Annotated in this window: 54 protein-coding genes and 4 pseudogenes (2 of these 58 cut by a window edge); 35 read left to right on the forward strand and 23 right to left on the reverse strand. The window is 60.2% G+C overall.

What is annotated here, in order from left to right; genetic code table 11:
• The 4 genes from CJEIK_RS06365 to CJEIK_RS06380 form a co-directional block, all read left to right on the forward strand.
• On the forward strand, positions 1-882 hold the 3' portion of the coding sequence (locus CJEIK_RS06365; protein ID WP_034965020.1) for a restriction endonuclease. 18 nt of this gene lie to the left of the window's left edge; 882 of the gene's 900 nt are visible here — the last part of the coding sequence; its start codon lies off the left edge, out of view; the stop codon is at positions 880-882.
• A 333-nt stretch (positions 883-1,215) separates the two neighbouring features.
• Positions 1,216-3,231 (forward strand): site-specific DNA-methyltransferase, encoded by a 2,016-nt coding sequence (locus CJEIK_RS06370; RefSeq protein ID WP_005295424.1) that lies wholly within the window; start codon positions 1,216-1,218, stop codon positions 3,229-3,231.
• Between the two features lie 2 nt (positions 3,232-3,233).
• Positions 3,234-5,810, forward strand: a complete 2,577-nt coding sequence (locus CJEIK_RS06375) for a DEAD/DEAH box helicase (RefSeq protein ID WP_005295426.1) — start codon at positions 3,234-3,236, stop codon at positions 5,808-5,810.
• Between the two features lie 119 nt (positions 5,811-5,929).
• Entirely contained in the window at positions 5,930-7,021 is a 1,092-nt protein-coding gene (locus tag CJEIK_RS06380) for a M24 family metallopeptidase (RefSeq protein ID WP_005295428.1), read from the forward strand.
• A gap of 30 nt (positions 7,022-7,051) precedes the next feature.
• Here CJEIK_RS06380 and CJEIK_RS06385 read toward each other — a convergent pair whose 3' ends face one another.
• From CJEIK_RS06385 to CJEIK_RS06425, 9 genes and pseudogenes are all read right to left on the reverse strand, one after another.
• Positions 7,052-8,581: a peptide MFS transporter gene (locus CJEIK_RS06385; protein WP_034965023.1), complete on the reverse strand. Its 1,530-nt coding sequence runs from the start codon at positions 8,579-8,581 to the stop codon at positions 7,052-7,054.
• A gap of 319 nt (positions 8,582-8,900) precedes the next feature.
• Positions 8,901-10,129, reverse strand: a pseudogene (locus tag CJEIK_RS06390) (IS3 family transposase).
• Positions 10,130-10,424: 295 nt separating this feature from the next.
• Complete coding sequence (locus CJEIK_RS06395) at positions 10,425-11,768, reverse strand: ApeA N-terminal domain 1-containing protein (protein WP_005295443.1); 1,344 nt, start codon at positions 11,766-11,768, stop codon at positions 10,425-10,427.
• A gap of 71 nt (positions 11,769-11,839) precedes the next feature.
• On the reverse strand, positions 11,840-12,748 hold the full coding sequence (locus CJEIK_RS06400) for a DUF5655 domain-containing protein (RefSeq protein ID WP_249024824.1): 909 nt from the start codon (positions 12,746-12,748) through the stop codon (positions 11,840-11,842).
• A gap of 109 nt (positions 12,749-12,857) precedes the next feature.
• The gene (locus CJEIK_RS06405; protein ID WP_005295447.1) at positions 12,858-13,955 is read right to left on the reverse strand and encodes an AAA family ATPase; all 1,098 of its coding nucleotides are present in this window, start codon (positions 13,953-13,955) and stop codon (positions 12,858-12,860) included.
• Positions 13,952-15,583 carry an ATP-dependent nuclease gene (locus CJEIK_RS06410; RefSeq protein WP_115597324.1) on the reverse strand — a complete coding sequence of 544 codons (1,632 nt, stop codon included), beginning with the start codon at positions 15,581-15,583 and terminating at the stop codon, positions 13,952-13,954. The genes CJEIK_RS06405 and CJEIK_RS06410 overlap by 4 nt, the downstream gene beginning before the upstream one ends.
• Before the next feature lie 105 nt (positions 15,584-15,688).
• On the reverse strand, positions 15,689-16,927 hold the full coding sequence (locus tag CJEIK_RS06415) for an IS256-like element IS3506 family transposase (RefSeq protein WP_172544895.1): 1,239 nt from the start codon (positions 16,925-16,927) through the stop codon (positions 15,689-15,691).
• Positions 16,928-17,011: 84 nt separating this feature from the next.
• Positions 17,012-17,866, reverse strand: a complete 855-nt coding sequence (locus CJEIK_RS06420) for a restriction endonuclease subunit S (RefSeq protein WP_077536324.1) — start codon at positions 17,864-17,866, stop codon at positions 17,012-17,014.
• Entirely contained in the window at positions 17,863-18,615 is a 753-nt protein-coding gene (locus tag CJEIK_RS06425) for a hypothetical protein (RefSeq protein WP_115597272.1), read from the reverse strand. Before CJEIK_RS06425 ends, CJEIK_RS06420 begins: the two co-directional genes overlap by 4 nt.
• Before the next feature lie 5 nt (positions 18,616-18,620).
• Between CJEIK_RS06425 and CJEIK_RS06430 the strand changes: the two genes are divergently transcribed.
• Positions 18,621-19,970 carry an IS256 family transposase gene (locus tag CJEIK_RS06430; protein ID WP_005297400.1) on the forward strand — a complete coding sequence of 450 codons (1,350 nt, stop codon included), beginning with the start codon at positions 18,621-18,623 and terminating at the stop codon, positions 19,968-19,970.
• Here the strand turns inward: CJEIK_RS06430 and CJEIK_RS06435 are convergent.
• The 6 genes and pseudogenes from CJEIK_RS06435 to CJEIK_RS06460 form a co-directional block, all read right to left on the reverse strand.
• Complete coding sequence (locus CJEIK_RS06435) at positions 19,961-21,211, reverse strand: N-6 DNA methylase (RefSeq protein ID WP_256639452.1); 1,251 nt, start codon at positions 21,209-21,211, stop codon at positions 19,961-19,963. The genes CJEIK_RS06430 and CJEIK_RS06435 overlap by 10 nt on opposite strands.
• A 328-nt stretch (positions 21,212-21,539) precedes the next feature.
• Positions 21,540-22,508 (reverse strand): annotated as a pseudogene (locus CJEIK_RS06440) (IS3 family transposase).
• Between the two features lie 283 nt (positions 22,509-22,791).
• Entirely contained in the window at positions 22,792-23,796 is a 1,005-nt protein-coding gene (locus CJEIK_RS06445) for a FecCD family ABC transporter permease (RefSeq protein ID WP_005295471.1), read from the reverse strand.
• Positions 23,793-24,749, reverse strand: coding sequence for a FecCD family ABC transporter permease (locus CJEIK_RS06450; RefSeq protein WP_100086766.1), 957 nt, complete (start codon positions 24,747-24,749; stop codon positions 23,793-23,795). The genes CJEIK_RS06445 and CJEIK_RS06450 overlap by 4 nt, the downstream gene beginning before the upstream one ends.
• 50 nt (positions 24,750-24,799) lie before the next feature.
• A complete protein-coding gene (locus tag CJEIK_RS06455) occupies positions 24,800-25,783 on the reverse strand; it encodes an ABC transporter substrate-binding protein (RefSeq protein WP_236609288.1) in 984 nt (327 codons plus the stop codon).
• Positions 25,784-25,851: 68 nt separating this feature from the next.
• Positions 25,852-26,451: a TetR/AcrR family transcriptional regulator gene (locus CJEIK_RS06460; protein WP_005295477.1), complete on the reverse strand. Its 600-nt coding sequence runs from the start codon at positions 26,449-26,451 to the stop codon at positions 25,852-25,854.
• Between the two features lie 54 nt (positions 26,452-26,505).
• Between CJEIK_RS06460 and CJEIK_RS06465 the strand changes: the two genes are divergently transcribed.
• Genes CJEIK_RS06465 through CJEIK_RS06475 form a run of 3 tightly spaced genes read left to right on the forward strand, consistent with a single transcriptional unit; the run spans position 26,506 to position 30,568 of the window.
• The gene (locus CJEIK_RS06465; protein WP_077536178.1) at positions 26,506-28,110 is read left to right on the forward strand and encodes an ATP-binding cassette domain-containing protein; all 1,605 of its coding nucleotides are present in this window, start codon (positions 26,506-26,508) and stop codon (positions 28,108-28,110) included.
• On the forward strand, positions 28,107-29,702 hold the full coding sequence (locus tag CJEIK_RS06470) for an ATP-binding cassette domain-containing protein (RefSeq protein WP_034965027.1): 1,596 nt from the start codon (positions 28,107-28,109) through the stop codon (positions 29,700-29,702). The genes CJEIK_RS06465 and CJEIK_RS06470 overlap by 4 nt, the downstream gene beginning before the upstream one ends.
• The gene (locus CJEIK_RS06475) at positions 29,699-30,568 is read left to right on the forward strand and encodes a siderophore-interacting protein (RefSeq protein ID WP_005295486.1); all 870 of its coding nucleotides are present in this window, start codon (positions 29,699-29,701) and stop codon (positions 30,566-30,568) included. The genes CJEIK_RS06470 and CJEIK_RS06475 overlap by 4 nt, the downstream gene beginning before the upstream one ends.
• Here CJEIK_RS06475 and CJEIK_RS06480 read toward each other — a convergent pair.
• Positions 30,565-31,884 (reverse strand): MFS transporter, encoded by a 1,320-nt coding sequence (locus CJEIK_RS06480; RefSeq protein WP_005295488.1) that lies wholly within the window; start codon positions 31,882-31,884, stop codon positions 30,565-30,567. The two genes, CJEIK_RS06475 and CJEIK_RS06480, sit on opposite strands and share 4 nt — an antisense overlap.
• Before the next feature lie 164 nt (positions 31,885-32,048).
• Between CJEIK_RS06480 and soxR the strand changes: the two genes are divergently transcribed.
• Positions 32,049-32,516 (forward strand): redox-sensitive transcriptional activator SoxR, encoded by a 468-nt coding sequence (gene soxR, locus CJEIK_RS06485; RefSeq protein WP_005295490.1) that lies wholly within the window; start codon positions 32,049-32,051, stop codon positions 32,514-32,516.
• Positions 32,517-32,890: 374 nt separating this feature from the next.
• Positions 32,891-33,334, forward strand: a pseudogene (locus CJEIK_RS06490) (ClpP family protease); the annotation flags it as partial.
• Positions 33,335-33,520: 186 nt separating this feature from the next.
• On the opposite strand, the pseudogene CJEIK_RS11355 reads toward CJEIK_RS06490, so the two are convergent.
• From CJEIK_RS11355 to CJEIK_RS06515, 5 genes and pseudogenes are all read right to left on the reverse strand, one after another.
• Positions 33,521-33,931: pseudogene (locus CJEIK_RS11355) on the reverse strand (type I restriction-modification system subunit M N-terminal domain-containing protein); the annotation flags it as partial.
• 13 nt (positions 33,932-33,944) lie between these two features.
• Complete coding sequence (locus CJEIK_RS06500) at positions 33,945-34,187, reverse strand: helix-turn-helix domain-containing protein (RefSeq protein ID WP_005295494.1); 243 nt, start codon at positions 34,185-34,187, stop codon at positions 33,945-33,947.
• Positions 34,180-35,841, reverse strand: coding sequence for a DUF2326 domain-containing protein (locus CJEIK_RS06505; RefSeq protein WP_005295496.1), 1,662 nt, complete (start codon positions 35,839-35,841; stop codon positions 34,180-34,182). The genes CJEIK_RS06500 and CJEIK_RS06505 overlap by 8 nt, the downstream gene beginning before the upstream one ends.
• Complete coding sequence (locus CJEIK_RS06510; protein WP_005295497.1) at positions 35,825-36,058, reverse strand: ABC-three component system middle component 7; 234 nt, start codon at positions 36,056-36,058, stop codon at positions 35,825-35,827. Before CJEIK_RS06510 ends, CJEIK_RS06505 begins: the two co-directional genes overlap by 17 nt.
• On the reverse strand, positions 36,045-37,283 hold the full coding sequence (locus CJEIK_RS06515; protein ID WP_005295500.1) for an ABC-three component system protein: 1,239 nt from the start codon (positions 37,281-37,283) through the stop codon (positions 36,045-36,047). The genes CJEIK_RS06510 and CJEIK_RS06515 overlap by 14 nt, the downstream gene beginning before the upstream one ends.
• A gap of 403 nt (positions 37,284-37,686) precedes the next feature.
• Here CJEIK_RS06515 and CJEIK_RS06520 point away from each other — a divergent pair, with 403 nt between their 5' ends.
• From CJEIK_RS06520 to CJEIK_RS06550, 7 genes are all read left to right on the forward strand, one after another.
• Positions 37,687-38,313 carry a sigma-70 RNA polymerase sigma factor region 4 domain-containing protein gene (locus tag CJEIK_RS06520; protein WP_172453535.1) on the forward strand — a complete coding sequence of 209 codons (627 nt, stop codon included), beginning with the start codon at positions 37,687-37,689 and terminating at the stop codon, positions 38,311-38,313.
• Positions 38,314-38,375: 62 nt separating this feature from the next.
• Positions 38,376-38,618, forward strand: a complete 243-nt coding sequence (locus CJEIK_RS06525) for a hypothetical protein (RefSeq protein ID WP_005295507.1) — start codon at positions 38,376-38,378, stop codon at positions 38,616-38,618.
• Positions 38,615-39,037, forward strand: coding sequence for a hypothetical protein (locus tag CJEIK_RS06530; protein ID WP_005295510.1), 423 nt, complete (start codon positions 38,615-38,617; stop codon positions 39,035-39,037). The genes CJEIK_RS06525 and CJEIK_RS06530 overlap by 4 nt, the downstream gene beginning before the upstream one ends.
• Positions 39,030-40,163 carry a DUF2800 domain-containing protein gene (locus CJEIK_RS06535; protein WP_005295513.1) on the forward strand — a complete coding sequence of 378 codons (1,134 nt, stop codon included), beginning with the start codon at positions 39,030-39,032 and terminating at the stop codon, positions 40,161-40,163. The genes CJEIK_RS06530 and CJEIK_RS06535 overlap by 8 nt, the downstream gene beginning before the upstream one ends.
• Before the next feature lie 25 nt (positions 40,164-40,188).
• Complete coding sequence (locus CJEIK_RS06540; protein ID WP_013888887.1) at positions 40,189-40,743, forward strand: DUF2815 family protein; 555 nt, start codon at positions 40,189-40,191, stop codon at positions 40,741-40,743.
• A 17-nt stretch (positions 40,744-40,760) separates the two neighbouring features.
• Positions 40,761-40,970, forward strand: coding sequence for a LapA family protein (locus CJEIK_RS06545; RefSeq protein WP_005295518.1), 210 nt, complete (start codon positions 40,761-40,763; stop codon positions 40,968-40,970).
• A gap of 87 nt (positions 40,971-41,057) precedes the next feature.
• On the forward strand, positions 41,058-43,019 hold the full coding sequence (locus CJEIK_RS06550; protein ID WP_005295520.1) for a DNA polymerase: 1,962 nt from the start codon (positions 41,058-41,060) through the stop codon (positions 43,017-43,019).
• Here the strand turns inward: CJEIK_RS06550 and CJEIK_RS06555 are convergent.
• Positions 43,004-43,825 (reverse strand): TIGR02391 family protein, encoded by an 822-nt coding sequence (locus CJEIK_RS06555; RefSeq protein WP_005295521.1) that lies wholly within the window; start codon positions 43,823-43,825, stop codon positions 43,004-43,006. The two genes, CJEIK_RS06550 and CJEIK_RS06555, sit on opposite strands and share 16 nt — an antisense overlap.
• Before the next feature lie 163 nt (positions 43,826-43,988).
• Between CJEIK_RS06555 and CJEIK_RS06560 the strand changes: the two genes are divergently transcribed.
• The 7 genes from CJEIK_RS06560 to CJEIK_RS06590 all read left to right on the forward strand — a co-directional run bounded on the left by CJEIK_RS06560 (position 43,989) and on the right by CJEIK_RS06590 (position 50,208).
• Positions 43,989-44,756, forward strand: coding sequence for a phage antirepressor (locus tag CJEIK_RS06560; protein ID WP_005295523.1), 768 nt, complete (start codon positions 43,989-43,991; stop codon positions 44,754-44,756).
• Complete coding sequence (locus CJEIK_RS06565) at positions 44,753-45,196, forward strand: DUF7768 domain-containing protein (protein ID WP_005295525.1); 444 nt, start codon at positions 44,753-44,755, stop codon at positions 45,194-45,196. The genes CJEIK_RS06560 and CJEIK_RS06565 overlap by 4 nt, the downstream gene beginning before the upstream one ends.
• Positions 45,193-47,457, forward strand: coding sequence for a phage/plasmid primase, P4 family (locus CJEIK_RS06570; RefSeq protein WP_005295527.1), 2,265 nt, complete (start codon positions 45,193-45,195; stop codon positions 47,455-47,457). Before CJEIK_RS06565 ends, CJEIK_RS06570 begins: the two co-directional genes overlap by 4 nt.
• Before the next feature lie 136 nt (positions 47,458-47,593).
• Complete coding sequence (locus CJEIK_RS06575) at positions 47,594-47,872, forward strand: VRR-NUC domain-containing protein (protein ID WP_005295530.1); 279 nt, start codon at positions 47,594-47,596, stop codon at positions 47,870-47,872.
• A complete protein-coding gene (locus tag CJEIK_RS06580; protein WP_005295533.1) occupies positions 47,853-49,214 on the forward strand; it encodes a DEAD/DEAH box helicase in 1,362 nt (453 codons plus the stop codon). The genes CJEIK_RS06575 and CJEIK_RS06580 overlap by 20 nt, the downstream gene beginning before the upstream one ends.
• Positions 49,211-49,675, forward strand: a complete 465-nt coding sequence (locus tag CJEIK_RS06585; RefSeq protein ID WP_005295537.1) for a hypothetical protein — start codon at positions 49,211-49,213, stop codon at positions 49,673-49,675. Before CJEIK_RS06580 ends, CJEIK_RS06585 begins: the two co-directional genes overlap by 4 nt.
• A 155-nt stretch (positions 49,676-49,830) precedes the next feature.
• Positions 49,831-50,208 (forward strand): HNH endonuclease, encoded by a 378-nt coding sequence (locus CJEIK_RS06590; protein ID WP_005295540.1) that lies wholly within the window; start codon positions 49,831-49,833, stop codon positions 50,206-50,208.
• Positions 50,209-50,427: 219 nt separating this feature from the next.
• On the opposite strand, the gene CJEIK_RS06595 is transcribed toward CJEIK_RS06590, so the two are convergent.
• Positions 50,428-50,994 carry a ClbS/DfsB family four-helix bundle protein gene (locus tag CJEIK_RS06595; RefSeq protein ID WP_005295544.1) on the reverse strand — a complete coding sequence of 189 codons (567 nt, stop codon included), beginning with the start codon at positions 50,992-50,994 and terminating at the stop codon, positions 50,428-50,430.
• Positions 50,995-51,078: 84 nt separating this feature from the next.
• On the opposite strand from CJEIK_RS06595, the gene CJEIK_RS06600 reads away from it, so the two are divergent.
• From CJEIK_RS06600 to CJEIK_RS06650, 11 genes are all read left to right on the forward strand, one after another.
• Positions 51,079-51,943 (forward strand): IS5 family transposase gene (locus CJEIK_RS06600; RefSeq protein ID WP_370510479.1). Its coding sequence is split into 2 segments (ribosomal slippage): positions 51,079-51,419 and positions 51,418-51,943, totalling 867 coding nucleotides; the frame shifts between segments, so codons are not numbered across the junction.
• Positions 51,944-51,970: 27 nt separating this feature from the next.
• Positions 51,971-52,546, forward strand: a complete 576-nt coding sequence (locus CJEIK_RS06605; RefSeq protein ID WP_005295551.1) for a P27 family phage terminase small subunit — start codon at positions 51,971-51,973, stop codon at positions 52,544-52,546.
• Between the two features lie 88 nt (positions 52,547-52,634).
• Entirely contained in the window at positions 52,635-53,825 is a 1,191-nt protein-coding gene (metK, locus tag CJEIK_RS06610; RefSeq protein WP_034965033.1) for a methionine adenosyltransferase, read from the forward strand.
• Positions 53,797-55,047, forward strand: a complete 1,251-nt coding sequence (locus CJEIK_RS06615; RefSeq protein WP_005295556.1) for a site-specific DNA-methyltransferase — start codon at positions 53,797-53,799, stop codon at positions 55,045-55,047. Before metK ends, CJEIK_RS06615 begins: the two co-directional genes overlap by 29 nt.
• Positions 55,048-55,193: 146 nt before the next feature.
• The gene (locus CJEIK_RS06620) at positions 55,194-55,379 is read left to right on the forward strand and encodes a hypothetical protein (protein ID WP_005295559.1); all 186 of its coding nucleotides are present in this window, start codon (positions 55,194-55,196) and stop codon (positions 55,377-55,379) included.
• Complete coding sequence (locus tag CJEIK_RS06625) at positions 55,376-56,026, forward strand: hypothetical protein (RefSeq protein WP_005295561.1); 651 nt, start codon at positions 55,376-55,378, stop codon at positions 56,024-56,026. The genes CJEIK_RS06620 and CJEIK_RS06625 overlap by 4 nt, the downstream gene beginning before the upstream one ends.
• 2 nt (positions 56,027-56,028) lie before the next feature.
• Positions 56,029-56,226, forward strand: a complete 198-nt coding sequence (locus CJEIK_RS06630; RefSeq protein ID WP_005295562.1) for a DUF4314 domain-containing protein — start codon at positions 56,029-56,031, stop codon at positions 56,224-56,226.
• 94 nt (positions 56,227-56,320) lie between these two features.
• Positions 56,321-56,656 carry a hypothetical protein gene (locus tag CJEIK_RS06635; RefSeq protein ID WP_005295566.1) on the forward strand — a complete coding sequence of 112 codons (336 nt, stop codon included), beginning with the start codon at positions 56,321-56,323 and terminating at the stop codon, positions 56,654-56,656.
• 194 nt (positions 56,657-56,850) lie between these two features.
• Positions 56,851-57,138, forward strand: a complete 288-nt coding sequence (locus CJEIK_RS06640) for an Nmad4 family putative nucleotide modification protein (RefSeq protein WP_005295567.1) — start codon at positions 56,851-56,853, stop codon at positions 57,136-57,138.
• Positions 57,139-57,171: 33 nt separating this feature from the next.
• On the forward strand, positions 57,172-57,462 hold the full coding sequence (locus tag CJEIK_RS06645; RefSeq protein ID WP_005295569.1) for a hypothetical protein: 291 nt from the start codon (positions 57,172-57,174) through the stop codon (positions 57,460-57,462).
• A 106-nt stretch (positions 57,463-57,568) separates the two neighbouring features.
• A protein-coding gene (locus CJEIK_RS06650; RefSeq protein WP_005295571.1) for a terminase large subunit crosses the window boundary here: on the forward strand, positions 57,569-57,671 show its 5' portion. The gene runs 1,496 nt beyond the window's last position; only the first 103 of its 1,599 coding nucleotides appear in the window; the start codon lies at positions 57,569-57,571; its stop codon lies off the right edge, out of view.

The raw sequence follows: 57,671 nt of genomic DNA on the forward strand, positions 1-57,671 counted from the left end.
CTCGTCGTTCCGATTGTGGAAGCGGTGAACCGCTTAGGAGGATCGGCAAAAGTCAGCGAGATGGCGGAGGAAGTATTGGAACTGATTCCAAACTCCGAGGAAATTGTGCTTGCGACGTATCCGAACAGGCCGAACGATTCGGTCCTCATTGAGCGCATTGGCTGGGGCCGAGCCACGGCTAAACGGATCGGTGTTCTCGAACAACCAGACCGGGGTATGTATCTACTCACAGATGACGGCGAACAGCTTCTTAAACTGTCTGATGATCTTGCATATGAGAGAGTCCGAGAACTTGATCGGGAAGCTTATCGGGCAAAGCGAAAGCTGAGAAAGCAAGAGGAAGATGCCGTTCCCCTGGAGGAAGAAGACGATGTTCCTGACCAGGAGATCCTGACAGAGTCCAACGAAGAGGCCAAGGACCGTGATTGGAAGAGCCAACTGCTGATTCGGCTACACGAGCTCACTCCTGAAAGCTTTGAAAAGTTTGTCATCTATCTACTGCGCCGATACGGCTTGCAGCTTCAGCACACTGGTGCTTCTGGGGATGAGGGCGTCGATGCGATAGGCACTGCACCACTGAGGCCGGTTCTTTCCTCGCGCGTAGCTGTACAGATCAAACGCTATGCACCGGAGGGTAAACCTATTGGGCGTGAAACCGTAGCGCTATTCCAACGTGGCGCACAGACGAAGGGCGCGGAGCGGGCGATCATTGTGACGCTCAGCCGCTTTACAGACCCTGCTCGGAAGGCGGCAACCTCTACGGTTCCGACGGTTGACTTGATTAGCGGCGACCGCCTCGCAGAACTCATCCGCGCGGATGGGGAATCTGGGGTGAAGCTACGCCCGACGGTAGATCCACGATGGTTCGATAAATTCGACTGATTGCGAACAGCCGATTGATTGCATCAACTATTCGAAGCGGCAGTGCCCGTCGAACTCGCATCACGAGCGGCGGATCCTCATGTAGTCCTTAGGGCTCGCGTGAACTTTAGAGAGGTTCAGCTCTGCCTTATCGCGGGCGTCTGTAAAGTGAGTGTTCGCTCCACGTCAGCCCTAGTAACGTGTGTTGTCTTCGTGCGGCTCAACAGGTGGAAACCTTTCCAAGCTGAAAAGGAGTAGTCGGCGCCCGTGCGCCAGTTTTCCTACCGCGTGAGCGTCCCCGACTATTCTAAGAAGTGACAACACGCACGGTGGTTATTAGAGAAGGAGACACAGTTGAGCAAACAACAGCGTCTTGAACTTACCTGGACAAACAAGGACAAGGCACTCATTCCCACCGAGCATGGACGCTACGGCTACACCTGGGTAGATCCGCGCGACCCGAGATACTGTGAAACCAGAGTCTTGTCGGTCGACGAAACGGTCACCGGGACGAGGGCAGACAAAGAGGAAGACACCACCTACTCCGAGCGTGCTGACCTGGAGCCACAGTCTGACAATTTGCTAATTCTGGGCGAGTCTGGCGACGTACTCGAAGCGCTGACGCGCATTCCGGAGTGGTCAAAGAAGTACGTCGGAAAGGTCAAGTGCATCTACATTGACCCGCCGTTTAACACTGCTCAGACCTTCGCAAACTACGAGGACAACCTCGAACATTCCGTGTGGCTGACCATGATGAGGGACCGCCTGCTGCACTTGCGCGATTTGCTAAGCGAGGACGGCTCCATTTGGGTTCACCTGGATGACGTAGAGAACCACAGGATGAGAGTGCTGCTTGACGAGGTGTTTGGGAGCGGGAACTTCGTGGCGGAAGCCATCTGGCAGAAGGCATATTCTCCCCGAAATGACGCTTTAGCCTTTTCCGTGGATCAAGATGTCATCATCGTGTACTCAAAGTCCCCGGGCTGGCAGTCAAACAAGCTTCCCCGTCTCGCCTCTCGTGATGCCTTATACACAAGCCCAGACGGTGACAGCCGTGTGTGGATTTCCGCCGACCCGGCAGCCCCGCACTCGGTCGATAAGAATGGTCGTCAAGTTTCCGCAGTCTACGGGGTGCAGAACCCGGTGACCGGTGAAATGATTTACCCCGCAAAGAATCGACAGTGGGGAAAGAGGCGTGCTGACTTCCATGAATGGCTGAATGAGACAACCTACTATCGGGATGAGGTGAGACCCGACCTAGATAAGCGAAGCCGGGCAACTGGGATACCCGTTAATCAACTCCGCTCAGACGTTCCTGATCTTGTCGTTGACGGGCCACTCCTTAAAGTTCCCGAGGGTGAAAGTCTCTATGGGGCTTCTCCGCTCCCGCGTCTTTACTTCACCGATGGAGGGAAGGGAGGCCTCAAATTGAAGCGTTACCTTGACGAGATTTCTCAGACCCGAGCCCCACAGACTCTCTGGCTGCACGAGGAGGTTGGACACAACCGCACCTCTAAGGCCGAGATGAACGCCCTTTTCCCAAACACCGCCGCCTTTGCAACCCCAAAGCCTGAACGCCTACTTGAACGCATCATCCACATCGCCACCAACCCCGGCGACATCGTCCTCGACGTGTTCGCCGGTTCGGGAACAACCGCAGCGGTCGCTCAGAAAATGGGCCGTCGCTGGGTGACCTGCGAACTGGTGGAGGACACGTTCAACCGTTTTACTCGCCCGCGCCTTGAAAAGGTCATTAACAACGAAGACCAGGGTGGAATCACTGTCCAGAAGGAAGAACGAGCGGACGCAACCGAAGACGGTTTGCCGGAAGGCTTGACTCCAGAAGAAGCGCAGAAGTTCACGTCTTTGCTGAATAAGGCCATCAAGAACGACGACGAACTCAAAAAGAACCCCGCGGTCAAACAACTCAAGAAGATGACCAAGACCAAACCTGTCAAGGGGGTCGTCAATTGGCGGGGCGGTGGTGGCTTCCAAGTCGCTCATCTTGAGCCGCCCTGTTACGACTATGACCCCGAGGTCGCTTTGACCACCCTGACCGAGCATGCCACCGGCAACCTGCTCGTGCGTTCTGTGGCGGCACAGCTTCGCTTTGCACTCACCCCCGAAGACCTGTACTTCGACGGCAAGCGTGGCCGCGAGCACCTCGTCGTTGTTGAAGGTGTGCTTGACAAAGAGAAGGTGGGCGAGGTTATGGCCCACCTCCCAGAAGGACACTCTGTCCTGTTCGCGGCAACTGTGGTCGATGACTTCGCCCGCGAGCATGTCCGCGGGTTCAAGAACGGCTCGCGGGTCGTTCACGTCCCGCTCGAAGTCTTCCCGTACTCCGACGCTGCCGAGGAGGAGAAGTAACCATGGCACAGAAATTGAACCTCTCCTACGACGAGAATCTGGTTGCAGAACTCACGTCGAAGTTCGACCTTCGCGCACCGAATACTGAAGCGCTCACCGAATTGGTGAAACGAATCGAATCAGGTGACTACGACGCTTTAGAACCGTTGGTACTCAACCTCGCAACAGGTGCTGGCAAGACCTATGTCATGGCAGCATTTATTGAGTACTTGCGGCGCCAAGGCCACCCCAACGTCATGGTGGTCACCCCGACAAAGGTTGTGCAGGACAAGACGGTCCTCGACTTCTCGGAAGGCTCCCACCGCTACATTGGCGGCTTCGCTATGCCCCCTCGGCTGGTCACTCCGGGTGACATGTCGACTCTGAGGGTAAACGACGTTGCGACTGGCTTGTTTGTCGGTGAGGTTGCGTCGACGCTCTACGTATTCAATGTCCACCAACTCATTCCGCCGAAAGAGGGTGGAAAGAACGTCGCCACTGGCGAAGAAGCAGCACGCCGGAAGACCTGGAAGTTCCAAGAGGACTCCGGAGCCCTGGCACAGCGACTTATCGACACCGAAAACCTGGTCATCATTGCCGACGAGTCCCACCTGTTCGGTACCACTGCAAAGAGGTTCCGCGAGTCGTTGACCTCTCTCAAGCCGGCTGTGACCGTGGGGCTTACGGCTTCCCCGGACGAGGGCGACGACATCGTCTACCGCTACCCACTGTGGCGTGCTATCCAGGACGGCTACGTCAAGCAGCCTGTGCTGGTCTACCGCGACTCGGGCTATGACTCGGAAAACCGCCAGCTCCAAGACGCTTTATCACTTCTGGCAATCAAAGAGGAGGCGTACGCGAACTATAGAGCAGCGCACCCGGACGGCAAGCAGACCAAACCGCTGTTATTCGTCGTTTGCTCAGGTGTGCCCCACGCAACCGAGATAGCCGAGAGGCTTCGCGGGCCCGGTTACGTTGGCGACCCGCTTGCAGTACTCCAGGTGGACAACGAGCACAACGACAACACGACCCAGTCTTTCTTGCGCTACCTCGACACAGATAACTCCCCGGTTCGGGTTATCGTCTCGGTCAATAAACTCCGCGAAGGCTGGGACACGAAGCGTATTGCGGTGATGTGTACCCTTCGCACAATGGGCTCGGAGGTGCTGACCCAGCAGGTCATGGGCCGAGGCCTTCGCTTGCCGTTCGGGGCACTTACGAGGGTGCCGGCCATTGACGAGTTGGATATCTTGTCGCACGAGTCATTCGTGAAACTGCTGGAAAGTGAAAACGTGCTCAAGCAGTTCGGTATCGACGACGCAGTTGAAGACGCAGAAGGTGTGGAGATTATTACCCCGCCTGGCACTTCTAACCCGCCGCAGGTTGGCACTGGAACCGGTAACGGCACCGCGGGTGTCACCACTACTACCAGCGAAGCTGGCACCACCACGGTGCAGCCTGGCGAGGGCTCACTTACCCCAGTCGACACTCCTCCTGCTTCAGGCTGCAGTACGGTCGGCACACGAGCACTCACCGACGAAGACGATATTGCAAAAGGTGTCGAAGTGTTCACACCGGTCGTCGTCCACATCAACGAAGCGTTCGCCGGCACCACCTTCGACTTCCCGTCTTCGACCATGACGAAAACAAAGAAGCAGTTCGAACTGGTAGACATCACAAACGCCACCGTTATCGAGCAAGCGGGCAAGGTCACCGACACCGACGAGTACCTAGCCCGCACCAAGATCGGCGTGGCAGAAGAGGGAAACGCCATCGAACTCGACAATGACGAGCGTTCCGCAGTGCCGAGTTTTCGGCAGTCTGCCTCCCAAGTGGCTACGGAACTTATCCGTCGCGTCATAGGCTCCGGGTTGGTGGCCACAACGCCAGAAAACACAAGCCAACTCAAGCGTCGCATTGTGCCGACTTTCATGGAGGCGACCAAAATTGAGCAGTGGACGGAGAAAGCTAAGGTGTCCGCGACACGGCACCTGAAAGACCTCGTGGTTGAAGAGTCGAAGAAGGCCAACGCTCAAACAGGAACAAAGGTGACGATTCACCCGGTGACACTGCCTATTAACGACTCGTTCCCGCTGGAACTCGACAAGAAGATTCTCGAACTCCTTGACCGACAGGCAAAGAGCGCAGGAAAGGCAGGTTTTAGCGACTCCGAGTACTACGGCACCTGGAAGAAGGGGCTTTTCGAGGCCGCACGCTTCGACTCGTTTACCGGCGAGTACCGCCTGGCAGCGCTTCTTGACCTCGACCCAAACGTTGTGTGGTGGAAGCGCATTTACACCCATGAGGGCGCACGAGTGGCCTACACCCCGCACAATTCGTACGTGCCTGACTTTGTTGTCTACGACAAGGACGGCACCCACTGGATTGTTGAGGCGAAGGAAAACCGCGGGCGAGACGACGACCGCGTCCAAGCCAAGCGAGCCGCCGCGGAGCGCGTGGTACGCCAACTCGTGGGCATGCCAGAGTACGAAGACCAAACATGGGGCTACCTCATCGCTTACGAAGACGACATCTCCTCTTCCGACTCATGGGCCGACCTGGTTACCGGCTCGTTGACAGAGCGCATGCCAAAGTTGTAAGAGTCGACGAAACGCCCGGTGGGAGGCACAAGAACTTGTGGCGAAGTCCTGCCGGCAACTGCTACCAGCCACCCCACACCCCACCGCTCCCCCACACCCCGGGGCGTACCCTGGTGGCCATGAGTGAATTCTTCCCAACCGAAACGTTTAGCAAGCGTCTTGCCACCGTCCGCGACATCGCCGCACAGGCGGGCCTGGACGGCGTGATCGTTACCCCCGGTCCGGACATGGAGTACCTGATCTCGTCGAAGATCACCACCCACGAGCGGTTCACGGCTCTGGTTCTTACTCAGGACGCCGCACGCATCATCGTCCCCGGCGTGGATGTAGCAGACCTGAAGAAGTCCGTGGCGGGCAAGCTCGGTGTGGAGATCATCGGGTGGAACGACGGCGAAGACCCCTACGGCTATATCACCGAAGGCTCCTACGCTGTCAGCGGCGCAATGACCGCCGATCACCTGCTGGAACTGCAGTCCCGCGGTATCTCCACCGTCAACGCCACCCAGGTGCTCGCCCAGGCGTTCATCCGCAAGGACGACGAAGAGCTCTCCGAGCTGCGCCGCGCAAGCGCTGCCATCGACGCAGTCCACCGCCAGGTCCCGAACCTGCTGCGCGCAGGCGTGACCGAGAATGACGTGGCCAAGGAACTGGAGCGCCTCATCCTCGAAGAGCACGAGGTTGTGGACTTCATCATCGTCGGCTCCGGCCCGCACGGCGCGGACCCGCACCACGATCACTCCGATCGCGTCATCGAGTCCGGCGACGTGGTGGTCGTCGACATCGGCGGCACCCTGGCCAGCGGCTACCACTCGGACTGCACCCGCACCTACGTTGTTGGCGAGCCCACGGACGAGCAGCAAAAGATCTACGACGTACTGCAGCGCGCCCAGGAGGCCGGGTTGGAATTCGCCAAGCCCGGCGTGACGGCCGGCGAAGTCGACAAGGTCGTCCGCGACATCATCGAAGAAGCTGGCTACGGCGAGTACTTCATCCACCGCACCGGCCACGGCATCGGGCTTTCCTGCCACGAAGAGCCATTCATCATCGCCGGCAACGACTTTGTGATTGAAGAAGGCATGGCATTCTCCATTGAACCCGGCATCTACATCCCCGGTCAGTGGGGCGCACGCATCGAAGACATTGTGATTGTGGCGTCCAAAAATGTAGAGCCCATAAACAAGACACCCCACGAGCTTGTGCGCGTGGGGTGAGAACCGGCGGGCTGGATGCCCTAGCTGAAACTAGCGGACATCCACGAACAGCTTAAGGATCCACTTGCGGGCCAGGAACATGACCGCGCCCAGGCCGACCATCACCGCGAACATCGCGACGAAGTAAGTCCGCTCCGCGGAGGCATCCTCCGGGTTGTAGAAGGCAGCCAAGCTGCCCGACAGGGACGTGCCCAAGCTGATCGACAGCAACCACAGGCCGAACATGCGGGTGGGGAATGCCTTCGGGGCCAAGCGGGTGGCCATGGAGTTACCCACGGGGCTTAGCATCAGCTCGCCCATTGTGAACAGGAACAGGATCAGCACCATGGCCCACATCGGGGTGGAGTTCGCTCCGCCACCGGCGAACGGCAGGAACAGCAGCAGCGCACCGCCGATAACAACCAGTGCCATAGAGAACTTCGCGGCGTAGGAAGGCTGCTTGTCCCCCAGCTTCGTCCACATCGCGCCGAACACGGCGGCGAACAGGATGATGAACAGCGGGTTGATGGACTGCACCACGCCCGGGGGAATCTCCATGCCGAAGAGGTTGCGGTTCAGGCGCTCGTCGGAGTACACGGCAATCACAGTGAACTGCTGTTGGAACAGCGACCAGAACGCCACGGAAGCCACGAACATGGGGATAAAGCCGACAAGGCGGGAACGCTCGACATCCGTGACCAGCTTGGAACGGTACATCTGCACCCACAGAACAACGGCAATGATGACGGCCAGTAGCGCGGTGATGTTGGACAGCTGGCCAACCTTCAGCACACCAGTGATGAACAGCAGTACGAAAACAACGATCGCTGCAGCAGCGCCGATGAATACCGGGAGGTACTTCTTTCGCGGCAGCGGGTTCACAACGTCGTGGCCCGCGTCCTGAATGGTCTGCTTACGCAAGAGGGTGTACTGCACCAGGCCGATAGCCATCATCAGTGCGGCGGCGCCGAAGCCCCAGTGGAAGCCCTTCCAGCCCCACAGCGCGTTGGTGATCAGCGGGCCAAGCAGGCCACCGATGTTCACGCCCATGTAGTAGATAGAAAAGCCACCGTCGCGGCGGGGGTCATCGCGATCGTAGAGGTCGCCCAGAACCACCTGCGAGGTCGTCTTGAGGGCACCGGAGCCAACAGCAATGAACACCAGACCCAGGATCACGCCAATGTAGCCCGGCAAAAGGGCCAGGCTGATGTGACCGAGCATGACCAACACCGCTGAGTAGTACAGGGTGCGTTCTGCCGAGAGGATGCGGTCGGCAACCCACGCGCCAGCCACACCGGTGAGGTACACCAAGCCACCGTAAGCACCGACGATGGAGGTGGCGGTGCTCTTGTCCATGCCAAGGCCACCGTCAGTCACGGAGTAGTAAAGGTAGAAGGCAAGCAGAGCCTGGAGGCCGTAGAAGCTGAAGCGCTCCCACATCTCCACGCCGGAGAGGTTAGCTAGGCCGAAGGGGTGGCCGAAGAAAGTCCGTTCGTTCTGGTGCGCGCTAGAAGAATGCGCGGTTGCTGTGGAGGCTCCGTCTGGTGCGGGAGAATCCTCCGGGTTTGCTTGAGAAGTCATTCGTTAATTCCATCACACCGACTGCGGTTTAACGAAGCCATTCGCTGAGTTTTCTGTAGATTGGTGGGATTTGGCGGCTAGCTCAGGCACAGTGTCAGACCCAGTAGGGCAGACCAAGTAGCAAGAAAAGAAAAAGCACGGCCCGAAAGCCGTGCTAGAAGATTTGTACGCCAAACATCCCGCAACATATACGAGGTCTTGTCAATGGGAAGAGAGCAGCTCAAAAACGCCTGCCTACCACTGTAAACACCCAGCGGGCCCAGCTACTAGATTCGCCTAGCAGCTAAGTTAAATTGAAGCGTCCTGGTTTTCGTTCCGCTTATTGAACGCCCAACGGGTGGGCGTGTGATTGTCGATAGTAGGCGTCTTCCATCTCTTGTGGAGTGATGTATCCCAATGACTCGTGCAGGCGATGGTTATTCCACCAGTACACCCAGCGAAGGGTCGCGATCTCGACTTCCCCAACCGACGCCCACGGCCGGTGGGGATAGATCAGCTCGGTCTTGTATAGACCGTTGACCGTTTCCGCCAACGCGTTGTCGTAGGAATCGCCGACGGTGCCAACGGACGGATCAATCCCAGCTTGAGCAAGCGCCTCACTGTAACGAATGGACACGTACTGCGAGCCGCGATCGCTGTGATGGACAAGTCCTTCAGCACGGAGATCACCTGCGTGATAAAGAGCATGCTCAAAAGCCTCAAGAGGCAGCTCATCGGTGCGCATTCTCGCCCTGGTGGCAACCCCGACAATCTTGCGGGAGTACGCATCGGTGATGAACGCGGTGTACGCAAACCCCGACAGGGTACGCACGTAGGTGATGTCAGCGACCCACAGCCGATGCGGCGCTGACGCGGTGAAGTCACGATTGACCAGATCAGGACGACAATCCGGGACATCAGCCCGAAGCGTTGTGATCGGAGTGCGACCCCTTCTGCGGCCTTGGATGCCGGCGAGTTTCATCAACCGTGCCGTCTGATCACGACCGATGTCCCAGCCGGCGCGCTGCATGGCCTTCTACATCTTGCGTACCCCGTACACGCTGAAGTTGTCCTCGAAGACTTTCACCAATTCGGGGATAAGCAGCGCGTCTGACAAGCTCCTGGCCGACGGGGCTCGTGTTTTCGCTGCTCGGTAGCCACGAGAGGTGATAAACCCACATTCTGTCTGCCTTAACGTGCGACAGATGGCCTCGACCCCGAAGCGATCGCGATACGTGTCGATGTATTCGATCATCTTCTGGTGGGACGGTCGAGTTCCGCTGCGAAAAAAGCTGAAGCGGTCTTCAAGATCTCGTTTGTCCTGCGCAGCTCTTTGTTCTCTTGCCGCAGACGCTTCAGTTCGTCGTCGACCGACTCGCCAGTGCTCCGCTGAACGTCGGGGGACGCTTTGACAGGTTTCAACCAGTTGTTGAGCGTGCGCGCCGAGACGCCGAGCTTCTCGCCGATCTCCTCCGCCACCGCCCACTTCGAGCACCCCTCAAGCTCAACGAGCTCCTCGGCTAACCGCACCGCCTTGTCCTTGAACTCGTCACTGAACTTCCTAGGCATGGTCCAATCCTCCTCTAGAAACGATCGGAACTAAACCCAGGACACTTCATCCGAGAAGCTAAAGCGGTCAACGAACGCGAAAAGAAACTCAACGCCAACCCCAAAACTGTAAGAAAGACCGCCTCGCCCAAGAAACCCCGGACCTAGCCAACTTGCATGGCGGAGATACCAAGTCCCAAGCAAGCGGAAGTTTCGCTGTGACAGCGGCACGCCTTGGGTTCTACTCCGAGGCGTGCCGAGTGAAGTTTCCGAAGGATCGCTGCAGATCAGCCTGTGCGGACGGGACAGCGCGGATTTACTCCACGGACTCTTTCGTGGGCTTGGGGAACGATATCCCAGGCTGGCCGATTAATGCCTGGCCCGCCGGCGTGATGTCGATTCGCGTCATGACGTAATCACGAGCAAGCCCAAGGTGCAGCGCTACCCATGAACGAAAAACAAGCTCGTTCTCAAGCAGGCTGTAGTAGACGTCGAGTGGGTCAACCACTGCATCCCGGTCGTAGTGCTTGATGTCGTTGTAGCGGTCAGCCGTGCGCTTCGCCCAGTCCTCGCTAAAAGAGAAGCCAAGGTCATCGACCACGCGCTCAAGTCGCTTCTGAAGAATCTCTCGCTTTTTCACTCCGCTATCTCGCGCGAGTTGCACACCCAATCCCTCGAGACCTACGCAGGATTGGATGAACTGTGTTTCAACCGCGCTCCCCTTCATGCCGAGGAGTGACATGAGCGGCCCAATTGCGCGATCATACTTGCGACGCATCTCGGACCACTTCTGGAACCCCTCAACACCGATCTGCCCGAAGTAGAAGAGTGCGATGGCTGAATGCCCTTCTTCTTGAGGGCGAACGAGGTGGGTCTTCACCTCGCGCCACTTCCGAGACTTGAGTTCGATGTCTTCATCCCGGCTAGATTGAATCCGGTAGTAGCCTGTCGGTTTCCAATAAGCCAGGTCGACCAGATCGCGGAAGAGCTGGTGTTTCTTGAGGTGATCGTAGAAATCCGCACCACCTTCTATAACAGACTCAATAAACGGCGGGTCCGAGATTTCAAAATGATTATCGCTGCGGTCATAGTTGTAGTGCCAGGCGGTGTCCAGGAAAAGACCCGGCTCAAGTTCAAGCGGCTTGAGCAAAGCCGTCTTCAGGCACAGTCTAGTAGAGATCCCGCTCTCGTCTTGCTCCGGTTTTACCTGCAGCGAAGTTAGTCCAATCCACTTTGCCATCCCGGGGATATAGGTCCGCAAGCGATGAGGCTGCCTGTGCTCCAGCGAGCGCGCACCCAGTACTGCAAATCCAACGCGAATTCTGCCCTCAGCGGTTCCGCCCATGACCGACCGTTTGCCAAGATTGCGACAGTGGAAGAGTCCGATAGGTCCGCGAGGATCAGTGAAAAGAAGCTCCTTCGGCGGATCGTAAGTGTATTTGGTGCGGTCAGGATCGTCTCCGTACCGCACCCCCGTACCATCGAACCAACGCGAAACCGGGCCCCAGGCATCCTCCTTCGCAATGGGAATAGACAGCGAGATCATGTCGCCCTCGTTACGAAGGAGCGTTGCTGCTGGAGTCGACCCGTCCTCTGATCGGTCATGGTAGTACCAGCCAATACGCAGGTCGTCCGGCTCTAAGGTGTTTTTCGTTGCCATCGTTTCAATCCTCCCTAATTAGCTCCGCCAGCAGCCCAAGGGTATGATGAAAAGCAGGGCAGCCATATCTCCTACCGATTCATCTCGTAGCTCTGCTTGACCAGCGTCATCACGTAATCCAGATCAGTCTGCGAAGTGATCTCCACCCGGTAGTCCCCATTCCCCCAGTGACCGATCTTCACCGGGGCCTCCAGGTCTTGCGCAAGACCCTCGGGGTCATCAAGTGTCCCCGTCTTGACGTTAAGAAATAGCCAGAGCTTTGGCTTCTGCACCACAACATCCACCACGTTGCGGGTCACCTTGAAGGCTACGTATAGCTTCTTCGGTTCAACCTGCATCTCCTGATCGAGGCCGAGGATGCGTTCCCGGAGATCAGCGAAGACTTTGCGGCTGTTTGGCCCACCCTTGGCGATGTGCTCATCGAGGGTGAAGGTCTGCTGCAGAGGCTCGATGGCCTCCTTGTTCCCAGCCTCGAGCTTTGGCATCCCAGAGATCTTGACCTTCTGGTAGCTCTCGGTATCGAGAGTCAGCATCCCGTTCTCGAACAGCTGGTACCTAAGAAGTTCAATCTTGATCGGCAGCAGGTCGGCAGTGTCGGTATCGAACTTGTTGTAGCTCTCCGCCACGCAGATCACCCGAGGAGCATCCCACTGCACCTCGTGCTCGACACCCTTCTGTTGGCACAGGACATGGAAGCTGTCCTTATGGTCAAGTAACCAGCGCAAATAAGAAAGGCCCTGGTTAATGACATTCTCATTTTGGCCCTTCTCGTACTCAATGATGGAGGGGTTTCCCTCATCATCGATCCCCAAGGTGTCCATCCGCCCACCAAAGCTAGTGGAGTACTCGCTGGCAAGGAAGTGCACACCTAAGATCTCGTGAAGACTGCTCTCAAAAATCTTCTGGATGTCCCGCTCAACAACCCGCTTGCCGTTGCGGCTGACAAGCGGCTTCGCCTGCCGGGCAGATTTCTCGGACACTTCAAATAGGATCATATGCCGGCATTATATCACGTTGACCTGGCATTTTAGAGCAAAGTACTCAAGTTCAGCGGCGCGTCTTCGACGTTGGAAGCCAAGCGTAAACTCTCTAGTTCGCTGTCCACAATTTGAAGGAAGACGGATTTAGGTTGTCTGCAAAGGTAAAGGACTTCGGAAGGACGAAGCCCACGCTGTCGCGCGCCCTGGTAAGTCCAACATAAAACTTGGCCGCGGGCTCTTCCTTCTCAATGGGCGCCCCGCTCGCTAAAAATTTCTTCATCGGATCTGTAGGAAAAATTAATACGTGCCCCACAGTCCGGCCCTTTACATTGCCGAAAGTATCGAAGTCTAGCCGATCAGCCCATTCCTTTTCCGATCTCTTCCCCCACCTAAGCACAAGTGGGTTAAACACCCCGCAGTAAGACGTTACATTTTCGGGTGTAACGTGGTGCAGTCCAAATCCTATGCCGGCTTCACATTTCTCTGCCGTTGCATCTGGAAATTGATAACTAGCTTTAAAGACCGAGTTCGATAATTTTACTATATCCTGATGACAACGCTTGTTGACTGAACTGAATTTTAAGTCAAGCCAGCCTTTGTCTCGCATTAACTCGAACCAACCAATTTTTGCGGCTTTGCGGAATTTAGGATATTTTCGATCGCTCGTTGTGGTTTCAAAAACAGTCTGCCGGATATCTCCAACCATAAAGACAGAAATGCTGGATTCTAGTAAGTATTCAAGAATTACTAGATCATTTGCAGCTAAGTCTTGAACCTCATCGATAACAATCGAATCATAAATCAGCTCTAAGCGTGATATGGGTTGCTTGCCGTTAGCGTCGCAGATTTCCCGCGATACAAAAGCAATGGACTGTCCACCAATCCGCCCCTCTGAGTCAAAGTGTCTACGATGCTTTTTGTGCCATCGCTCGGGTCGATAGTCTCGATTAAATCCTGTATACCGCTTACCAGGTCCAAGGTAGTCGGGAGCGAATGGCTTCAGGAAGTGGTCGATAAGGAATCCATACCATCCGACAACTTCATGACTGGCACGCGGATTAGCAGCTGTAAGCCGGGACTTGAGCTCTTCTTGCCCAGTGCTGGTATAAGTAATAAATAGGGTCTTCTTTTCCGCTTTGGCAAATCTCTGGACAATACCCTCAGTCTTACCCGCACCAGCTACTGCTATTAAAGCTTCGTTTTTCATAGCATCTCGGGAAAAAGAGCGCGCACTGCTTCATTAATGTAATCAGGTATCTTCCAGTCTTTGTCTGGCAAGTTTACAAGCTTGAGGGCCGCGTCTGACTTCTGCGCAGTGCTCCACTCCACAAAATCTTGCCCCTCTGGTATTCCGAGACTCTCCTTTAATGCAGGCATATTCTCCCTGTTTACGTACTCTAGCTGCGACTCGAGCGTCTTCCCGCACTCTTTTTTCCCTACGACAAGGAAACTCTCCCCCAGCGACGCGCTATATTTCTTCTCCCAATGCCCATCGTCTCGTCCATCGTTATCACGAATTCCGATCACCCGCTTATCGAGTAGAGCGGCAAGTCGGAACCATCTCTCATGCTTGACCCCTTCTACCGAAATGATATCGACTCCAAGAGCCGATGAGCCCATTCCGTAGTTTCGTTCGAAAGCTTCCTCAACGATTAAGAGGTCACTAATTCCTTCTACAAGCACTACGTGGTCTGCCAAAATGAGTCGGAGCGTATCGAAGTTGGGCAACTTCTGAAAGAATCTGATGTCACTGGACTGCAGGTCGGAGAGGCGAGCGCCGACGCCTCGTTCCACAAGCATAAGTCCATCAAGGCCCAGGCGGTTAAGCACGAAGGAACTATGAGTCGTAACGATTATTTGCTGATCGGCGCCTAGAGCCTTAATTCGGTCCAGAAGCTGACGTAACTTTGTGTGGGAAAGGTGGTTTTCTGGCTCTTCAATGAGTATCAGATCTGCCTTCGTCGCAGATTTAAGTAGTGATACTTCCACCTTTGCTATGGCTTGTTCTCCGAAACTGGCGTGGCTAAAAGGAAGACTGTTGATCGCGGGGGTAATCCCTGACTGCCACTGACCAGAAACTGCTGGATCAATCTGTATTCCAAGCTGCTTTAATGGTTTGGCCGGGTCGTTCTTGATTTTTTCATTAACAGATTCGAGGGCGGTCTGTGTTGATGACGTGAAAGCTGATCTAAGGGTCACCGACAAATTGGCAGCAACTTCGTCAGGTATGTGGTCTTCGAGAAGCTGACGGGTATATCGATCCACCCCTCGGTTCAAAGAGTTTGATTGCGGCCCAATCAGTGCGAAATTCAGCCCTCGAGGTTTTCGCGTGAGTCGGTCGGGACTACCAAACGAATGCCAGTAGGTCTCAAAGTACTCGGTCGGGAAGAGCTTGGCACTTACTCCATTTTCTTCCCATGCGGCCATGTAGTCCCAAAACTCTTTTGTATAGTCATCGTTCAGAGATACTTCGAACGCAAGCCCAGTTTCATTTGCATTTTTGCTGTTCATCTTTCCTTGGAGGCGGGCCAAGTCCGGATTCTTCGAGCTGTTATCTAAAATTACTTCGATGACTATCTTCGGCACCTCCGGACGCCGTCCTGCAGAGTATGCGTCGAAGAACTCTTTAGTTGTTTGTGTATGAAACCAGTAAGGGGAGAGGGCATCACTCGGCCACTGTCCGTTGATTCGTCCCCCTATTGCCAGCCCGATAGCCTCAAGGAGGGTGGATTTTCCTGCTCCGTTTGCGCCCACAATTACGTTATACTGCGGACTAAACGTTGCCTCATAGTTTTGTAACCCTTTGAAGTTACGAATTCTGACTTTAGAAATCATGAAAGTAGCCTTTCCCATCCCAGTGCGCGCCAAGCAGACCGGTCAAGTCCGGTGTAGTGGTGTAGCCGTTTGTGCTTTCGGCTCGATATGAAGTTCGGGGCTTGGTTAGGCGGTTAGCTGGTGGTGGTCGTCACGATGTTCTCCTGGGTGGTGCATGAGGTGCTTGGTGTGTTCGAGTGCGGTCAGTGACATGTAGCGTTTTTGTTGGATCCAATCGTCGTGTTGCTCGGCTAGGACCGCACCGACAAGCCGGATGATGGATTCACGGTTTGGGAAAATGCCGACGACGTCGGTGCGCCGGCGGATCTCTCGGTTTAACCGTTCTGTGGGGTTGTTTGACCACACCTTCGTCCAGACTGGTTTCGGCACTGCGGTAAACGCCAGTACTTCATCGAGTGATTCCTCCAAATACGCCGCGACGTGAGGGAATTTCGGCTCCAGTAGGTCGACAACTTCGCGGGCTTGAGCCCAAGTGGATGTGGCGTCAGGTTGCTGGAAGATTGTCTGGAACATCGCAGAGACCATCGGCCATTGTGTTTTCGGGACCTTTTCGTAGAGGTTCTTCGCAAAATGGGTGCGGCACCGCTGCCACGACGCATTGGGCAGCACTTCGGAAATGGCGTGCTGGATGCCTTCGTGGGCATCACTGGTGATAAGGAATACCCCAGTAAGTCCGCGGGCTTTTAAGTCCTGGAAGAAGCCTTTCCACGACGCGTTGGATTCCGCGGTGGCGACGTGCATGCCGAGCATTTCGCGATACCCGTCGGCGTTGACTCCGGTGGCAAGCAGCACTGAGCATTTGACCACCCGGCCGCCTTCACGGACTTTGATCGTGAGCGCATCGCACGATAAAAAGGCGTACCCGCCGGGGTCTAGTGGGCGGTTTTTGAAGTCTGCGACCATGTCGTCGAGTTCTTCTGACATGCGTGAGACTTGCGATTTCGACATGCTGGAAATCCCAAGTGTAGCCACCAGATCATTCATCCTGCGGGTGGAAACCCCCTTAAGGTAGCACGTGGCGATCACAGTCGATAAGGCTCGTTCTGCTCGTGAGCGGCGCTCTAACAGCCAGTCTGGGAAGAACGCGCCGTGGCGCAGTTTCGGCACCGCCACGTCGATCGTGCCGACACGGGTGTCAAGGTCGCGGTGGCGATACCCGTTGCGGTGGTTGACCCGATCGGTGGATACAACCCCGTATTCGGCGCCGCAGACGGTGTCAGCCTGGGCGGAGAGGATCTGGTTGATAAACCCTTGCAGCATCTGGCGCATCAAATCCGGAGACGCTTGGGCCAGCAAATCATCCAGATAGGTTGTCGGGTCGATAGAATACGGTGCAGCGGTCATCGTCATAGGCCTTTCGGTGAGATGTGGTAGTTGAGTTGAAAGGCTAACTGGCGGTGGCCGCCCACTACTTTCCGGGATCCACCATCAGCAAGCGTTACACCACACTAAGGGACGCCACCCCACGAGAATGTCTCCGTCTGCAAGGATGAAATCTTCTGAGAATACGCCTGAAAAAAATATAACGGAATCATTTGACCGGAGATCTCTGTTCCGGACAAGCCTCATTCCTGAAGTAGATTTGGAGAAACCTGAAGATTGAAAAGGGTATCCGACTTGAAACTTAAGCACTGTACCAAGTCTGGTTTCGTCCCAGGATCCCGTAAATCCATCTAGCCTAGTCACTCCACTAAGAAGTTGCTGCATCATGCCCTGCTTGATTGCCTGCTTTTTCAAAATAAGGCGCTTGAGGGATTCGATCAGGCCATCAGCATCGGCAATCGCATCGGCAATCGCTTGCTGCTCGAGAGGGCTCGGCGTGGGGATCACCAGGTTTAGAACTTTATTTTTGGGGATGTTCTTCATGCTTCCACTGGTTCCAGTAGCCAGGTCTCGAAGTTCACGAGAGCCTGGCTCAGAAGAGAAGTGGTACGTGAGCCATCGCATATCAGTGTCTGAGTTGCGCTTTTTCTGTGCGAGCCAAAGCCGGTCTGGAAGATAGAGATCTGCGCGCTCTTCGTCGACGTAGCCGACATCCCCAACAAGTGCAGGGGTATTCATCCGACTGATGATCAAACTGTCGGCTGCCACAGGACACTTTGCCCTTTGTAGGTCCGCTTTTAAAATCGTCTTGACTTCGCTGGGATCAAATCGGCCCGATTTGATAGCCGAAGTTTTCAGAACCGCTGGTCCACCGTCAACTCCCGGGGAAGATCTGACGCTGACTCCAGCTCTTAACCCATCGATGAGATCCGAAACTTTTCGTTGAGTCCATTCAGTCATGATTTCACCCCCATGGCGGAAAGGTGTCCTGATACCCGTCTTTCTAGTTTGACCAATTCATCGTTGATAGCCCCAACAGTCTCGCCGTAGCGTTCGCCAAGAACCCGGATACGGCTCGTCAAATCATGAGTTAGGTGGGCGACCTCACTAGCGAACCGACCTGCGACGACAGCCTGCCACTTATCGCCGACCACCAACTCCTGGATCTCTTCCTTGGAAAGCTTGGCATACGTGGCGATCGCCTTCGTATCCAGCTGCAACATTCCGTCCTTGACTGCCTTCTTTGCTGCCGTCTCTGCCGTAAACAGCTTGATCACCGTGTTCAGCGCGGCAATCTCGTCGGCTTCGGTGTCTTCTAGCTTGGCAGTCTTCAATCGGTCACGGGCATCCTTTACCTTGACGCCACCAGCATCGTTGACGGCCTCCCACAGCAGCCCTTCCTCTACGGCGTGCTCCTCGATATGCTCTTGGAGCTCCTGGCTGATGCGGTCTTGCTCCGCAGTGAGGCGATCAAGCTCGGCCTTCTCGTCGGCGAAGTACCGGTCGATGATCAGCGCCGGCGGGATTAGGTCAGTTACCCAGCGCTGTGCCTTGACTCCAGTTCCAAAGACTAGATCGGCACTCTCGTACTTCGGCTTCTTCTTGTTGTCATAACCAGTGATCCGAGCTTCACGCGGTTGAGCAGCATCAACCCAGCCGAGGGTGTCAGGAAGTTTGTGTGTGAGGCTCTGATCTAGAAGGAGTTTCACTGATAATGACTGCTGTGTCACCGAAGAAAGGCCATGACCCGGCAAGGGTCAACGAGATCAGCGAGAAGCTGATGGAAAATCCTGAGCTCGCTAGCTTGATCAGCGAGCTGTCGACGTCCGCTGATGATGCAAGCGACTTGGTCAAAGGCCTGCTGCAGGCATCGATCAACGCTGGTCTGCAGGCGGAAATGGATGCGCATTTGGGCTACGGACATTCCGACCGTAAGGCCAAAGCCCAGGTGGAAGCCGCGCAGGAGAGCAATCACCGCAACGGGTCGTACACCAAGACCGTCAATTCTGGCTACGGTGCAGTGGAAGTGACCGTGCCCAGGGATCGTGCCGGCACGTTTACACCGAAGATGGTGCCCAAGGGCGCACGTCGGCTGACAGAGCTCGACGATATGATCGTCTCGCTGTACGCCGGCGGGATGACAGTGCGCGATATTCAACACCATCTCGCAACCACGCTTGGGGTGGATATGAGCCCGGATACGATCAGCACGATTACCGATGCGGTGTTAGACGAGGTCATGATCTGGCAAAACCGCCAGCTCGACGAGTTTTACCCGGTGATCTTCCTCGACGCACTCCGCGTCAAAATCCGTGACGGTCACCGCGTGGTCAACAAAGCCTGCTACATGGCTGTTGGCATCGACATCGACGGCATCAAGCACATCTTGGGATTGTGGATCGCTGAAAATGAAGGCGCTGCATTCTGGGCATCGGTGTGCGCGGATCTGGCCAACCGGGGTGTCCAAGACGTGTTCATCGTCTGCTGCGACGGGCTGAAAGGTCTACCGGAAGCCGTGGAGGCAACCTGGCCGAATTCTATGGTGCAGACCTGCATCGTGCACCTAATTCGAGCTGCGAACCGGTGGGTGTCCTACCAGGACCGCAAATCTGTCTCCCGTGCGCTACGTGAGGTCTACACGGCCGCCAACGAGGACACCGCCCGGGCCAGCCTTGATGCTTTCGAGGCCAGTGAACTGGGCCGTAAATACCCGCAGTCGGTCAAAGTCTGGCGCGACGCGTGGGAGCGGTTCATACCGTTTCTGCAGTTCCCGCCGGCCGCACGCCGGGTGCTCTACACCACCAATTCAATCGAGTCGCTCAACGCTGAACTGCGGAAAGCTACCCGTAACCGGGGGCAATTCCCGAACGATACTGCGGCGCTGAAAACGCTGTGGCTGATGATCTGCAACATCGAAGACAAGCGCGCCGCCCAGCGAGCGAAGAAAGCGAAACGCGACATCGAATGCAACGGCTATATTGAAGGAGCGAAAGCCACCGGGTGGAAACAAGCCATCAACCAACTAGCTGTGGCGTACCCCGACCGATTCGCGGACTACTTGTAACCCAAGCCCCCCGCACACAAAGAATCGGACACTCTCACCCAGCCGGACCCGACGATGAGTGTGACGTCATCGTGCATGGTGTCATTCCAGTAGCTCATCAGCTGCTCGTACACGCTGTACTCGCTGATCAACGGGCGACCCCGGAATTTCTCCAGCAGGTCATCGCCAAGATCCTCAATCAGCTGCTGAGGCCTGGTCTGGGAGTCAATCGCCTCCAGTTGGCCTCGGTGAGAGTTCCACCATTCCTCAACAGCCTTGGAGACAGTCGAGGTAAAAGCTTTGACGTCCTCCGATTCCTCAATCACCTTTGCTACCTGCTCGGGCTCCACTGTGAGCTCTGAATATCCCTCACGGAGAGGGCGGAACAGCTCATTACGCAGGTTCGGGAAAGCATCCCAGTATTCCCCTAACGCATCCAGATCCCGATTCGGGATCCCGCCCTTTAGGTGAGCTTCCAGGTCCTGGATATCCTCGGGCTCAGATGTATCGATGTAGCGAGGGATGTTGAGGTTGTAGTTGTTCTTAGCGTCAGAGATTTCTGACAGCGACACCATACGGGCGTAGCGCTCGACGTCGTCGCCCGCAAGGTAGGTGTCGATGATCTTGCGCATATCCCGAGGACGCAGACGGTTCTTAGCGCCGTCCTTCTCAAACCCCTTGGAGGCATCGATCATAAAGATGCCAGTCCGGTTAGCCGCTTCCTTCTTGTCGATGACGATGATGCAGGCCGGAATTCCCGTACCGTAGAAGAGGTTGGCTGGCAGTCCGATGATCGCCTTGATCAGGCCGCGCCGGATCAGCTCTTCACGGATCGCGGCTTCAGTGTTGCCACGGAAGAGCACTCCGTGGGGAAGAATCACCGCTCCCCGACCGTCAGACTTAAGAGACTTCACCATGTGAAGTAGGAATGCGTAGTCACCGTTCTTCTCCGGCGGTTCAGCGAAACCGTCGAACCGTCCGTACTCTTTGTCGAAACCATTCTTCCAGGTCTTTACGGAGAACGGCGGGTTAGCCACGAAGTAGTCGAAGGTCTGCAGCTGCTCACCCTTGAGGAACTTTGGATCAGAGAGCGTGTCTCCCTGGCGGATGTCATGCGTCTCGTTGCCGTGCAAGATCATGTTCATTCGAGACAACGCCCAGGTGGCGTTATCCTTCTCCTGGCCATAGATCGACAAGCCGTTGGGAGCAGAGTCAGCCACCTTGATCAACAGCGAACCAGATCCACAGGTCGGGTCGCACAACCATTCACGCTGGATGCAAGACCCCAGTGCGGAGCGGTGCTATCGGATGGCGCCGATACCCGCTATGACCAGCAATTTTGCGCCGAAGAAGCGGATCGAGAACTGGGTTACCATGCTAGCGAGAGGACTCCTCGCAAGGTTCAGGTTCGCCCCTGAACCGGAGTGAACCAGTCAGGATTTCGCGCGCAGCAATTGCTGAGCAGGTGATCGTAGCAACGGAAACAACCAGCATAGACGTCGCGCTGTTCCTTCCCGGAGGAGCTCGGGAGAAGGGAACAGCGCGAGGACGTGGTAACGATCAGAGTGACGCGTTTATGGGCCGCCCCCCTCATTCGGTCCGGACGCTCTGTGAGTCGTCGGTTTCGATTTGATGGGTGCATTGCTGAGCGTACTCGATTGGGGGTAGGTAGCCGAGCGAGGAGTGCCGGCGGTGATGGTTGTACTCGTCTTTCCAGTCGCCGATCACGACCTGCGCGTGCAGCAGCGAGTAGAAGCTGTTGATGTTGAGGCACTCGTCGCGGAGCCGGCTGTTGAACGACTCAACGTACCCGTTCCGCCACGGCGAGCCCGGTGGGATGTAGGACAGGCCGGTGCGGGTACCTGCCCAGTCGGCCATCGCTTCGCTGATGAACTCCGGCCCGTTGTCGGACCTGAGCACAACGGGAGCGCCGCGGACGGCGACGAGATCCTCGAGATACGCGGTGAGCCGGTCGGCGGTGATCGACCGCTCGACCAGCCCGCCGATGCATTCCCGGGTGTGCTCATCGACTATCGAACAGATCTTGATCGGCCGGCCCTGTTCGTCGGCGTCGAACTGGAAGTCCACCGCCCGCACCACGTTCGGCGCGTCCGCTGTTGCGGGGTCGACGGTCGAGGACCCGACGCGTTTGCGACGCCGCTGCTGCCGGACGCGGAGGCCCTCGTCACGCCAGAGGCGTTGGATCTTCTTGTGGTTCACGACTCAGCCCTCGGCGCGCGCATCGTGATACGCGCGTCGGTACCCGTAACGGGGGCGTTTCTTCGCCCAGGCACGCAGCCAGTCCCGCAACGCCCGGTCCGGGCCTGCGGTCGTGTCGCCCTTGAGCGTCGCGTTCTGCTTCTCGAGCTCCTTCAGGCGCTTCGCGTCGTCGGCCTTCAACCCGCCGTACTGGTTACGCCACCGGTAGTACGTCTGCTCGGACACCCCGAGCTCCCGGCACACCGCCGCGACATCCGCGCCGTCGGCGAGTATCCTGTCGGCCTACCCGAGCTTGCGGACGACCTGTTCCGGGGTGTGACGCTTCCTGCTGTTCGACATGATCTGACCAGTCTCCCTGCCCGAACCCTCGGGCGGCAGGACGACTCTCAGAACCACCGGACCTACGAAACGGGGTCAGCCCAATATCTCAGGACACAGTGGATAGTCCCTATCAGGACATCTCAGACATGTTGTTGTTCTCTCTCACTGAGGCAGGGGACGGGAGGAAAGCTCCGGAAATGTTCGGGAAGACGCAGCGCACAGGATGGGAGACGAACGGAAAAGGCTCGTGAAGCGTGATGTGAGCGAGCCGCAATGGTCGAACCGGCGGGCTTGTGGCTGGTCAGTGACGTCGCAGCAAAACCGAGAGTGTGAGGTAGAGGCCGCCGAGGCTGACGGTGATCGCGCCGACGGGGAGCTGGGTTGGTGCGAAGGCGTGGGCGGCGGTCCAGTCCGCGGCGGCAAGCAGGATCGCGCCGGAGAAGGTGGCGGCGAGGATTGGGCGGTAGCGTGGGAGCAGGGTGTTCGCGATGTGTGGTGCGGCGAGGGCGATGAACATGACCGGTCCGGCGACTGCGGTGGTGGTGGCGGTGAGGAGCACCGCGGCGATGGCAAGTGTTGTTCTCGTGCGGGGCACTCTTAGGCCGAGTGCGGTTGCGAGGTCGTCGCCGAGGGCGAGGATTCGGAGTGTCGGGAGCACCGCGGAGGTGGCTATTCCGATAGCGGCGAGGGCTGCGAGGGCGGGCCAGGCCTGCGCCCAACGCATGTTGTCCAGGGTGCCTGCGGCCCAGATGGAGCCGGTGGCGGCGGTGGCGGTATCGGTGCGGTAAAGCAGCCAAGTGTTGACCGCGGTGAGGAGGGCGCTGATGGCGATCCCGGTGAGAATGAGCCCGCGGCCGCCGTTTCTCGGGCCGCGTGCGAGGGTTAGCACGAGGAGAGCTGTCACGAGGCCGCCGACGATGGAGGCAACCGCGAGCGCGAGGAACCCGCTTGCCGGTAGGAGAAGCAGGGTGAGGAGAACACCGGTGTAGGCGCCGGTGTTGAAGCCGATCACATCGGGGCTGCCGAGCGGGTTGCGGGTGAGGGATTGGAAGATCGCGCCGGCAGCACCGAGGGCTGCTCCGAAGGCGATGGCGGTGAGCGCACGCGGTAACCGCCAAGACAGGACGACAGTCGTCGTGAAGTCATCGGCACGCCCGAGGATCGCTTCGAGCACTTCCCATGGGGTCAGCGGCAGGTCCCCGGAAGCGAGTGAGGCGAGGATCAGGCCGGCGAGCGTGAGCAGTGCAACGGCCCATCGCCATGCGATCCGATCGCCGGGTCTGTGACCGGTCGGGGGTCGGTTCATCGGCGTCTCCGAAGGAGAACGATCATGACCAGCGCTCCGAGGGCTGCACTGACGATCCCGACGGGGATCTCTCCCGGCCAAAGGACGATGCGGGACAGGATGTCGGCGGTGAGGACTAAGCCGGCGCCCGTGAACGTGGATATCAATAGGAGGGGTGCGGTGCGGGGCCCCGTGAAGGGGCGGACGATGTGCGGCACCATGAGCCCGATAAACCCGATGGGCCCGGCGATCGCGGTGGCGGCACCGACGAGGCACACCGTCGCCAGCCCGGTGCCGATCCGGGTGGCCAGGGGGTGTGAGCCGAGGCCGCGGGCGAGGTCGTCACCGAGGGCGAGCGCATCCATCGGGCGGACCAGCAGAAAGGCGATTAGCGCGCCGACGGCCAGTATCGGGAGCGAGAAGGCGATGACCTTGCTATCCGGGCTCGCCAGCGATCCGGCTGACCACGCGCGCATCGCGTCGAGCGCGCGCGGGTTCAGCAGGGTGATAGCCGACTGGATGCCAGAGACCGTCATGCTGAAAGCGACTCCGGCGAGGATCAGCCGAGAACCGTCCGCACGCCCTCGCAGGCCGAGGATGAGCACGACCGTCGTGACTGCGGCGGCACCGATGATCGCGGAGGCGGCGATCCCGAAGGCGGAGCGGAGTCCGAGCCAGCTCATACCGATCGTCACCGCGAATGCGGCCCCTGACCCGACGCCGAGCAGTCCCGGGTCTGCGAGGGGGTTCCGGGTCATCGCCTGCATGAGCGCCCCGGACCAAGCCAGTGCAGCGCCGACGAGCATCCCGGCGAGAGTGCGCGGCAGACGCACCTCACCGACGAGCGTGCGCACCTCCTCGGATCCACTGCCGCTGACGAGCGCCATGATCTCGGTAAGGCCGAGAGGCTTGGAGCCGATCAGTATGCTCGCGAACGTGAGCAGAATCACCAGGATGGCTGCGATGAGCGCCACAACGAGGAGGCGCGGCAAGCGGACAGGCGACGCCTCCTCGCGCGGGCGTGTCACGACGCGGGAATGAGTTCGAGGCCAGCGCGTAGCTCGTCGAGTAGCCACGGCACGGCCGCGACGTTGGGATCCTGCAGTGCGGTCGCGGCCTCGAGACCGACGGGGACGTACCGCTGCTGCATAATCGGCTGCTGGGACACGATCGGATCGGACTCGAACTTCTGCTGCAGGGCATCAGACTGATAGGTCATGAACAGTACCCCCGCGTCGTTGAACAGTGGGGCCTGTTCGAAGCTCACGTCGATCGAGCCGGGCACAGAACCCTGCCCGCCGAGTTCCGTGATCGCGGGAAGGGAGACGAGCCCGAGCTGCTGCATGAACCGGGCGGTGACATTCTCTTGATCGACCAGGAACACGACCACGCCATCGCGAGCCTGCCCATACAGGAAAGTACCCCCGTCGAGGTTCGGCAGTTCTTCCTTCGTCTTGGCGATGGCGTCATCGGCCTGCTGGATCAGCCGCTCAGCCGCTTCGGGATCACCGAGCGCCTGGCCGACGCGTGCGGCGGATTCCTCACTCGTGGCCCGGTAGAGGCCCTCCTCGTAGGTGACGACCGGCGCAATGTCGCTGAGCTGCTGGTACATGGCCTCATCCAGCGTGAACGCGGCGGTGGCGAGGATCAGGTCGGGCTTGGCAGAAGCGACCTGCTCAACACTGATGCTCATCGGGTTCACCCAGGTCGTGTCGTCGGGGAGCGGGTCGATATACGGCAGGTTCTTCTCATCGCCCGCTCCAGCGACCGACGTGAACGATTCGGGCGCCAGCACCACCTCCGCACCCATCGCCGACGCCAGCGCAACATCGGCGTAGCCGAGTGCGGCAATCCGCTTGGGCCTCTCCTTGATCGTGACATCGCCGTAGGCGTTGTGCAGCGTCACCGGGAACGCACCGTCGCCGGGCGGGGGTTCGTCTGTGGAAGGCGTCATAGGTCCGAAGGCGCAACCGGCGAGCAACAGCGCGCCGGCCAGCACTGCTGCCATCGCGGAGGCGATACGGGTATGAACGGATCTGAGCATGGGCTTTTCTCGTTTCTCTGGTGGGTAGGGCCTCAGGCCGCGGGCAGGATTCCTGCTACGGCTTCGAACACACGGGCCGGGGTCTGCGCTGTGTCTAGTTCCTGCCAGCGCGCCGCCAGTTCCGTGACGACGGGGAGCAACGGGCGGACACCGTCATGTTCGGGGAGCACGCTCGGACGGTTCAGCCGGGCGCAGGTGATGGTGGCCTGTCCGAGGATGGTCGCGAACATGGTGCGGTAGAACATGAAAGCTGCCTCGTCGGAGAGCCCGGCGTTCCGTGCACAGGAGAGGAATCCTTCCGGGAACCGGAGGCCGGCCGGGCTCGCGAGCCTACCAGTGGAGATCAAGCGAATCATCCAGGGGTGCTCGACAAGGAAGCCGTGCATACACAAAGCGAGATCGACGGAGTCCCGTACGGGATCGTGCGAGGTCGCAGGGAAGACGATCTTCTCGGATACCCGCTCCACCAGCGCGAGCAGCAGCGCGTCGCGATCTGCGAAGTGGTGGTACAGCGCCATCGGGGTCACGCCTAGCTTCGTGGCGAGGAGCCGCATCGAGAGCGCGGCTTCGCCATCGGAGCGCACGACGGCGAGAGCCTCGTCCACGATCTGCGCAGGATCCAGTTTGCTCACGATGCCGTCCTTTCAGTTTTAGGTTACCCCAACTATACGCATATAGTCTTAGACATGGCAACCAAGACATCTCTCCTCGACCCGGCCGTCCTGCGACTGCTGCGCCCCTCTCTCCCGGCACTGGCCGTTGCAACGGCTGGCACGACACTCTCGGGCCTATTTGGCCTGGCCGCGATGTGGCAGATCGTGCGCCTGATCGAAGCCCCGGCCCCCGCACGGGTGGGCTGGGCCAGTGGCGCCTGGCTGTGCGCGGCGCTCCTGGCTGCGGGCGCTTCGTGGCTCGCGCACGCCGTCGAGGGGCGGCTCGAGGCGCGTGTGCGGCGAGCGGTGGCCGGTAGCCTGCTCCGGCTGCCGGCCGACCGGTTGGCCGCCTACCCGACGGATCGGTTGCGTCGGCTCGTCACTGAGGATGTCGCCGCGCTGCATCACATGATCGCCCACCTTCCCGCGGAAGCAGCCACGCTCGTCGCGGTGCCTGTGTGCGCCGTCCTGCTGATGCTGACGCTCGCCGGGCCCGTGTCCCTGCTCACCCTCATCCCGGGCGTGCTCGCCGGGACGGCCTACCTCACGGTGATCCCGCGCCTCTCGGCAAGACACGGCGCCGAGCTGGGCCGGGTGATGGCCGAGATCACAACGGCGGTCGACGACTACGCTCGTGGGATCCATGTCTTCCGCAGCTACGGTGCAGCGAACAGCGCTCTCGCGGACTACATGGACGCCGCCCGGCGCTTCACCACCGGCATGCTCGACTGGGTGCGACGTGTCGCCACTCCTGCCGCGGTAGCCGTCGGCCTGCTTCAGGCGGCCTCCAGCTACGCCATCGCCTACGCGGTCGGCTTCGCTCGGGAGCCTGCCGTGCTCGCAGCGATCCTGCTGATGGGGCTGGCGCTCGTCACACCCGCACTGAGGCTTGAACATGGCCTCGACTACGTCGCCGCGGGGCGAGTCGCGTCCACACGCATCGGAGAACTCCTCGCCGAGCCTGTTCTGCCTCACGGCAACGCGAACGCGGTCAGCGGGCCGGGCATTCTGGTGGACAGTATCGTGGTCTCGGCGGGTGGCCGAAGGATCCTCGACGGACTCTCCCTGACCGCGCCAGCATCCGCGGTGACGGCGGTCACGGGGCCGAGTGGTGCAGGAAAGAGTACCCTCCTTCGCGTGCTCGCGGGCCTGCAGCCGCCCCTGAGTGGCATCGTCAGGGTCGCTGGCACCGACATATCGGCGTTTCCCGAAGCGGCACGGCCGGAGGCGGTGCTGCTGATCCCGCAGGGCGGGGACGTGCTCCCTGCAAGCATCGGCGAGAACCTTCGCCTGACCGCCCCCGATGCAGACGACCAGGCGCTGACGGCCGCCCTCGCTCGCGCCCAGCTCGATCTCCCGCTCGATACGGACGCCGCGCTGCTGTCCGGCGGCGAGCGCCAGCGCGTCTCGCTTGCCCGAGCGTTCCTCGCGCAGGCGGGCGCTATCCTGCTCGACGAGCCCACGAGCGCCCTCGACGACGCGACAGCCACCCGCTTCTGGGGCGAACTCGAAGAGCTCGCCCGGGCTGAGGGGAAGACCGTCGTGGCGGTCACTCACGATCCACGTCTCGCACTCCGAGCCGACCATGTCCACAGGCTCGCCCCGCCAGCCACTCCCGAAGAAGGAGACGACCAATGAACCGCAACACTCCGGCACCCAAGCAGGTGCGGCCAGGCTTTCCGACGGTGGCAAAACGGCGGATGGCATGGATCGGCGCCGGCTGGGTGCTCGCAGCCCTCGCCGAAGCCACTGCCTACACGGTCCTTGCCTTCGCGATCCGCGACCGGGGAGGGGTGCTGCCTGTGCTCGCCGCAGCGGCCGTGTCACTGGTCGCCACCGTGCTGGTCTCCCGCAGCGGCTACCTGAGCGGCGCACGATTGGCCGGCGACCTCTATGCCCAGCTCGGCCGATCTCTTTCCGCCACGAAGTTGTCCTGGTTCACGGCAGAGAACCGTGCACTCGTGACCACCGTTGCCGGACGCGGCATACCCGCGCTCATGGGCGTGCCCGCCCATCAGTTGCAGACAGTGATCTGCGCACCGCTTGTACCCGTGCTCATGGTTGTCGCGGTCGGGTTCGTGTCAGGGGCTGGCGAGGCCTGCGTGCTCGCCCTCCTGCTGCTGGCCGCCTTCGCCACGCAGATGCTCACGCAACGCCACCTGCAACGCGCCGACGCCGAGCGTCATCGCATCGAGCAGGAGACGGTGCGCGCGACGATGGAATTCGTCGACCACCTCGAACTGATCCGCACCGCAGCCGGCCCCCGAGGTCTCGTCCGCGCGGATGAGGCTTGGAGGCGACAGGAACAGGCGATGGCGCGCACCAACCAGGCCGCAGCGCCCGCGACCCTTGTGTCCTTTCTCGCGTCGGTCATGCCCGTTGCCGGGATGCTGATCATGCTCGCTGCTTCTGGAGAGTTCGCGATACCTGAGGCAGCCCTCGCGTTGCTGGTGCTCACCATCCGGGCGTCCGCCCCGATCGATGAACTCGCCCTCGCCGGGGTCAGCCTCAACGAGGTACGTTCACACAGCTCGGCCTACCATACAGCCGCGATGGCGCCGCGCCTACCCGCTCCCGCTGACCCCGTCCCTCCGGCAGGTTCGGAGATCGAGCTCCGCGACGTCGCGCATCCACCCGCGCTCCGCACGATCACCGCGAACATTCCCCCAGGCGCACGCGTCCACATCGCAGGCCCCAGCGGTGCCGGCAAGAGTACCCTTCTGGGACTGTTGCAGCGCTTCGACGATCCCGCCGATGGAACTGTCACTCTCGGCGGGGTCTCACTCGCCGCACTTGAGGAGACAGAGATCACCGCAAGAATCGCCTATGTCCCCCAGGACCCCATCGTGCTCACCGGCACTCTCGCCGAGAACATCAAACTCGGCCGCCCCGAAGCTTCCGACAAGGAGATCCTTCAGGCAGCCGAGCGCGCCCAACTCCGGGAGGTGATCACTCGTGACCCGCTGGGTATCCACCAGCACCTCGGCATTCACGGGCAGGCGCTCTCCGGGGGAGAACGTCAACGAGTCGCGATCGCACGCGCCCTCCTCAAGAACGCGCCGGTGCTCGTGCTGGACGAAGCCACCTCCGCTCTCGACACGGCCACAGAACAACGGATCGCTGACACCCTCGCCACCTACGACGGGACTCTCATCTTCGTCACACACCGCGACCCCACCATCTGGCACCCCAACCGCACCATCACCCTTGAAGGACCACAGCAGGCATGACCACCATCCGCCACCGCATCCGCGAACTCACCCAACAGAACATGCGCCCGGTCTCCACCAACGCCGAAATCACCAGTATCCGCAGCATCGCCCCCAGCTACACCCGCGTCACCCTCACCTCCTCCGACCTGGCCCGCTACGAGCCCACGCTGCCCGCAGACGGCATCAAAATCGCCGTTCCCGGAAAGGACGGCGCACCCGAGATCCGAGCAATGACCGTCTCCCGCCGGCCCACACCCGACACGATCGAGATCGACGTCCTCACACACACGGGCGGTATCCTCGCCCCCTGGCTCACCCACGCTCGCACGGGCGACCGAATCGACGTGCACGCGGTCCGACGCGAATGGGCACTCGGTGACGACATCACCGAACACATCCTCGTAGCTGACGCTAGCGCGCTCCCCGCAGCAGCCACGATCCTCCACGCCATTCCAGAAGAGCACCAGGTTCACGCCTGGCTCCACGTCCCAGAAGCCGACGATGGCGTGCTCATCCCCGAGCGCCTCAACCTCCAGCTGCATCCCCACGTCGGCAACGCCTGGACACCGATGCAACTCCGCGACGAACTCAACAAAGTACTCCCCTCAATTCCCAGGAACAATGGAGTGCAAGCTTGGCTCGCCGCCGAAGCCTCGACTGTCGCCGAGGGGCGACGATGCCTCACAAAGCACGGGCACGACCGCGACCATATGTTCGCCGCGGCATACTGGAAGCACGGTTGCGGCAGCACCGCACGCGATGAACGTATCCGACGCGCCTATGTGGAAGCGGTGGCAAAAGACGCCGACCTTACCGACCCGGACACGCGCGCCGACACAGAAATGCTCGCGGACGAAATGGGTCGAGAGGTTCCCTCCCCCTAGCGTGCTGTTCGAGCTTTTCCAGTGACGAAGAGCACGGTCACGGTGCCGATGACGGTAAGCGCGGCGATTCCTAGTACGAGCCAGCGGGCGGCGGCGAGTTGGCTTGCGCTCCCGAGGGCGAGAAGGTTTCCTGCGATCGCGGAGGTAAGGGTAAACGCGATCAATTGGGTCGTGCTGACGGCAGCTGCCGCTTTCGCACCCTCGGTTTCGTCGTCGCTACTGCTCATTGCTGCGACTGAGAGATGCGGGAAGGCGAGCCCGATTCCGATACCAGCGATCAACAGCATGACCACCCATAACACAACGATGAACGCCGTGGCGTGCACAGCTTGCAGTACTCCGTAGCTTGCCAGGCCCACGGTGAGGAGCACTGGACCGGTACGAGTAAGTCTGCGAGCGATCTTCCCCGTGGCGTTCGCGCTGAAGAGCTGGGCAACAACCCACCCCAACGACAGAACCGCGCCGAGCAGTCCCGCCAACAGTGGGGAGAGGTTCGCGAGTTGCTGGCCGAACAGGGGGATGAAGTTCTCGACCATCACGCCCGCGCATAGCGCCGCTACCGTGAGATATACCCATTTGAGTTGGTTGCAACGGGCATAGGTGAGCCTAGGAAGCACGCCGTTGGCGTCGCGTGCATCGACGGCAAGAAACACAATGAGAAGGAGCAACCCTGCGCCGACCATGACCGGCACCCAGAAGGTTGAGAGGGTCGAGCTGAGGCTGAGCGTTGCTGAGGTCAGGGCCAGTGCAATGATCGACGGAATCGGGACGCGCAACCGGATCGACTTCGCAGGTTTCCGTCGCGGCAGGGCACGTAGCGTCACGACCGACAGGATCACCGCAAGTGCGGCGAGCACTCCGAATGCTGCTCGCCATGCGTTGAGTTCGGCGAACACGCCGCCAAGTGCAGGCCCCACGAGGGTGCCGATGCCGAACATCGCGGACACCACTCCGGTACCACGAGTCCACAGCGTCTGCGGCAGCACGCTTCGGATCACGGCGTACCCAAGACCGGTGAGTAGGCCTGCGCCAAAGCCTTGTACTGCTCGCCCGGTCACGAACAGTTCCATCGTCGGGCTTGCTGCGCTGATGAGAGTCCCGGCAGCGAAAAGCAGGTACGCGGTGACGTAGGTGTGTGCAGCGCCCTGAGTGGTGAGCATGCGGCTCACGAACATCGTCGCGATCACTGCGGTGATCAGATACCCGGTTGACGCCCAGGCATAGTATTGCTGGCCACCGATCTCAGCGACCACAGTTGGCATGAGGGCTGCGGTGAAGTATAGGTTCATCGCGTACAGGCCGACCCCGCTGGCCATGACGATGACTGCCGTTAGGTGCGGCTTCGAGAAGAGAGCGCCCCATCCCGATTTGGGTGTTAGAGGAGTGCTGGATGTGGGCTGTGGCTGATGTTCTGGTGTCGATGAGGTCACACCGGCTACACTAGAACTTCAAGTCAACTTGAAGTCAAGGAGTCGCGAGTATGAGTTATGCACCGACCGATCTCCTCACTGTTGGCGAGGTTGCTCGTCGTGCCGGGATCGCCACGAGTGCGGTTAGGTTCTATGAGGATCAGGGGCTGATTTCTTCTGTTCGTACAGCTGGGAACCAGCGCAGGTATCCGCGTTATGTGCTTCGCCGGATCGGAATCATCACCGCCGCCCGCCGTTTCGGCATTCCACTGGCCGAAGTCGCCCAAGTATTCGACTCACTTCCTGAGAATCGGATGCCAGGAAAGACCGACTGGCGCAGAATCTCCAAACGTTGGCATGAACGACTTGAGGTGCGACGGAGGGAACTTGAACGTCTTGAAGAAGAACTAGTGGGGTGCATCGGTTGTGGGTGTCTCTCACTCAATACATGCCGCGTGCTCAACCCTGACGACCAGCTTTCTTCCGAAGGCCCTGGCGCGAGGAGATTGCAGTATCCCTCGGGAGTTGACGCACAATGAGCCGTCTCAGCTGTGATCGCATAGGATGCCTCACCGAGTCGTGCGGCTCGAGAATCGTTCATAGACTCAACTCCCCTCCGACGCTGTTTCCGTCATTGACCATTCAGGAGCCCCTTGGCCTTCTCCGCGTTCTTCGCGCTAAGAGCGTCTTCTGAATGACTTTCCGGAGCCGAGCAAGCCCACGTTCGAGTTGACGGGGATCAGGGCGTCCGATGCAGATACGGAGACCTGAGGCCTCATTCAAGGGGTCAGTGCTCATAGCCGCTGGAGGCGTGACGAGGGCGCCTTCGCGCGCGACGGAATGTGCGATTTCCTCGGCTTGTCCCCGAACCATCGGGAGCCAAAGGTGAAAACCGCCAGACGGGTGGAACGGGATGAGCAGCTACACCATTCCCAATGTCATCGCGCAGCACCCACGCGGTGAACGCATTATGGACGTATATTCCCGCCTACTCACCGAACGCGTGGTCTATTTGGAAACTGGGATCGACGCAGGCGTCGCCAATGCCCTGATCGCGCAACTGCTGTATCTCGAAGCAGACAGCCCGGATCGCGACATCCAGCTCTACATCAACTGCGAAGGTGGTGGCCCTAGTGCCATGCTCGCCATCTACGACACGATGAAGTTCATCAAGCCCAGCATCGCAACAACATGCGTCGCTCAGGCGGTATCGGTCGGAGCGGTACTACTGACAGCTGGCGCGCCAGGCAAACGTGCCGCGCTGCCGCACGCACGGATCGTGCTCCACCAGCCAGCCGCTCAAAGCCGAGGAACAATCCCCCATCTGATCCGCGACGTTAATGTTCTTCCCCGGCTCGAATAGATCCTCGCTTCCTTCTGCTAGCCCTAGGCGCACAAGGAGGCGAACTACTTCTCGCGGCGTGTAGTGGTCACCAGCCTCCGCGTTCTCAGAAAACCTGCGGATGAGTTCTTCGAACATGTAGCCCATGGCAACGTTGTTGATGCGCTCAGGGGCCAAGTCGAGCTCAGAAAACTTGCGGACAACACCCGTGAGGCGTGAGCCCTTGTGCATCTTGTCGATTTGAGTGAAGAAATCGAGGCCCTCATTCTTGTCGAGGATCATGCGGATGTTCGGGGAAAACGCTTCAAGATAGGTCTTCAGGTTGCGGTGTAGTTGTGCAGGTTCTGCTAGTAGTTTCTCTAGGGTGTAGCGGCTCGTGTTGTAGAACGGGTATCCGCTGACCTGCTTTAGGATCGCGTCGGGTGTGGAGTCGTCTTGCTCGTAGACCGTGCAGACAGCATCTTTCGTTTCTTCTAGGGCGCATTCGAGCCTTCGAATGATGGTCATCGGAATGATGACGTCTTTGTATTTGTCGGCTTGGTATGTCCCGCGTAGCGAGTTGGCGATGCTGAATACGTGATCAACTTGCTTCTTGACGTCAATCTGAGACATGGGGCAGGTTCCTTTAAGCTTCTTCTTTAGGGATGATTGTGACAATGTCGCCGATCTGGCAGTTGAGGACCTGGCAGATGCGTAGGAGCACGTCGGTGGTGACGTTGTCGCCGTTGTTGAGCCTGGCCATCGTGGTGGACGACAGTTTGGCTTCCTCGCGCAGGTCTTGCTTGAGCTTCTCCTTGTCTACCAGCAGCTTCCACAAGGGTTTGTAGGAGGCTTTGACTTGGAGGTCGAACTCTATTCGTTTACTCACTGTCGTTAGCCTTCCTCTTTTTCTTTTTGCTCCACGACCGGCCAAACAGCTCTCGTCCGGGTTCAAGATGGATGAATGCTGACTTAGTCAAGATCTGTCGGGTTTCCTCCGAGTAGCGGCTGATTTTGTCGATCGCGAGGAAAACCTGTTTTCTCTGACGTGCATACACCTGCGCGATTCCGTCGAAGGCTTGGTCTTCGATTGGTTGGACGAGCATCGAATCGTGGGCGACTGCAGGGAGAAGCGTGGTTTCCAGCATTGCTAGATCGAATGAAATCAGGCCGCGTTGGGTAGAGCCCGTTCCTGAGTCGTTCTCGATCTCGTAGGAGTATTTGTCGATCGCTGGGATCTGGATGCTTGGTGGGGTTCGTTCCTCGCGGGTGATTTCCCCATCTAGGCGCTGCATCGCTCCGTTGAGCTTGTATTCGATGTCTTTCAGGATCGATTCGGATGCTTCGTCGAGCGCTTCGGAAGCTTGCTTCTTGGCTTCCCTGAGTCGCTGCTCGTCATGGAAAGCCTTGTTGGCGTTGCGCAGTGATCTGATCTGGCGATCGAGTTCACTGTAGGCACGGATATCGGCCTGCGTTGCCGTGGGCGCGACGGAGAGATCCTCGAGGCGGGCGCTGAGTTGGTCAAGACGCTGCTGAATTCGCCCACGTTCTTCTTCCAACTGCTTGGTTTCTGCTTTGAATTCGGAGTCCAGAACCTGACGGATACTGCGGTGGAAATGCTCGATGCTCTCGATGTGTTCGATATTTGCCCCTGGGAAGAACTCGCGCAAGGAATCGAACTTCTTGGTCAGGTTGACCTCAGATGAGATCCCCTTTGCCTGTCGCATGGAGTTGATCTGTCGACCGATCTGGTTGAAGCGCCGCAGCAAGGGCTCGCGTTCTGCCTGCACCTCGTTGATGGCTGCCTGTTGAGCTGAGGTGTAATCCTTTGCAGTCAATCCTGCGCGGAGTCCTGCTTGGTCGCGTTCGGTCTCGAGGTCTTCGATTCGCTGGGTGTTGTTTTTGACCTCGGTGACGTTCCTTGCTCGGGGGAAGTCGTAGTAGCGCCCGGCGGCATTGAACAGATCAAGCTCTCGAACAGCCTCTTCCTTAGCAGCCATGAAGCCTTGAAGCTTGGTGTACTCATCAAACAGCTTCAGGAGACGCTTGACGCCGTCAGCCTGGGTGTCTCGCGGGTACGCAAGAAGCGGGTGGTCGACATCGGAGTTCTTCCGTTGCCAGATGCGGAAGAAGTTGCTGACTGCTTGACGGAGCGTGATGCCAGTTTCTTGAAGTCCATACTGGGTGCCGACAAAGCCCTTGAAGTCCTCAAGCGTCATGGTGCGCAGTGCTCGGTATTCCTTGTCGCACAAGGTAACCGCGTTGGGGGTGTCAGTGGCTCGCCGGAAGTAGTGCGTCTCGCCTCCGAGAAGGAACGCGAAGCGAATCTCGTGATGCCCAATGTTCTTGACGACATCCTTGGCTTTGTCGATGTAGTCAGAACCGCCGAAGCAGAAGTCGATGGCCAGCAGCGTGGTGGACTTTCCGATTGAGTTTTCAGTGTTTTCCGTGCCGAGAACCGTGTTGAGTCCTTCTTTTAAGCGCAGCGGGCCGGGGCGTTGTTTGTCGTGAAAGAACGCGTCACTGTCAAACTCGACCAACATAGTGGAGCACCTCCTCCGGGTAGAGCAGCTCGATCTGGCCGAGTGCGAATAAACAGTCCAACGTGTCGACGAACTCGTCCACGTCGGCAAACTTTGATTTGACCTTCTTGTATAAGGCAGCGGGACTGAGATCCTGATCGGACAGATGCGTCAGGATCGGTGGAAACTGGCTCAGTGTGGACTGCGAGTAGGGGGTGACCTTGCTAGGCAATCGCATCGAACACCTCACAGTTTTGAACGAAGAAGCACGTCACGATGACCGACGCGCTGAGGTTCACAGAGTCGGAGTTGGTGTGGATCCAATCAGCAACTTGATCGAATATCGCCTGCTGGTCGTCAGTGTGCTGGGACGCCTGGTCGTAAAAGTCGGCGACTTGCCCGGCGATCGCGTCGAATCTGCTGCGACCTCTGACGCCCTCGAGAGAGCGGAACTCTTGCTCGATGATGCGATACCACTTCAAGACATGAATCTTGATCCGCTCGGCGAGCTCAAAATACTCGGGCCTGACCTTTTCAGCGACTCGCACCGCGTCCAACGTTAGCTCCGGGATGACTCCGGTGACGATGCGTTCCCCAAGCGTTTCGATGACAGAGGCGATCGCTGGGTGGAGTTGCGAATCGAGCGCGGTGTCCTGAAGTGCTGTTGCAGCAATCCTACGATTTCGAATGTCTCGGAGCTTGTTTACGACATCAGACACTTCAAGCAACGTGTCATTGGTGGAGACCTGTTTGGCGCACTTGACACACACCGCTTCCCGGTCGGTCTCAGCGCTGCCGTCGCCAATGGTGAAAGAGACAATCTCGAAGAATGGTCGCCGTTCGCCTTTGACAGTTTTGACTAGTCGCTCTTTGCGGCAGACAGGACACAAGTCTCCATTGCGGGCTGCAAGCACGACATCCGCTTCGGTTACGCCATTGTTGGCTCGCTTCTTGTTCGTTCTCGAAATGGCAGATAGGAACGTGTCGGCATAAAAAGACACGTCATCCTGGTCTGCGGTGTACAGCAGGTCTTCTGCGGCGTCGGCACTGACTTCGGGATCATCTTTGATCAGTTCGATCAGCTCGGCTTTGAAGTCGCTCTCGCGCATGGGCGCAATATCTTGGGCGATCTTGCCGAACGCTTCACGTGCAGCCCCACGTAGTCCCGGTTGCTTCAGAACGGGCCCGAAGCCGGTGTGCAGCTCGACGTCCTGCTTGAGTAGCCCACTTACAGTCTTGGGCGTGCGCCACACGTCGAATCCATCCCTGTCGGCAACTGGAGCGAAGTCCTGAATCCAGCGCAAGAGCACCTCTACGACGTAGGCGTCGGTTGAGGTCATCTTTGGTCGCGCCGTCGACGGCTTCTTGGCTCCCTGCCTGGTCGGAGTGGTGTAACTCGCTGCTGGCTGGATGAGCACCTTTTGCAGGGCGCGCGCAAAGGTCGCGAAGCACAGCTGGCTCATCAAAAACCTCCCTCGGGAAAAGAGGACCAAAACAGCACCAAAACCGGGGCAAGGACTTTTTCTCGCCCGATTTTTAGTCTCGAAGTACTTCCGGAGGCGTCCGCTGAGTACCTAGAGATCGTGATCTTAAGTCTACCGCTGATGTCCTTCGAAGGAGTCTAGGACGCTCTGTGAGTGATCTAGACGGCTGCGGGACCTGAGTGGCCACGACGGTTCCGTGACCTACAAGTGCCGCGTGCTGATCACACAAGGCCGTCGACCACCAGGGAGACGCGTAAGAGAAGCAAGTGGCAGGTACCCGACCTACGGGTACCTGCCTTCTCGTTTCTCTGCCCATCTCTTCTGAACCTTCGACACCGAGCTTGCTTACTTAAGCGGGTCTCCCTCCTCAGGAGGGATTCCCTTGACAACACAACCAAATAGAAGGACTAGCGAGCCGTACTCCGTGCGGACCAAGAAGGTCAGCGGCAAGGTCTACACCCAGATCTACGTGCCTTCGACCATCTCGAAGGACGGCACCCAGAACTATGCGTGGATCGAGCTCGTCGACCCACCCGTTGGCGACGAGAAACTTGGCCTGAGTGCCGATGAGGTTCTCTCCTTGCTCTACGACCCGACGTACGTGCCGGAGTGGAAAGTCGCATATCTGCGCACTGCCTACCGCAGTTTTCGTGCCGTTGAGAACGCTCGAAACCGTGGCGACCTCTCCTATAGCGACTGGGAAGTCGAGGTCCACGACGGACCCCAGTATCTGAACGTCTTGGTTCATGAAGACCAGATCGACAGTGAGCTGGTTGTCGATTGGCTGCTGTCTCAGGTCAGCACCAAGCAAGCCGAGCACATCCGCCTGCACGTGTTTGAAGGGCTCTCCTTCGTCGAGATCGCGCGTGAGGAGCTGCCCGGTGCAGGCGAAGCCGACGTGGCCAAGCGAGCGAACAGCATCGGGCGCTCGGTCAAGCGGGCTCTGAAAAAGCTTCGCGAATTCATCGAGCAGGAATGTCCGGATCTAGCTCCCGTCGGGGGCGTATGAGTGCCCGGCCCACATGAAGGCCAGCACAAACCGACGCTCATCTGATTCACAAGGAGGAAACGATGTCCAATCATCGCCTCAAGGTCACGTTGACTGACCAGCCCGAACCTGACGCTGCGGTCTCTACCCGCAAGGTCAGCATCCGAAGCAGGATCGCCCGCAAGCTGCTCGGCAACCCCCAGCAGCTCACCGTTCTCGTGCCGGGCAACCAGGTCCGCTCAGTAGAAATCATCCGCCCAGACGACGATCTCATGGCGCTGGCCCGTGCCGTCGGCGTTACCCAGAGTGGTGGTGATGCCGCGTGAACGTCACCGAAGCGAACCGCTACATCCCGGCGCTGAACCGGATCGCGGAGGGGGTCACGATGCTGGCCTCTGCGATCGAAGAGGCCGCGTGGGAATCGTTCGAGGATCACCCTGGTATGTCGGGGGCTCGCCCGATCGCCGCAGCCCAGCTCGCCCAGCCAGCACTGGAAGCTGCAGCCGAAGAGTACGTAGCGGCTCACCAGCCGCCAGCCCCGGAACCTGCCCCGGCCCCGGTCCCGGAGGTTGTGCGGGTGACGTTGGAGCAGGTCCGCACGGTGCTAGCGCGCCTGTCACAGGCAGGCCACACCGCGCAGGTTCGTGAGCTCATCCAGGCCGCTGGCGCGAACAAGCTCTCCGAGGTTGACCCCTCCAAGTTCGGGCAGCTGCTGGAGCAGGCGGAGGCGATTGCTGATGCCTGACCAGCACGCACTGCTCAGCGCCTCGGGAGCACACCGATGGCTTGCCTGCCCGCCGTCGGCAACGCTGGAGGCCGGGCTACCGGAGTCCACCTCGCAGGCTGCCGAGCAAGGAACCGCAGCTCACGAGCTCGCGGAGTGGAAGCTGCGCCGAGCACTCCATGACGCTCCGACCACGAAGCCGGTCTCGAGCTGGCATGACGAGGAGATGGATGCCCTGACGGATGACTACGTGGCCTTCGTTCAGGAACGGCTGCGTGATGTGCGGCAGGTGTGTGCTGATCCGCAGGTGCTCATCGAGCAGCGCCTGGATTTCTCCCATGTGGTGCCGGGTGGGTTCGGTACCGGCGACTGCGTGATCATCGCCGAGCCCACGCTTCAGATCATCGATTTGAAGTACGGCCAGGGTGTCATGGTCGAGGCCGAGCACAATCCGCAGCTCATGCTCTATGCCCTCGGAGCGTTGAACGCGTTCGGGTCGCTGTACGACATCAACGAAGTGGCGGTGACGATCTTCCAGCCGAGACGCTCGAACGTCTCAACCTGGAGGGCTCCGGTGGCCGAGCTAGAGGCGTGGGCGGAACAGGTCGTCAAGCCTCGTGCCGCGCTGGCTGCCAGCGGGGATGGCGAGTTCGCTCCTGGTGAGTGGTGCCGGTTCTGCAAGCTCGCACCCACTTGCCGGACGCGCGCCGAGGCGAACCTTGCGCTTGCCAAGTACGAGTTCGCACCCCCTGCCGAGTTCAGCGATGCCGAGATCGCACAGGTGTTGGCCCAGCTTCCGGACCTGAAGGCGTGGGCTGCCGATGTGGAAGCGCACGCGCTGTCGCTGGCGGTGAACCAGGGCAAGACCTGGCCGGGGTTCAAGCTCGTCGAGGGCCGCTCGATCCGCAAATACTCCGACGAGGCCGCTGTCGCCCAGACAGCTGAGGCAGCCGGTGTCGACGTGTGGGATCGCAAGCTCAAGACCATCACCGCGCTGGAGAAGCAGCTGGGCAAGAAGCGCTTTTCCGATCTCCTCGGGGACCTCGTGGTCAAACCCGCTGGTAAGCCCACGCTGGTGCCCGAGTCCGATAAGAGGCCCGCACTGGAGATCCAGTCGGCAACAGATGAATTCACTGCAATCAAGTAACGAACAAGAAAGTAGGTAAGACAAGATGTCTGCAACAAATCCGACCCGTGTGGTCACCGGCGAAGTTCGCCTGTCCTACGCCAACATTTTCGAGGCAAAGTCCATCCAGGGCGGCAAGCCCAAGTACTCCGTGTCCCTGATCATCCCGAAGTCTGACACCGAGACCCTGGCCAAGATCGAGCGCGCCATCGACGCGGCGATCGACGCTGGGATTGGCAAGTTCGGTGGCAAGCGCCCGAACAAGGCCGCCTTGAAGCTCCCGCTGCGTGATGGTGATATCGAGCGCGATGATGAGGCTTATGCGAACGCGATGTTCGTCAACGCCAACTCGACCACCCCACCCCAGGTCGTGGGTACGGACCTGCAGCCGATCCTGGACGCCAACGAGGTCTACTCGGGCTGCTACGCGCGAGTGAGCATCAGCTTCTACGCGTTCAACACGAACGGCAACCGGGGTATCGCCTGCGGGCTGGGCAACATCCAGAAGCTGCGTGATGGCGAACCGCTCGGCGGCAACCGGATCAGCGCAGAGGCCGACTTCGGAGGCTTCGCAGCAGCCTCGGACGACTTCCTCAACTAGAAGAGCGGAGAAGCATCATGAACGAGTGTTATTCAGCAGCGCTGTCCGCAAACACCACCACAGTCGTGGCACTGCTCGTTGGCGCTGTCCTCGGTCTCATCGTCATCAAGGTCTCCTCTGTGATTGCCGAACGGCGGGCAATCCGCCAGGATCGCAAGCGCATCGACAAGCTCATGGCTGATACCGAGGCTGAGCTCGAGAAGTACCGCGCTGACCACGACCGCTAACCCTTCACCCGTGCTGGGAGGACACCACGCCCACTTCCGGGAGGTGGTCTCCTCCCAGCACCCATTGTTTTCTAGGAGCTGTCGCGCATGCGTGAACTCTTCATTGACATCGAGACCTTCTCACCGGTGAACCTGGCGAATTCCGGGGTGTACCCCTACGCCGACCACGACGGCTTCGAGCTCCTGCTGTTCGGTTACTCGATCGACGGCGGCCCGGTCGAGGTCGTCGATCTCGCCAACGGACACCAGCTGCCCGAGAAGGTGCTGTCCGCACTGGTTGACCCGCTCGTAGTGAAGTGGGCGTTCAACGCCACGTTCGAGCGCATCTGCCTTTCAAGCTGGCTCGCCCGACAGTACCCGGAGCTCATGGCGGGCCGCAGATTTCTCAATCCTGCGCAGTGGCGCTGCACCATGGTCTGGAGCGCATACCTCGGCCTGCCGATGAGCCTGGACCAGGTCGCCACCGTCCTTCACCTGCCGGTACGCAAAGACAGTGCAGGTAAGAAACTCATCCGCCAGTTCTGCACCCCGGGCACACCCAGCGTCTTCAACCTGGGCGGGATGCGCAACCCGCCTGCGTCCGACCCGGACGGGTGGGAGCAGTTCATCTCCTACAACCGGCGCGACGTCGAGGTGGAGCTCGCGATCCACGACAGGCTGGCTGACTTCCCGCTCCCAGCGTCCGAGTGGGACACCTACGCCCTCGACCAGAACGTCAACGACACCGGCATCCGGCTCGACCGGGTACTCGTGGATCACGCGGTGGCATGCGACCGGCAGCACCGCGCCACCACGCTTGCCCGGGCACAAGAGCTCACGGGACTGGAGAATCCGAACTCACCGATCCAGCTCAAGGACTGGCTCGCCGCTCACGGCGCGCCCTTGCAGTCACTGACGAAAGACGAAGTCGCCGCCGCGCTCGACACCGCTACCGGCCAGGTGCGTGAGGTCCTCTTGCTGCGCGGTGAGCTTGCGAAGTCGTCGGTGAAGAAGTACGAGGCGATGCAGCACGTGACAGGTCGTGATGGGCGCGGACGAGGGTTCCTCCAGTTCTACGGGGCAGGACGCACCGGACGTTTCGCTGGCCGCCTCGTCCAAGTCCAAAACCTGCCCCGCAACTACCTACCAGACCTGGCCGAGGCCAGAAGCCTCGTGCGGACCGGAGACTTTGAAGCCGTGGAGCTGCTCTACGACTCCGTACCCGACACCCTCTCGCAGCTCATCCGCACTGCTTTCATCCCCGCCGACGGGCACCGGTTCGTGGTGGCCGACTTCTCCGCGATCGAGGCGCGGGTCATCGCGTGGCTTGCAGGCGAGACCACCACGCTTGAGGCCTTCCGTGACGGGAAGGATTTGTACTGCGAGACCGCGAGCCGCATGTTCGGTGTCCCCGTCGACAAGCACGGAGCCAACGCCGAGCTGCGTCAGAAGGGCAAGATCGCTGTGCTCGCCTGTGGCTATCAAGGCGGCGTCGGAGCTCTGAAAGCCATGGGGGCGCTGCGGATGGGGCTCGCCGAGTCCGAGCTCCAGCCGCTGGTCGATGCGTGGCGGGCAGCCAACCCCAGCGTTGTGCAACTGTGGGCCGACATCAACGCCGCCGCCATCGAGACGATCAGCACCCGCCAGCCGACCAGTGTTGGTGCGCTGACCTTCACCGTGGAGTCCGGGATCATGTTCATCCGCCTGCCCTCCGGACGTCGCCTGGCCTACGTGAAACCCAAGCTGGGTGAGAACAGGTTCGGTGGCACCAGCATCACCCACGAGGGCATCACAACGGGACGCAAGTGGGGCCAGTTGGAAACCTACGGTGGGAAACTCACCGAGAACATCGTCCAAGCCGTCGCCCGAGACCTGCTCACGTACGCCATGCACCAGGTCGCTGAGGCTGGGCACAGGATCGTCATGCACGTCCATGACGAGATCGTCGTGGAGACCGCCACGGCCACCGTGGACGAGATCTGCAAGCTGATGTCCACCGCGCCCGACTGGGCAGCAGGGTTGCCGCTAGAGGCAGACGGGTACGCGTGTGATTTCTACATGAAGGACTGATATTGCTGGGCGGAATCGAGGCGACGATGGACATAGGAGAACAAGCTGAAGGCATCGAGGAAGTCATGTTTACCTTCCTCACTACCTAGTCGGGTTTTGTGAGCGCGGGGATTGCGATAGTGCCCGTGGATCCCTATAAGCAGGTTCTTAAAACCCTTGTGCTCTGATTTTTCCGACTCCGTGGAAAAGCTATTAATCACGAGCTTAGGGGCAGAATTGTTTGTTCCCAAAGCTGCGTCGAACAACTCCTGACCATCGTCTGTCAAGCTAGTAAGGATGCGGATGCGGTCAGGGATCGACTTGGCTGCCTCGGATATCGCGTGGAACAGAGACTCCGCGATCAGTTCTTGGCTGCAATACTCCATTAGGCGTTCGTGGGTACCGCGCCGCTGAAGTTCCTCCACGAGAGAGCTGGTGAGACGCTCGATATCATCGAATGTGCGTGCCGCCTCAGCGAGTTGGGTCAACTCGCCAGCATCGTCGATATGCCATCCTTCGGTCGCCAGCACCTTGTTGAGCAAGCGGCGCAAATCATTCCAACGCTGACGATCGGTGGTATGCCGTGCCGGGCTCATCGCAGTCGTTATGAACTCACGAGTGAGTTGACCTGCTTGCGCTGCGGACATTCCTTCCGTAAGCGCGCCAAACAGTCCTTCTCGCTTACTCCCGGCAACACGCGGTGGCGCACCAATGTCGAGGAGAAGCTCGTCGATTTGGCTTCCGCTTAGGCCCGGCAAATCGGTACTTGCCAGGACATTCGCAATACTGCGGATAGTCGAGCGTTGGGAGAAAGAATCGGACTGCATCACCGCTCCAGCTTCTCATGTGAGCGAGTGGCCTGAGTATTTCAGCAAGACCCGGGTGTCCGGATTCTTGCGCGCTCAGGGGCGTATGCGTGAGAGCCCGACGCGGCCGCACCCGTGGCTTGCTGGAATTCACGTCAATCCTGGCTCTTAGAAGGAGCCAGTCATGGCTACGAGAGATCTTCAGGTATTCACCAACGATGCCTTTGGAACGATCCGAACTGTCGAGCATGAGGACAAGGTGTATTTCTGTGGCCGTGATGTGGTCACGGCGCTTGGATACACCAATACCAGCAAGGCGATTCAGGATCATTGCCGTGGGGTTCCGTTTCGTTACCCCATCGTCGATGCGCTCGGGCGCACTCAAGAAGCCAGGTTCATCACCGAAGGTGACCTGTACCGGCTCATCTTCTCCTCCAAGCTCCCCGCAGCCCAGGACTTCGAAGCCTGGGTTGTCGACGAGGTCCTCCCCACGATCCGCCGCCACGGCGTGTACGCCATCGACGAGCTGTTGGACAACGACGAGTTCCTCGAGCGTGCCATCGTCCAGCTTCGCTCCGAGCGAGCCAAGCGACTAGCGGCCGAGCAAGCCCTGCTCGAGGCCGCCCCGAAGGTCTCCTACTACGACGTGGTGCTGCAGTCGGATTCCCTGCTGACCATCACGGAGATCGCCAAGGACTATGGGCTGTCAGCGAAGAAGCTGAACTTGCTGCTGCACGACGCCGGGGTGCAGTTCAGGCAGTCCGGCCGCTGGTTCCTCTACGCCCGGTTCGCCGAGCAGGGCTACACGCAGTCCAAGACCCACGAATACGACGAGGGCAAGACCCGCACGCACATGTACTGGACCCAAAAGGGCCGTTTGTTCGTCTACGACTTGTTGAAGAACCAGTTCGGCCTGCTGCCGGTCATCGAACAGGACGGCGGTGCGGCATGACGACGACTGCTCTCACCACCGACCTGGGTTTCTCGCCCCACAACACGGAGGGCTACCCAGATCCCACCGCGTTCACAGCGCTGAAGAATCTCCAGCGCGCCGAGTACGGCTACCGGCCCTTGGTCTACATCTGCTCGCCGTACTCCGGTGACACAGAGAACAACGTGGGGCTGGCTCGCGCGTTGTGTGCTCACGCGGTGGCCCAGAACAAAATCCCACTAGCCCCGCACCTGCTGTTCCCGCAGTTCATGGACGACACCGACGCGAGCGACCGCGAGCTGGCGATGTTTTTCAACCGAATTCTTTTGAGCAAGTGCGAGGCGATCTGGGTCTACACGGCCCGTGTCTCGGCAGGGATGCGCGCCGAGATCGAATGGGCCCACCACCTCGAGCTGCCGATCACCTATTTCGACGCCGACTTTGAGGAGGTCACCCTATGAAGGCGATGACGATGTTCACCGCGCAGGTGGCAAGCCAGCAAAATAACGCCCACTACCCGAACCCGCACATCGTGACCACGGCAGCCGACCTGGAGGCGGTTACGCGGTTGGATCATGTGGTTGCCGAGTACGTGGGTGGCAGGCGCTCGGCTGGCAGTTTCGTGACCTCGAACTGCCTGGTCATGGACGTCGACAACTCCCACACCGAGAACCAGGCCACATGGGTCACCCCGGAGTCGCTGACGCAGCGGCTGCCGGGTGTGGCGTTGATGACCGCCACCAGCAGGAACCACCAAAAGGCGAAAGGTGCCCAGTCGGCAAGACCCCGCTTCCACGTCTACTTCCCAATTAACCCCGTGGCTGATGCTGACGCCTATGCGGGGCTGAAAAAGCAGCTCGCCGCCCGGTTTGAGTTCTTCGACCCTAACGCGATCGACGCAGGCCGGTTCATCTACGGCCATGATGATCCGAGTGTCACCGTGGTCGAGGGTGAACGCACCATCGACGCCTGGCTTGCCGACGCGGTCGATGAGGACGTGTTCGCCCAGTGGGATGACGCCACCCAGTCCATCGAGGAAGGCTCCCGGAATGCGACGTTGTCGAGGTTTGCTGGCAGGCTGCTGATTCGCCTCGGCACGACTGATGAGGCGCGCGACTTGTTTGACCGTAAGGCCGCCCGCTGCAACCCGCCGCTGCCCGAGGCGGAGGTGGAGGCGATCTGGCGGTCGGCCACCCGGTTCGCCAAGACGGTCGAGAACCAGCCCGGGTATGTGCCACCAGAGGATTTTGAGGCGAGCCTGGATTCTGTACGACCCGCCGATTACAGCGACGTCGGCCAAGCCCACGCCCTAGCCAAGGCGTACCCGGACTCGCTGCGCTCCTCGGAGGCCACCGACTGGCTCGTCTATTACGACGGTGTCTGGTACGAATCCGCTCCCGCAGCCCAAGCCGTCGCCCAGGAGCTCACCGAACGCCAACTGGCCGAGGCCCACGAGCTGCTCGAAGACGCCAAAGACCAGCTCGCCGCCACGGGGGCTGCCATGTTGTTGGCGTCGATGTCGAAGGCGAAAGCCCAGGCCATGTTCAACGCCGCCCAGCAGAAGGCGTTCGCCGCGTTCGAGGACGCGAAAACCTATGCGGCCTACGCTCTCAAACGCCGCGAATCGCGCGGGATCACCAACTGCCTGAAAGAAGCCCGCCCCATGCTGCTGACCACCCCTGAGCAGCTGGATGCAGACCCGTATCTGCTCAACACCCCATCAGGTACCTACGATCTGCGCCACGGAGCCGCATCGCGCCGCGATCATGACCCGGCGGATCTGGTGACTAAGCAGACCAGCCTCGACCCTGGCACCGACGGGGCGCACCTGTGGCAGGAAGCCCTCGAGGTGTTCTTCCAGGGCGATGCTGAGCTCATCGCCTACGTGCAGCGCATCGTCGGTTTGGCTGCGATCGGGCAAGTGTTCGTCGAGGCCCTCGTTATCGCTTACGGGGATGGTCGTAACGGCAAATCGACGTTCTGGAACACGATCGCGAGGGTGCTGGGCACCTACGCGGGCAACATGAGTGCTGATGTGCTCACGATCGGTGGGATGCGCAACGTTAAACCGGAGCTGGCTGAGGCCAAAGGCAAACGCCTCATCATTTCCGCCGAGTCCGAAGAGGGCGTGCGCATGTCCACCTCCGTGGTCAAGCAGCTGGCCTCCACCGATCAGATCTACGCGGAGAAGAAGTACAAGGCACCGTTTGCCTTCACCCCATCGCACACCTTGACTCTCTACACGAACCATCTGCCCAGGGTGGGTGCGATGGATGCGGGCATCTGGCGCAGGCTCATCGTCATCCCCTTCGAGGCGAAGATCGAAGGCGCATCCGACATCAAGAACTATGCCGACTACCTCTACACGCAGGCAGGCGGGGCGATCCTGGCCTGGATTATGGAGGGCGCGCGCCTCATCCACGCCGAGGACTACCACCTCAAGGCTCCCGCCCGCGTGGTGGAGGCATCAGCGGCGTATCGGGAAGAGAACAACTGGTTCGCTCAGTTCCTTGACGCCAACTGCGACCTTGACCCGGGGCTGTCGGAACGGGCCGGGGATTTGTATCAGGCCTATCGGGCGTGGGCGATGTCGACCTCCGGGTGGGCGCGTCCCATGGTCGATTTCAACGCCACCGTCGAACACCACGGCTTCACACGTAAAAGGACGATGCACGGCATGTTCGTCCACGGTTTGGCCTTGAAGAACGAGTTCGACAACTAAGACAGACGGGCCTTATGACGACCTATGACGACCCATATGTGAGTTTGCTATAGGGCAGAAAATATAGCCCTTAGGAAAAGTCCATATCGCATCGTCATAGGTCGTCATGGGCCTCTCACACGAGAGGACATGAACCATGAACGAGCACGCAATCGAACAACACTTGAAGCAAGCCGTTAAGGCGATCGGTGGCCTGTGCTGGAAATTCACCAGCCCCGGCACCGCAGGGGTTCCAGACCGCATCTGCATCCACCGTGGACGCGTCATCTTCGTCGAACTCAAAGCACCCGGACGCCTCCCACGCCCCATCCAACGCCGCCGCATCCAGCAACTCACAGACCACGGCATGGACGTAGTCGTCGTCGACAGCGTCGAAGGCACAAAGGAGGTGGCTGATGCGCTACGAGCCGCATGACTACCAACGACAGGCCACCCAGTTTGTGGAAGACCACCCGCAGGCCGTGATCCTCCTCGGGATGGGCCTAGGCAAGACGGTGATCACCTTGACGGCCATCTGGAATCTGCTACTGGACTCCTTCCAGGCCCGCCGGGTCCTCATCGTCGCACCCCTGCGGGTCGCCCGCGACACCTGGCCTGCCGAAGCTACCAAGTGGGACCACCTGGCAGGACTCACCATCGCGGTCGCCGTCGGGTCGAAATCCCAGCGGGTGGATGCGCTTGCCGCCGAGGCGATGGTGACCGTCATCAACCGAGAGAACGTGCCTTGGCTGGTGAAACATCTCGGCAACACGTGGCCGTTCGACATGGTCGTCATCGACGAGCTGAGCTCGTTTAAGAACCACCGGGCGCAGAGGTTCAAAGCACTCGCAGCCGTGCGGCCACGTCTCACCCGGATCGTGGGGCTGACCGGCACGCCAGCAGCCAACGGGCTGATGGACCTGTGGGCGCAGTTCCGTCTGCTGGATGAGGGCCAGCGCCTCGGCAGGTTCATCACCCACTACCGCAACCGCTGGTTCGTGCCCGATCGGCGAAACGGCCAGCAGATCTTCACCTACAAGCCCGCACCCGGTGCTGAGGACGAGATCTACGAGGCGATCAGCGACATCACCTTGTCGATGCGCACCACCGACTACCTGCGCCTGCCTGAGCTGACGGTCACCACGACGCTCGTCGACCTCGAACCGAAGGAGCGCAAAGCCTACGAGCGGTTGCGAGATGAGATGGTGCTCGACCTCGACGGGCAGGTCATCGACGCCGCGAACGCCGCAGCACTGTCAGGCAAGCTGCTACAGCTGGCCTCCGGTGCAATCTACGACGAGGACGGCAACACCGTAGTGGTGCACGACCGCAAACTCGACGCGCTCGAAGACCTCGTGGAGGCAGCCAATGGCCAGCCGCTGCTCGTGGCCTACTGGTTCAAACACGACCTGCAGCGGATCACCGAACGGTTCCCGCAGGCCCGGGAGCTTACAACCAGTACCGACATCGCGGCGTGGAACGCCCGCGAGATCCCGCTGGCGCTCATCCACCCGGCCTCAGCCGGGCACGGGCTCAACCTCCAGCAAGGCGGCAACCTCCTGGTCTGGTTCTCCCTGACCTGGTCCCTGGAGCTCTACCAGCAGACCAACGCGAGGCTCTACCGCCAGGGACAAGACCAGCCGGTGACGATCACCCACCTGGCCGCAGACCACACCCTCGATGAGGCGGTACTGGCCGCGCTGGACAACAAAGACATGACACAGGCTGCGTTGATCAATGCGGTCGCCGACACTCTGGGAAAGCAGGCACACTCATGAACGACCACCCCATCTGGGACTACTTCGACTACCGCAAAGCCGCCATCGGCGTCCTCCAGGACTACGCAACCCAAGCTGTCATTCTCCAGCAAGGCGACGGGTACGCCAACGAGCTCAAAGCCTCACTGACCTCAATCGGCTCACCCCGATTCGACGGCCTGCCACGGGGCAACAACCCGCACGCCGGTGAAGCGAGAGTCTGCTCGATCCTCGACAACCTCGACGCGCTCAAAGCCCGCAACCAAAAAGCGCAGGCCTACATGGATTGGTTCAACCCGGCCTGGGAAAGCCTCAGCGACGATGACCGGCTGGTCCTCGAGGTCTTCTTCCTCGACGACCTCTCCGCCGAGGACGCCGCCGTCAAAGTCGCCGAACACTTCTACGTCGAACGCAAGACTGCCTTCGCCAAGAAGCAGCGCGCCCTTGCCCGCTTCGCGCGTCTCTTGTTCGGCAGAGACTGAAGCATTGGCGCGCATGAGTGTCGCAAAGAGGGGATGACTCTCAGGGTGTGCCTGTCGCATGCTGTAAGTGGTTGAAAAGTAGGTCCCGACCCCCAGACGAATCATCACGGTTCGTCTGGGGGTCGTTGCCATGAACGACAAGGGTGGTGAGACGGATGCCTTTCAAACCCAAGCGCCCGTGCTCCCAGCCCGGCTGCCCCGAGCTGACCGGCACCCGGTTCTGCCCGGCCCACGCTAAGGAAGAGGACGCCCGTTACCGCAACTACCAGCGCGACCCGAAGATCAACCGACGCTACGACCACCGGTGGCGAAAGATCCGCGCGGCCTACGTCGAAGCCCACCCGTTGTGCGAGGACTGCCTGGCCCGTGGCCGGTACACGCCCGTGGCTGAGGTCCACCACGTGATCCCGCTCGACCACGGCGGCACCCACGACGAGTCGAACCTGCGCAGTCTGTGCAAGCCGTGCCACTCGCGCCAGTCCGCGCTCGATGGCGACCGGTGGCGGCAAGCCCCTCGGGTCTACAGCTACTAAAAAGCGCTGTGTGCCCGCCTGTCGCGGCCTCCCTGCCGACCCTCACCTGTGCCAACCTCGACCCCGTTCGCCCGGCACGAGGCGACGTGGCGCGCTTGCCGAGGGGGTGGGGGCGAGCGGATCTCCACAGCTGGGCTGCTCCTCAGCGGGCGGGGCCAACCGCGCACAAAATCCACGAATCAAACCGGGTATTGACCCGCCGTCTTGAGCTGGTGCGTTTTACGGTGTCTGGTTTGGGGCTTTCGGGCTTGCCTTGTTGGCTTTCTGGTGGGTGCGCAGTTTCTTGATGGCCCAGTCGTAGTGGCTGGGTGCTGCTGAGACCAGGTAGGAGCCCAACGAGGTGGTTCCTGTCCACGGGAAGTACTTTTTAGTGAACAGCTCCTCATCGGTGAAGCTTTCGATGAGCTCGATGATCTGGGAATGGCTCGAGCCCAGCATGTCCTGTATGTCGCCCAGTGACGTGTCTTGGTAGTGCTCCCAGATTTCCATGTTTAGGGATGGCGTGGTCCGCCACGTGTGAGGTGCGGGCAGGAATGGCCGGGCAGTCCCGTTTTGATTGGCGTCAACGAAGTCGAACAGCATTTTTTGCCACGCATAGAGATGGGCAAGGACATCGCGCAGATTCTTGTCCCTGCCCCAGTGGGGTTCAGGACGGTCGAAGTCAGCGCCGAAAAACAAGCCGACGCTTTCTATCTCTGGCCGCATGGAGTCAATCAATGATTGCAGCACGTCCCATTGGGAGGTGGTTGCTGTCAGCAGTTCCGTTTTCGTTTTCGCTCGGGCCATACCCAATTAGAACACAGGACGGCGAGGAAGCACTAGGGCGTGTTGCTAAATGGTGTTCCGGGGTGCGTGGGTGATGCTGGAGTCATGTCGAGAGGTGTCATCACCGACGAGGTCTGGGAGCTGATCGGGGACGTGTTCCCTGCGGTGAACACGAGGGGCCGCCCGCCGGTGGGCCGGCGCACGGTGGTTGAGGCGACCGCGTGGCGGTTCCGGACGGGGTCAGCATGGAGGGACCTGCCCGAGCGTTTCGGGAACTGGAACACGATCTACAAGAACTTCCGCCGATGGGCGACCGAGGGTGTCTGGGAGGACCTGCTCACCCATGTCCAGCGGCGGGCCTCGCTCGCGGGCGAGGTCGACTGGGTCGTGTCGGTGGATTCATCGATCGCGCGTGTGCATCAGCACGGTGCGACCCTGCCCCGGGGCACAGGGGGCTCCATCGAACTACAAGAGATCCGGGCCGGAGCCGTGTGACCACGCGATCGGCCGGTCACGAGGTGGTTTGACGACGAAGATCCACCTGGTCTGCGATGGGCGAGCTCGCCCGCTGGCGTTCGTGCTGACCGGTGGACAGGTCGCGGACACGAGCGTGTTCACCTGCGTGCTCGACGAGATCCGCGTCCCCGGGCGAGGCCAGGCGCGCACGAGGCCGGACCGGGTGCTCGCGGACAAGGGGTACCCGTCGAAGAAGAACCGTGCCTGGCTGCGCGAGCGCGGTATCAAGGCCACGATCCCCGAGCGCGCTGACCAGATCGAGAAGCGTCAAAAGAGGCCGGGCCGACCGATCGACTTCGGCAACGAGCAGCGGGAACGCTACAAAGGGCGCAACGTCATCGAACGATGCTTCAACGCAGTGAAGCAGTGGCGAGGGCTCGCTTCCCGGTTCGACAAGACCGCCCGCTCCTACGCGGCCGGAATCTACCTCTCCGCCACCCTCCAATGGATTTAGCAACACGCCCTAGAGGAGGTTTACGTCGTGGCCAAAGACGGCACCAACCGAGGCGGACGCAGAGTCCGTGCCGGGGCGAAACCCGAGGCGCTGAACGACAAGCTCGCCTCAGGTCGACCTGCCACCAGGCTCACCACACCGGCCGAGCTCGATGTGTTCGACCTGGACGGCACCGACATCGGCGATGGTGCGCTGCTCGCAGGCGAGACGATGCCTGAACCTAGCGAATACCTGTCGGCCGAGCAGCGCGACGGCCAACCGCTCGGTGCGGACCTGGTCTACCGGGAGACCTGGAACTGGCTGGATGAACGCGGCTGCACCGAGTTCGTCTCCAAACGCTTAATTGAGCAGTACGCGCAGGCGTTCGCCCGATACATCCAGTGCGAGCAGGCAATCTCCAAGTTCGGTCTGCTCGGCAAACACCCCACCACGGGCGCTGCGATCGCCAGCCCGTTCGTGGCCATGTCGCAGTCGTTCGGCAAGCAGGCCAACGTGTACTGGTACGAGATCTTCGACATCGTGCGTGCCACCTGCACCACCGACTACTCCGGCACCACGCCAGGCGATGAGGTCATGGAGCAGCTGCTCAAAGCCTCCTCCTAAGGCCCCTCATCCCGCTTGTTTCGTTTCTGGCCTGCCCGGCACCCGGGCGGGCTTTCTTGTTGTTCGCATTTGTGAAAGGAGCCCTCGCGTGTCTGTAGTGCGAAGTGCTGAATCTGTGTGTATCGGCCACCCCGACAAGCTGTGCGACCTGATCGCAGATCACATCCTCGATGACATCCTTACCCGCGACCCGGCGGCACGCGTGGCCGTTGAGGTCATGGCGAGTGGCAGGCGCATCATCGTCACCGGCGAGATCACCACCACCATCCGGCCGCAGCTGCGCGCCTGCGCGCGGGAGGCGCTGCGCCGGGCCGGGTACAACCCGAACCGGTTTGTCATCTACGTGTGGGTGCGCCGCCAATCCGCCGACATCGGCGCAGGTGTTACAACCTCCATCGAGGCGCGTGCAGGTGATGAGTCGGCGTATGCGAGCCTGGGGGCGGGTGACCAGGGCACCGTCTACGGGTACGCCACGAGCGAGACGCCCCAGCGCCTGCCGCTGCCGCTCGTGCTCGCCCACGAGATCTGCCGCCGCCTCGATACAGCCCGCACCGACGGCACGATCCGTGGGATCGGCCCCGACGGCAAATCCCAAGTCAGTGTGGTCTACGACGAGCTGGGCACTCCGGTCGGCATCGACACCGTGATCGTCTCAATCCAGCACAATGCAGACAAAGACCCCGAGGCGCTTGAACGGGAGGTGCGCACGCTGGTCGTCGCCCCGGCCATCGAGGCGCACCTGCCCGGTGCCACGGCTGAGCGCGTGTTGGTCAACCCGTCCGGTCGGTTTGTCACCGGTGGGCCCACCGCTGACACCGGGCTGACCGGACGCAAGCTCATGGTCGACACCTACGGTGGGCTCGGCCCGCACGGCGGTGGCGCGTTCTCGGGTAAGGACCCCTCCAAGGTCGACCGAACGGGCGCGTACATGGCGCGGCTCATCGCGAAAACCGTGGTGGATGCGCGCCTGGCCGAAGAATGCCACGTCGCTATCTCCTATGCGATTGGTAAGGCTGACCCGGTCGCGTTCCGCATCGACACCTTCGGCACCGGTCAGCACCCGGATTGGCTGCTCACCGACGCCGCCCAGGCGGTCTTCCCGCTGCGACCGGCCGCGATGATCGAACACCTGCACCTGCGTTCTCCGATCTACGCGAAGCTGTCCACCTACGGGCACATGGGACATGGTCTGAGCGAGTGGGAATGGACGCTGCCGTTTACCGACAAGCTCAAGACGGAGGTGAAGGACCGTGCTCATCAAGCAGCTACCCATCAGTGAGCTCGAGCCCGCCGACTACAACCCGCGTAAGGACCTGAAGCCCGGCGATGCGGACTACGAGAAACTCAAGCGGTCGCTGACCGAGTTCGGTTACGTCGAGCCGGTGATCTACAACCGCACCACCGGTCACGTCGTCGGCGGCCACCAGCGCCTGAAAGTGCTCGCTGACCTCGGCCATACCGATGTTGACTGCGTGGTCGTCGAACTGGACGAGACCCGCGAGAAGGCCCTGAACGTCGCATTGAACAAGATCAGCGGCGACTGGGATGAATCCAAGCTGGCCCTGCTCATCGCCGACCTGGACGCGGCCGACTTTGATGCTGAGCTCACCGGCTTCGACGATGACGAAATCCAGGCGATGATTGGTTCCCTCGACGATGACGAGGTCACCGATGACGGCTTCGATCTCACCGCCGCGCTCGAGGCCGCCTCCTTCGTCCAGCGCGGGGACATCTGGACCATCGGCAGGCACCGGCTGGTCTGCGGGGACGCTACCAACGCAGACGATGTCGCGGTGCTCATGGATGGCAAGAGCGCGAACCTGGTGCTTACCGACCCGCCCTACAACGTCGCCTTCGAGTCCTCCGACGGGCTCACGATCAAAAACGACGCGATGAAGGCCGACTCGTTCTACGAGTTCCTACTCGCGGCGTTTACCAACATGGCGGGTGTTCTCGACAAGGGCGGGTCGGCGTATGTGTTTCACGCCGACACCGAAGGGCTGAACTTCCGCAAAGCGTTCATCGATGCCGGGTTCAAGCTCTCCGGCTGCTGCATCTGGGTCAAAGACTCCCTCGTGCTGGGACGCTCGCCGTACCAGTGGCAGCACGAACCGGTCCTCTACGGGTGGAAGCAGGGAGCCAAGCACAAGTGGTTCGCTGACCGGAAACAGACCACGATCTGGAACTTCGCCAAGCCGCGAAAGAACTCCGACCACCCGACGAGCAAGCCGCTGGACCTGCTGGCCTATCCGATCCGCAACTCCACCCAGGCCAACGCGATCATCCTCGACACCTTCGCTGGCAGCGGTTCGACCCTGATGGCCGCCGAGCAGACCGACCGCATCGCCTACCTCATGGAGTTGGACGAGAAGTACGCCTCGGTGATCCTGCGCCGCTACGCCGAGGCGACCGGGGATGCGGCCGGGATCACCTGCCAGCGCGACGGCACCCAGTACGCCTACCTGGATCTGGTCAAACAGGTCGACCGCGACCGCGAATAAAACCCCGCAATATGCAGGGAAAACAGGGGCGTGAAACTGAGCCGTTGATGAGGGCAAAAACGACTGGATAAGCGGAAAAACGTATGGCTGTATGTACATGACCAAGCACCCCTAGACCTGGGGGAACCGAGCGAAAAGGACTGGTCATGAGTGAATTACACATCGAAATCAGCGAGCTCATCGCAGCCGGAGTCAACGTCTACGACCCCGAGGAAACCCTGCGGGTTGCCACAGCACGCGGCTACCAGCTGGTGGTGCGCGTGATCGAGCACGACCCGAAGCGTTTCCTCACCATGGTGGCCGCCTGGTTCGAGCAGGAGGTCGTGGCATGAGCATCCTCGCCTTCACCCCGCACAAAACGGGCAGGAAAAAGCTCGCCCAGCTTCTCGCCGATCACCTTGGCACCGAGGCCACCTATCTGGGCACGCCCTCGTTTGCCTACCAGATCGCAGACGCCACGCTGGATCGGGACTGGACCCTCTACCTGCCAGATGGCATCGAGGCGCAGGCCGTGCTCGAGGCCGCCCACAAGGCGGGCTTTGAAACCGCCGACCCGGGCGAGGTGGCGTTGACGGTCACGATGCCCACCACCGGGTGGAGTGAGCGCACTCGCGCCAACCTCGAAGCGCTCCTGGCAGCCAAAGGGCCACTGATCGCCAAGGCCCTGGGCATCCCGGCCACACCCATCGAGTTCAACGATGACGAGACCGTCTCGTTCCCGTGGTGTGAGTCGATTACGCCGGAGACGGCACGCGAGGCGGTGATCCCGCTTGTGGCCAGGCTCTGCCAGCGCGCCCAGGAGGCAACCCGGATCCGCTCCACGCCGCCAGCACCGGGCAATGACAAGTACACGATGCGCTGCTTCCTGCTTTCCCTGGGCTTCATCGGCCCCGAATACAAGCAGGCACGCCGCATCCTGCTGGCAGGCCTGGAAGGGGACGCCGCCTGGCGCACCCCGACGAGCAGGAAGGAGGATTGACCATGACTCCTGGCCAGCGGGTGCGCCTGATCGCCACCAGCGACCCGTACACGACGCTGCGCCCCGGTGTGCTTGGCACCGTGGCGTTCGTCGACGACCTCGGCACCGTCCACGTCGACTGGGACACCGGATCGAACCTGGGGCTCATCCCGGGCGAGGACTCCTGGGAAACCCTACCCACTGAAAAGCCCGAAAAATAGCGGCTCATCAGGGCAAATAGTGACTGGATATGCGGCACAACGTATGGCTGTATGTACATACCGAAAGCACACCACCTCAGGGAAGGACACAGCCATGAACCCCCAGCCACAGATGAGCATCGAAGAGGACACCACCCAGCACCTGGTCAAGGACGCGAACCGGCTCGGCTACACCATCGTCACCATCGACACCACAGACGACCTCGCGATCGAGATCCGCCCCGCAGCCCGCCTGCCGTACACCCCGCCCTTGTACCGGGATTGGCAGACCGGCCAGTGGACGATCCAAACCACCTCATACGGCTCCCTCGACCCGGAAGAGATCGAGAAGGTCACCGACGGCTACCGACGCGCCATTGCCATGGTCAGCGAACTGGCACCCCTGAACGCCCGCGACCTGGTGAACTACAGCATCACCCGCAACGCCTGACCTTTTGGCACCCGCAAACCCTGCCACGAGCGGGGTTTCCTCTCGTCACAAGCCTTGTTTCTCCACGGTTTTCTTAAGTGCTGTAGATCCCAAAAAATAGTGCCTGATCTGGGCAAATACGACTGGATAAGCGCCCGCACCTATGGCTGTATGTACATGACAAAAGAACAGCCCCTCAGGAAAGGACAACAGCCATGAACACCACCGAGAAGCTCACCACCGAAGCCCTGCAGATGCGCGTCGACTCCTACGGGGCGATCCTCGCCCACGGCGACTACACGCTGGCTTCTTTCGCGACCTGGACCAAGAAAGACGGCTACGGCAACAGCGCCCATGTCTACCGCCTCACCGAAGCTCCGATCGACGGCTTCGGCCCGAACGCACGCGGCCGCAGCGAATGCGCCCTGGAGCTCATCGCCGAGGCCGACCACCTTTTCGCAGACGCCGGGCACGCCATCGCCTGGGCCCTGACCCAGATCTAACCCACACCCCACCAAGGCCAAGGAGGACACCCGATGGACGCCACCAGAGAGCTGGTCACCAACCACCTGGAGATTCCCGCCGACGCGGTGGCCCACGGTGACATTCAGGCCGCCGCCGAGATCCCCTTCAGCGTCCTCGACGAGCTCGCCGAGGAGGTCGGGGCCGAGAAGATCCCGGTCCACACGCTCAGCCGCATCGGCTGGCACTACACCAAAGCCGACCAGATCATCGCCCTGGCCAGGCAGCGCGGCCTGTCCGATTGGCGCTACGGCGGCTTCGACACCGGCCAGGTGGTCGCCGACTTCCGCGCCACCTACTGCTAACCCGCCTGCCGCCCCGACCACGCAGACGGGCCGGGCCCTGCACGAACTGTTTCGCCCCACACGGTTGGGGCTTTTCTTATGCCCCGAGGAAGGAGCTGCCGCCACGATGACGAGCACGTATCAACCAACCCGGTTCATGGCAGACGGCTCCACCTACAACCAACGCAAAGCCGACTTCGCCGTGGCGTTCATTCAGGCGCTGCGCCACA

Origin of the sequence: Corynebacterium jeikeium, assembly GCF_028609885.1 — a bacterium.
GTDB lineage: Bacteria > Actinomycetota > Actinomycetes > Mycobacteriales > Mycobacteriaceae > Corynebacterium > Corynebacterium jeikeium.

Coding starts and splice junctions, on each gene's coding strand:
- CJEIK_RS06580 (WP_005295533.1), top strand. CDS start 47,853: ATGCGCTACGAGCCGCATGACTACCAACGACAGGCCACCCAGTTTGTG.
- CJEIK_RS06630 (WP_005295562.1), top strand. CDS start 56,029: ATGACTCCTGGCCAGCGGGTGCGCCTGATCGCCACCAGCGACCCGTAC.
- CJEIK_RS06405 (WP_005295447.1), bottom strand. CDS start 13,955: ATGAAAAACGAAGCTTTAATAGCAGTAGCTGGTGCGGGTAAGACTGAG.
- CJEIK_RS06595 (WP_005295544.1), bottom strand. CDS start 50,994: ATGGCCCGAGCGAAAACGAAAACGGAACTGCTGACAGCAACCACCTCC.
- CJEIK_RS06590 (WP_005295540.1), top strand. CDS start 49,831: ATGCCTTTCAAACCCAAGCGCCCGTGCTCCCAGCCCGGCTGCCCCGAG.
- CJEIK_RS06550 (WP_005295520.1), top strand. CDS start 41,058: ATGCGTGAACTCTTCATTGACATCGAGACCTTCTCACCGGTGAACCTG.
- CJEIK_RS06375 (WP_005295426.1), top strand. CDS start 3,234: ATGGCACAGAAATTGAACCTCTCCTACGACGAGAATCTGGTTGCAGAA.
- CJEIK_RS06445 (WP_005295471.1), bottom strand. CDS start 23,796: ATGAACCGACCCCCGACCGGTCACAGACCCGGCGATCGGATCGCATGG.
- CJEIK_RS06415 (WP_172544895.1), bottom strand. CDS start 16,927: ATGACCGCTGCACCGTATTCTATCGACCCGACAACCTATCTGGATGAT.
- CJEIK_RS06570 (WP_005295527.1), top strand. CDS start 45,193: ATGAAGGCGATGACGATGTTCACCGCGCAGGTGGCAAGCCAGCAAAAT.
- CJEIK_RS06395 (WP_005295443.1), bottom strand. CDS start 11,768: ATGGCAACGAAAAACACCTTAGAGCCGGACGACCTGCGTATTGGCTGG.
- CJEIK_RS06455 (WP_236609288.1), bottom strand. CDS start 25,783: ATGGCAGCAGTGCTGGCCGGCGCGCTGTTGCTCGCCGGTTGCGCCTTC.
- CJEIK_RS06525 (WP_005295507.1), top strand. CDS start 38,376: ATGTCCAATCATCGCCTCAAGGTCACGTTGACTGACCAGCCCGAACCT.
- CJEIK_RS06620 (WP_005295559.1), top strand. CDS start 55,194: ATGAGTGAATTACACATCGAAATCAGCGAGCTCATCGCAGCCGGAGTC.
- CJEIK_RS06410 (WP_115597324.1), bottom strand. CDS start 15,583: ATGATTTCTAAAGTCAGAATTCGTAACTTCAAAGGGTTACAAAACTAT.
- CJEIK_RS06470 (WP_034965027.1), top strand. CDS start 28,107: ATGAACCGCAACACTCCGGCACCCAAGCAGGTGCGGCCAGGCTTTCCG.
- CJEIK_RS06625 (WP_005295561.1), top strand. CDS start 55,376: ATGAGCATCCTCGCCTTCACCCCGCACAAAACGGGCAGGAAAAAGCTC.
- CJEIK_RS06420 (WP_077536324.1), bottom strand. CDS start 17,866: ATGACTGAATGGACTCAACGAAAAGTTTCGGATCTCATCGATGGGTTA.
- CJEIK_RS06640 (WP_005295567.1), top strand. CDS start 56,851: ATGAACACCACCGAGAAGCTCACCACCGAAGCCCTGCAGATGCGCGTC.
- CJEIK_RS06515 (WP_005295500.1), bottom strand. CDS start 37,283: ATGAGCCAGCTGTGCTTCGCGACCTTTGCGCGCGCCCTGCAAAAGGTG.
- CJEIK_RS06475 (WP_005295486.1), top strand. CDS start 29,699: ATGACCACCATCCGCCACCGCATCCGCGAACTCACCCAACAGAACATG.
- CJEIK_RS06535 (WP_005295513.1), top strand. CDS start 39,030: ATGCCTGACCAGCACGCACTGCTCAGCGCCTCGGGAGCACACCGATGG.
- CJEIK_RS06430 (WP_005297400.1), top strand. CDS start 18,621: ATGACTGCTGTGTCACCGAAGAAAGGCCATGACCCGGCAAGGGTCAAC.
- CJEIK_RS06635 (WP_005295566.1), top strand. CDS start 56,321: ATGAACCCCCAGCCACAGATGAGCATCGAAGAGGACACCACCCAGCAC.
- CJEIK_RS06585 (WP_005295537.1), top strand. CDS start 49,211: ATGAACGACCACCCCATCTGGGACTACTTCGACTACCGCAAAGCCGCC.
- soxR (WP_005295490.1), top strand. CDS start 32,049: ATGAGTTATGCACCGACCGATCTCCTCACTGTTGGCGAGGTTGCTCGT.
- CJEIK_RS06465 (WP_077536178.1), top strand. CDS start 26,506: ATGGCAACCAAGACATCTCTCCTCGACCCGGCCGTCCTGCGACTGCTG.
- CJEIK_RS06380 (WP_005295428.1), top strand. CDS start 5,930: ATGAGTGAATTCTTCCCAACCGAAACGTTTAGCAAGCGTCTTGCCACC.
- CJEIK_RS06575 (WP_005295530.1), top strand. CDS start 47,594: ATGAACGAGCACGCAATCGAACAACACTTGAAGCAAGCCGTTAAGGCG.
- CJEIK_RS06540 (WP_013888887.1), top strand. CDS start 40,189: ATGTCTGCAACAAATCCGACCCGTGTGGTCACCGGCGAAGTTCGCCTG.
- CJEIK_RS06480 (WP_005295488.1), bottom strand. CDS start 31,884: ATGGCCAGCGGGGTCGGCCTGTACGCGATGAACCTATACTTCACCGCA.
- CJEIK_RS06560 (WP_005295523.1), top strand. CDS start 43,989: ATGGCTACGAGAGATCTTCAGGTATTCACCAACGATGCCTTTGGAACG.
- CJEIK_RS06565 (WP_005295525.1), top strand. CDS start 44,753: ATGACGACGACTGCTCTCACCACCGACCTGGGTTTCTCGCCCCACAAC.
- CJEIK_RS06645 (WP_005295569.1), top strand. CDS start 57,172: ATGGACGCCACCAGAGAGCTGGTCACCAACCACCTGGAGATTCCCGCC.
- CJEIK_RS06510 (WP_005295497.1), bottom strand. CDS start 36,058: ATGCGATTGCCTAGCAAGGTCACCCCCTACTCGCAGTCCACACTGAGC.
- CJEIK_RS06555 (WP_005295521.1), bottom strand. CDS start 43,825: ATGCAGTCCGATTCTTTCTCCCAACGCTCGACTATCCGCAGTATTGCG.
- CJEIK_RS06545 (WP_005295518.1), top strand. CDS start 40,761: ATGAACGAGTGTTATTCAGCAGCGCTGTCCGCAAACACCACCACAGTC.
- CJEIK_RS06505 (WP_005295496.1), bottom strand. CDS start 35,841: ATGTTGGTCGAGTTTGACAGTGACGCGTTCTTTCACGACAAACAACGC.
- CJEIK_RS06385 (WP_034965023.1), bottom strand. CDS start 8,581: ATGACTTCTCAAGCAAACCCGGAGGATTCTCCCGCACCAGACGGAGCC.